Below are 41,222 nucleotides of genomic sequence, written 5' to 3'. Positions count from 1 at the left end.
AAAAGCCTTTGACGGCGAATGGATAACACCGGAGCAGAGCAGAAGAGGAAAGTAGCTGCCGCGCTACACGCGCATGCTGGTGGGCTGCCTTGGCGCCTAAAGACGCTTGGCTGGGCCAAGGAGATGGAGCTGATGGTTCGAACTCACCAGATAAGAACGGCATCGCGCGGATACGGGCGATTTAGCGTTGATTCTTCTCGGCCTCATCCAGACGCTTTAACAAATCGCTGAAAGTTCTATCCGTTGCCACTGGGGTTTGCGCAGAACGCATCGCGTCCTTGAAGCTTGCCTCAAGCATCTGATTGCGGAGGTTTGTCACGCTGTCGCGCTTTTTCTTTGGATTGTTTTCATTCACAACGTCGCCTTTGGGTTTGGCATACAACCCACCGCAGCGCTGTTAGTTCCTTGTTATCGAGCAGGATGGACTCTTTCAGACAAAGGAGTAGAGTCAACACAGCATCGAGACAACATTTCGGCGTTCGATGCTTGAGAGATCATCTGTGCTCTTCGTCATATTGCGAGGAAACCACAATGCCCAGCCGAGACATTCACGCCAACAAATATTCATCTGACGACTGGGCTGTCTTGGATGAAGCATACAAGCTGGCGTATCAACATATCGGCCACATTCCTCAAGTTAAGCCCAATCGGTTGGCGCGCTCGGTTATGAGGTTCTTCGACGGAGGAGTGCATTCTGCCAGCATTCTCAGTTCGCTGGCAATGAACCGCGAAATGAGCCTGGTCGATAGTGTACGCGCACGAGGACGGACCGCTGACAACGATAATATGATTTCGAGCGATGAAGCTCTGTATTACGACTGGAAAACACTGGAATGGAAAGACTTGACCACAACCTAGACTGCAAGGATTGCGGCACGATCTATTTGACAATTCCGGATAATGTTTGCTTGGGGAACTATTGCGTCATGGCTCGCGGGCCTCTCTCAAACCGCTCCAGCCTGTCTAGCACCTGCATTTTGAGATCACGCCGACCGAAGAACCCCGATTGGGTTTGCTTCACCTCATCAAGTTGACGCTGCAGGTTCAGGTTGGCAGCAATCCTCGCCTTGCGATCCCCTGCCAGCTGGGCATCGTAGGATGCCAAACTCGCTCATGCTCGTTGCGCGGCAACGGGTTGTTCATCCATTTCTTAATGACGCCAATTTCACAATTATTGTGCGCCGCAGCAACGTTTTCGCACTTGCAGCATTGCTGTATAGTTGATGTGAATTTCTCACAACGAGGTGCGCGCAATGAGAACAATTTCTGACACAATCAGGCGGTTGAATAAACAGCAGAGCGTCCTGTCCAACGGAAGCGGAAACAACCGAGGGCGATTTTCTCCCCTCGCTGATTTTGGTTCCAATCCCGGACAATTGCGAGGTTGGACTTACCTCTCAGACAAACTGCCGCCCGACGCTCCGCTCGTTGTGGTTCTTCACGGATGCACGCAGTCGGCCGACGAATATGATGTTGGTTCGGGCTGGTCACTTCTTGCCGAGCGCTACGGATTCGGCGTGCTTCTCCCAGAGCAACAAAGAACGAATAATCCCAATCTCTGCTTCAACTGGTTTTCGACCAGTGACACGACGCGCGGCGAAGGTGAAGTTTGTTCAATTTCACAAATGGTCGAGACCCTGCTGAAAAACGACCGGATTGATCGAACGCGCGTCTATGTGACGGGGCTTTCTGCAGGGGGAGCCATGACCGCGTCGTTGCTGGCGACTTATCCCGAGTTATTCAATTCAGGAGCGATCATAGCGGGGATTGCACACGGCACTGCATCCACCATTCCCCAAGCATTTGACAGAATGCGAGGTCATGGACTTGAAGATGGGGCTGCACTTGCAGCACACGTTCGTCGGGCTTCAAACCACAAAGGCCCTTGGCCGAAGGTATCAGTCTGGCACGGAACGGCAGACACCACCGTAGACCCGATTAATATGGAAGCAATTATTGGCCAGTGGGGAATTCTGCACGAATTAGACCGATCTGCCTCAAAAAGCACTCTTGACGGACATCAGGTTCGAAAATGGCAAAATGCGGACGGTCAAACAGTTTTGGAGGCTTACGCTATCAACGGTATGGCTCATGGCACTCCCATAAAAAGTAGCGGTGAAAACGCTGTCGGGTCAGCGCGGCCATTCATGCTCGACGTAGGGACTTCATCTACCTGGCATATTGCTCAATCTTGGGGACTAATCGGGAAATCCACAGAGACCGCCTCGGTTTTAAATCCGACAGCCGACGTATACTCAGCACCTGCAGACGAACAGAGCGGCAATACGATTAAGAAAACGATCGAAAACGCTCTCAAATCGGCTGGTTTATTGAGATGAGGCGCGACCGCACCTTAAGGGGCCGTGGAGCTTCGCCAGCTTCTGATGCCATCGACTTGCGCGGAACAAGTCCTCAAAGCGCTTTCTGTAGCGGTGAGCCGCTTGACCAGATCACTGGCCGTTTTTACGGGACGGTATGGTTTCGGGCATGGAACCATCAGAACGGCCCGTGGATACCGCCCTCACGCGAGCCGGTTACGCGATTGATGCGGCCTGCAAGGTCCAAAGCGATTGACCGAGGTCCCCGCCCCTCAACAAGCCCTGCTTCCATAGTGGTACGGGCGGCAACTTTGATGTCTTCAACAATGCCGCCGATAAGATTGCTGCTGCGTTCCCAAAAGACCGCCTCGGCACGATAGTTGCGCATATCGAAGCGGGTAATAACTTCGCACCGTTTGGCTCTCTTAGCGTCGGCATGTCCGAAACAGCAGCAACGCCACCACCTTCGAACGCCTGAGCAACGGCCCTGCCCAATGGCCGGAAGGCTGTCGGATAAAGATACAGCGCTTCAATAGCCCCCTCTATGTCATTCCGCTCCAGCCTTTCCACTATCCGCCTGATCTGGATGTTCAACTTAATGTCGGCAACGCTTTCCATGAAGGCATTGCGCAGGAGCGGTTCGAAGTCGGCAATAAGCTGCTCAATCTTCTCGCGGGCTGAAAGGCGCTTGAGCATGTTGAAACCCTATCAGCTCGTGTTACGTTCGCCGCTGTGAAGCAGATGGAGAATTTCGATTGTTCAAAAAGATTACAAAAACGGTAGTTTATGCTCTAGGCGCAGTTCAGTTATCAGTTGGCATCTGGTGCATTGTGTTCGCTGAATCTGTTCTTCATCAACTATTCGGAACCGCCGGAATTGGCTTTGGAAGTATCACCTTGGGGATTGGTGCAATCCTGTCACGTATGGACGAGTACTCAACGCAATGAAGTATACAATGCTCAATCTGTTTGCTGCGCAGTTATATTGGGGCTTGGTGGCCTTGGCCGTTGTCATGTGTGCAGGGGTCACATGGAGCTATTTTACTGAAGGAACGGATGTTTACAACAACACCCTCATGCTGTTCGGTCTATATTTTACTGCAAGATTAATCTGTCTGTTTGCGATTGTTTTGCGCCGTGCAATTCGTGGACTTGGAAAGTTTATCTAGTCACGCCCTCACGAACAGCTTGTGGTAAACGATAGTCGCTGCCGGTTGTAGTGGCGCAACCTTGATGATGGTGTAACTCTTGCCGTTGAACATGAGCCGGTCAGTCGTGATTGGCTCGATAGCGAGACCCTTTGCAGCGGCCTAGGCTGTCTTGTCCGTTGACTTGACGAGAGTGCCGTCAACATTTTTTAGTTCAATAGCGAGTACGGCCGCAACGCATGGATACGGCGCGGGCACTGGCTCGCCCGGATCGTAGATCGGGGCATTACCCGGCATGTCACGCACGATAGAGCCGGCAGCGCCGAACTTATCCAGCAGACGCAAAGCTGTTGACTGAGCGCGGGCGTAATCGAACTTTGCCATTTTTATGCTATCTATGCTTTGACACAGCAACTGGATGCCTATGGCGCAAGAACCAAATGAAATGCGATTGGCTATTGTCGAGCGATTAATTCGCTTCAGTCAGCCTATTGCAACATCTCTTGAACATTTATCCCGGTTCGATTGGGACTATAACGGCGAGCCATATGTGATTTTCGAGGATCACGTCATTTCAGTGCTAAGGCGCTTTCTTAATGATGAACTGAACGCGCAAGACGTTGCAAACTGGGCTGATGCCCTTGAAGTTCGCGAGGACGTTGTATTTGACGAAACAACCGAATGGACACAAGAAACTATTCATCTGCTCTCAAACCCTATGATAAACGGAGAGATAACAAAGCCGTTAGTTATCGAACTGATTAATAATCGTCGGGGTTAACAATCAGACTACCAGAGCCCACGGCGTAATCTGGCAGAAGAACTGCCCAAGCAATCCGTCAATGATCACTACAGGCGTAGCTGCTGCAACCATGTCAGCCGGTGAAGTGCTGCTCGATATAGCATACTCGACTTCGAACTCCCCGACCTTTTCCTTCTTCGTAATGGAATTGCCTGTGACGACTGGCGAAAGGGGCTGCCAGGATTGATCAATTCCAGAAATGAAGCCTCGTAAGAAGCATTGATAATGGACTGGGATACAGCATCGGACGGGATTTTCTGTCCGTAATAGGTCACAGCACCGGTGAGCGGCCATGCACGATCTTGGTTGTATCCACCGGTTCGAGTTCCTGAAAACTTGGGTTCGTAACGATCGATGACGAGAGAGCCGCGCAACGTTGCAGCTACGATCTGCGCATCGGTCGTTCCATCGGGAATGACATAGCTGTGCGCTACCCAATAGGCCTGTAGAGCAGCAATGTTACGGGGCGAGTCGATCCGAAAGTTGTCCGGATAACGGTTATGAAAGAAGTTTCGCGGAAATCACTGCGGGAAAGACACCCTCAAGTGGGAAGAGTAGAGCAGCTTGTCACGGCGTTCACGCGAGCGCCTTTCGTTCTAAAAAGAGTCGCCGTCCGAACACTTGTACTCCAACATGCCTGTTCGGCGATCGACCCATCCGTCTTCTATGTTCATAGGAGCCAACGGGTCACCTCCAAATCGACACGAACACTAGCATGGAAGCAGTCTTTTGTTCCGATTTTTTATCGATTAGTGTTCCAAGCGGAGAGTTCCGCCATTGCGGTGGGCGGCCTTGTTCCAAGTGAGTTGCTCATTCAAGGACCGTGGTCGTCGCTACGGGAACGAACCAGGACTTGGCGCATTCTCCTATCAAGTAGTTCGCATAAATAGGAGTTTCCAATGAATAATTTGATCTGGCTTGTTGGCGCGGTTGTTATAGTCGTCGCTATCCTCGGATTCTTCGGATTGCGCTGAGAACCCACTTCAACCGCACCAAGAACAGTTGCGAGAACGCATACATCCGTGTCCCCGCCAGACATGATGAGCGTATCGACGTGAGCGCTCTTCAACAGGCTTTGGAAATCTGGCGAATAAACATGTTTGTCGATAAGGTTGGCAGGCGGAACATTGATCAACTTCCCGAACAACCAGAGCGCCTCGGACTGCTGCACCTTATACCGGCGAACGATAGAAGGTTAAGTCGCCTGCTTCTCCTCGGCAGCTTCCTCCGCCGTCTTCTCACATCTTTTGCGAAATTCCTCGACCTCGTTCTCAGTCAAGCGCTCAATCCCGATGAAGTTATTTTTCGCCTCGCTTGCGCGAATGACTTCATCAAGCTTTGCTTGTATCGCTGCGCCGTCACGGTTCTGGGTGTTTCGGATAAAGAAGACGGTGAGGAAGGTCACAATGGTCGTTCCAGTGTTGACGATCAACTGGCAGGTTTCGGAAAATCCAAATATCGGACCTGTAATTGCCCAGCCGAGCACAGACGCGACGCATATCATGAATGTGACGGATGACCGGCCGCTATGGCAACGTTGTTCGCTACCTTGGTAAAACTCTTGTTCAGGGACATGACGACACGTCCAGCTCGGTTCATTCAAGTTGTTAAACGCGGTCAGTTTTCTGATTTGCGCACGCGAAAGGGAACTTTCTTTGAGTAAGGTTGTTGAGTGTCTTGCTGTCAGAGGCGTTGACACTTCACTGACTGCAGGCTCGCCGCCTCGCTCCCGCGAAGAAGTTGAGGTTGTCGAGTCAAAAAATTGAATTCAGAGGAGAAATCGGTGTCTATCTCAACGTTTCAGGAACTTGGATACGGCAGCGCTCACTCGCAGATATTGATCGAAGCTCACCGCCTGGCTTCCCACGCTTTGAACCGTCATCCCCATAACCACGAACATAGCAGCCGATTGGCCACCACCATCATGAACTTCAGTGACCGGGGAATTACAGATCCGGGTGTTCTCAGCACGCTGGCGGTCAACCGCGAAAGGGCGCTGGAGCGGAAACAAGAAAAAGACATTCGCACCGCCAAGCGCCGTATCAATGAACAAAAGAGAAGAAGCAGGGCAACGGGAAGATCGGACGGCCTCTTGTGTTAAGAATAGGTCGTGCAGCCTTCGAAATTTATCTTTGTCTACTGGCAGCAGTACTCCAGCGACAATTTTAAAGCCGTCGCTATTTGCCGCTGGCATGGGAGTTAGGGAGTCAGATGCCCTTCAGCATGCGGGATGACCAATAAAGGCGGCGTTTCTCATCCCGAGAACATCCGACAAAGGTCCGGGGCGCAACAACCCTCACCTCATGCGCTGGATCAATCGGAGGGTACAAATCCCGGTTAGCGCATGCTGCGAAGCGGTGCTATCAGGTTTCCTTAGGTGAAGCCTTTCAGGATAAAATAAAATGGCGATTTCGGGCGTGCTGCAACTTGCAGCGTCAACATTAGTATTCTTGCTTGCTGCCATCGGAGCAAAACACTGGGCGATATCGCCCACACTTCTGAAGATGGTGCTTACGCTGATTTTATACACCATTGGCAACCTGATCATGCTGCGGCTGGTACGTGACTTTGGCATGGCGTCGGCATTTACTCTATCGGCGCTCCTGCAACTCGCAGCCGTTAATGCAATCGCCATATTCTATTTCGGTGAAAAACTGTCGGCAGCTCAGCTCGCCGGGATATTGCTGGCAATCATTGCCGTCGGGCTTATCACGCTCTCACCGTCAAAATAGCTGGATTCAAGAATAACGATCAGTCTTGCGGTTTCTCCCAACCGAAAACACTGCGGCCGCCCCACTGTGTTGATTGCTCGAATTCCCCGGCAACAATTTCCTTCAAATCAGGTCCGGTCACATACCGTTCCAACTGCCTGGACTGGTTGTCCAGCCGCGCAAGTGCATCCAGCTCTTCGCGCTGCCCCAGCTTGCCATTTTTGACAGCGGATTTCAGAACGTTGATAGTTTCATCGTAAACCTTGAGGGGCACGGGAAACGGATGGCGATCCTTACCGCCATGGGCAAGCGAGAATCGCGCAGGATCGGAAAAACGGCAAGGTGCGCCGTGCATAACCTCGGCAACCATTGCAAGCGCCTTGACCGTACGAGGTCCGACTCCGGGAACGAGAAGCAGATTCTCGAAATCAGCCGGAGCCGCCTCGACTGCCGCAGCGATATTGCCGTAAAGGCGACGCATGATGATGTCACTCTCCCGAACATCATGGTGCTCCGGCATGACAAGATGCGGCAGGAGCATTTGGTCTGAAAGGGTCGGCTTGACTGCAGGCGTCCCCTCGAGAGTTGCCACCTCCTCGACAATCCGGCCAGGATTCAATGTCTTCAAAACCTCGATTTGCTGTACCCGCGAGTCCGCTGCGCGACGATCAGCAAGGTTGATAATATTTCCGACCTGCTGACCTTCGATTGCGGCATGAGGAGCATCGACAAAGCTGGTCAGTCCCTCAGATAGCCAATGATAACGTCTTGCCTGTCGACTATCCCCATTCATTCCCAGCTGGACAACGACCCACTTTCCATCATCGGCAACAATGAAACCGTGGAGATAAAGATCAAAGCCATCCTGCACAGCGGCACTGTCTACTTTTGCGACCAGTCTGCTGGCTTGTCCGAGAGCTCTTCCGTCAATTCCTACACGCTCTCCAATCGCATTCAGCTCCGAAGGCGTTTTTCGCGAGTGAGAGCCGCGCCCGCCGCAAACATGAATTCCCAATTCATTCGACATTGGGGTAAGGCCACGTTTCAACGCGCCGATCACACTGGTTGTGATACCTGAGGAGTGCCAGTCCATGCCCATCACTGCACCAAAAGACTGAAACCAGAATGGGTGAGACAGTCGGCGCAAGAGTTCATCCCGGCCGTAATGGTGAATGATCGCTTCGCACATAAGTGCTCCGAGCTTCGTCATCCGATCGCCCAGCCAGCGGGGAACCCGTCCTCCGTGCAGCGGTAAATCCGCACTGCCAGCTCGTCTTGCCATTGATTGCTATAACCCCTGTTCGAATCCGTGGTGCGCAAGACGCTCTAAGATGGAATGTGGTGACAGTGGTAGTGAAACACAACTTCCATGGCATTTGCATGGATTACAAAAACTGACCCGAATTCTGGTTGTATCGGAACATTAGATTGGCTGATGGGTTTTCTGTCCCGGAGGACATATCATGCCAAAGCAAATCAGCGGCGGTTGTTTATGTGGCACCGTCAGATTTCATTTAGCTGAAATCGAGCGAACTCATCTTTGCCACTGTGACATGTGCCGACGCGCCACAGGTAGCGCATTTGCGGTTTTAAGTTGGGTTAAATCGGACAAGCTCAGATGGATGTCAGCCCTGCCAAAACAACGGCGTTCGTCACCCTTGGCGATCAGAAGTTTTTGTGGTGATTGCGGAACGCCGATCTCCCTGAATTACGATGGATCGGATGAGGTTGGTATATACACTGGGACACTGGACCAACCGGAAATCGCAATTCCCGCTTACAATTATAATTCTCAATCTCGTCTACCGTGGGTTACATGTGGCAGGCAGCTTCCGAACCAAGCAGGGACAGAGGATTGGTAATTTCAATCCCGGGATGGCGCTGGAGCGCAGCCGCGCCACCTCGTTTTATAAAAACGAAGCCGTATCGGCGGGACCGCATCCTTGCAGGGGTGTTGAGTGTGAGGCGTCCGATCTAACGCCCACCGGGAGGTTCTAAAAAATGAAAAAATTGCTGAATAACAATGGTTTGACGATTGTGTTGACCCTCGCCTTTCTGGGTAGTTTGCTCGGAATGTGGATCTCAGGCTGGTACCAAGAGAATGCTGAGCTCATCAGCCATGGTCTGCCACCCCTAACTCTGCTAGGCTATACCATGGATGAGTCTTTCCTATCGGCTCTCTTCGAAAACTGGGAAAGCGAATGGCTGCAAATTTCATTCTACGTCATGCTGACTGCCTTGCTGTTCCAAAAAGGATCTGCGGAGTCGCGTGATCCAGATGAAGCCTCAACAGCCGAGGACAAGTTGACGGCCAAGTCGTATCCTGTTTGGCTCAGACGTTCTGCGATGGGCCGATGGATATATCGCTATTCTCTGGGCCTGGCCTTGGCCATATTATTTTTAACCTCCTTCGTCGGGCATCTAATAGCCAGTTCTGCGTCCTACAACTCCCAAGCCACCATACACCACGAAGCCACGCGCAGTGTGATTGAACATTTTGCGAGTTCCCAGTTCTGGTTTGAGTCTTTCCAGAACTGGCAGTCGGAGTTCTTTTCAACCGCCATGCTGGTTGTTCTGTCCATCTTCCTGCGTTTCAAGGGCTCGCCGGAGTCTAAGCTGTGTCCGCACGAGACAGTGAGACCGGAGCTTAGGAGAACATATTTTCCTCGTGCGAGGGAACCAGTCTCTCCAACCAAGGTTAAGACTGCAAAGGAACCAGCATCATGCAAAACAAATCAGTCGAAGACCTCTACAATGATGGCTTGAAGGAAATCCTTTATGCCGAGCGTAAAGTTCTGCAAGCCCTGCCTAAGATGTCGGCGGCTGCAACTTCGGACAAGTTGACAGCTGCATTTGATAAACACCGAAAGGAGACTGAAGGGCATGTCGGTCGCCTCGAAAAAGTTTTTGCAACATTGGGTCAGCCCGTGGTGGCAAAGACCTGCGCAGGCATAGATGCGATAATTGAAGAAGGCGAACTAATCATTGCCGATTATAAAAACAGCCCGGCTCTCGATCTTGGGTTAGCCGCCGGTGCGCAGGCGGTCGAGCATTATGAGATCGCAAAATATAAAGCTTTGAAAAAGCTGGCGACGTCTCTTGGTAACTCAGATGCTGCCAAATTGTTGGATGCCACTCTACAGGAAGAAATACAGACCGACGCCGATCTTGACGCACTTGCCGATGCCTTGGGCGGTTCCAAGACCAAGCGCTGATCACCACGAATTCCCGCACTAGACCATAGAGGGACTACAATGCCCAAATCTTCGAAAAGTTCGCCGGCAGATAACGCAACGATCCATGATCAAAAACTCCATCGCGGTTCGGGTGGAGAACTGCATCAGCTGGCATCGACCGACACTCCAATACTCACGACGGCGCAAGGTGGCCCGGTAGCGGATGATCAAAACTCGCTGAAGATAGGAGCACGGGGACCAACTGTGCTTGAGGACTTCCACTTTCGTGAAAAGATTTTTCATTTCGATCATGAGCGCATTCCCGAGCGCGTGGTTCATGCACGTGGCTACGGTGCTCACGGATTTTTTGAAACCTACGAATCCTTGGCCCAGTATACGCGGGCTGACCTGTTTCAAAGGGCGGGCGAACGCACCCCCGCTTTCGTCAGATTCTCGACGGTGGCTGGCAGCAAGGGTTCCTTTGATCTGGCACGAGATGTCAGAGGTTTTGCCGTCAAAATCTATACGCTGGAAGGCAACTGGGATCTGGTCGGGAACAACATCCCGGTGTTCTTTATTCAGGACGCTATAAAGTTTCCGGATATGGTTCACGCGGTAAAGGAAGAGCCGGACCGCGCTTTTCCGCAAGCCCAGTCAGCACATGATAACTTCTGGGATTTTATCAGCCTGACCCCCGAAAGCATGCATATGATTATGTGGACGATGTCCGATCGGGCAATACCCCGTTCGTTTCGGTTTATGGAAGGCTTCGGCGTCCATACCTTCCGATTGGTTAATGCGAGGGACGAGTCAACGTTCGTCAAATTCCATTGGAAGCCGAAGCTCGGACTCCAATCCGTGGCGTGGAATGAGGCCGTTAAAATCAATGGTGCGGATCCTGATTTCCATCGCCGTGACCTCTGGGATGCGATCCAGTCGCAAGCATTTCCCGAATGGGAATTGCAAGTCCAGTTATTCGATCAGGAATTTGCTGATAATTTCGAATTCGATATTCTGGATCCGACCAAGATTATCCCGGAAGAGATTCTGCGTCCTATCCCTGTTGGCCGTCTCGTTTTGGACCGAATGCCCGACAACTTCTTTGCAGAAACCGAACAGGTCGCCTTCATGACCCAGAACGTCCCGCCCGGCATCGATTTCTCAAACGACCCGTTGCTCCAGGGGCGTAATTTCTCATATCTGGATACCCAGCTCAAAAGGCTCGGCGGGCCCAATTTCACGCACATTCCCATCAACGCCCCAAAATGTCCTTTTGCTCACTTCCAGCAGGATGGGCATATGGCAATGCGCAATCCCGTCGGGCGGGTAAACTATCAGCCAAATTCATGGGTTGAAGGCCCGAGAGAGTCCCCTGATAGAGGATTCCGCTCATTTGCTGACGCGGAGTCCGGCCAAAAAGTAAGGCTGCGTGCTGAATCCTTTGCAGATCACTACAGCCAAGCCCGTCAGTTCTTCATCTCGCAAACCTTACCTGAACAAAAGCACATAATCGCCGCTTTGACCTTTGAACTCAGCAAGGTAAAAACTCCGGTGATCCGTGAACGGATGGTTTCGCATCTTTTGAACATAGATGAGACACTGGCATCAAGGGTCGCCAAGGGCCTGGGTCTGAAAACTATGCCTGTCGCCGCCGAAGCGGCCATTCCCACACGTCAGGATCTTGACCCTTCTCCTGCGCTCAGCATTGTCAAGAACGGGCCCCAAAGATTTGAGGGTAGAAAGCTCGGAATTCTGCTGACCGACGGATTTGATATGACGCTACTGAAAGGTTTGCAAAAGGCAGTAATAGCCCAGAAAGCTGTTTTCGAGGTCATCACGCCGACGGTCAGCGGAGCCACGGCGTCTGATGGAACGTTTGTAGAAGCAGATCAAATGATAGATGGCGGCCCGTCAGTTCTATATGATGCTGTGGCTCTGCTGCCCTCAGAGCAAGGCGTCGGAGAATTGGTCAAGGAATCGACTGCCCGTGATTTCGTGGCCGATGCTTTCGCCCATTGCAAGTTTATCGGCTACAACGCGTCAGCAGTTAAATTGCTCGACAAGGCCGGAGTTTCCGGTGAACTCGATGAAGGCGTCATACAGCTGAACGGACCGGACGATATCGCGAAGTTTATCATGCAGCTTGGAAAGTTGCGCATCTGGTCACGCGAACCAAATGTGAAAATGCATTAGCAAAACAATCTTACGGAGCGCTGTGCGCTCCGTCTTTGAAAATGATTCCAGGTGGAACTAATCCATCATCAGTGCATTAAAATATCAGCTCTGTTGAGCTTAAACATTCGTGACCTGACAGAATAGGTCATTACAGGAGGTTTCCCATGGGCCGCGGTATTCTTCTATGGTTACTCGGAATTCCGATTCCAATCATCATTCTCCTCTTTCTGTTCATGCGATAGGAGAACATCATGTCCCTCACAGATTTGAACGTGGGCGCTGATCCGACCACGGAATCCAGCTCGTCCGCAGTAAGTTGGGGGCCAATCATTGCGGGCTCCGTCGCTGCGACTGCAATCACGCTTTTGCTTACGCTGTTCGGTTCGGGGTTCGGGCTGACAATGGTCTCACCATTTGCGTCTGAAGGCGCATCCGCCGCAACGTTTGCGGTGTCTACAGCCGTCGGGCTGATCATCGTGCAATGGGTATCAGCTGCTTTCGGTGGTTACCTGACCGGCAGGCTGCGCACCAAATGGTCCGGCGTTCACACGAATGAAGTCTATTTCCGTGATACGGCACATGGGTTCATCTCATGGGCAATTGCAACATTGTTTCTCGTTGCCGTTCTCGGTTCTGCGATCTCTTCGACGATTGGCGCCGGTGTTCAAGCCGCTTCCAGCGTTGCCTCGGGTGCCGCCAGCGCAGCTTCAACAGCAGCAGATGCTGCCGCAAACAGTGACTCGGCAAACTACTTTGTCGACAACCTGCTACGCCCCGGCAGCCCGGCCGCTGCCAATGCGGAACAGGCAGGTCAGGCTGCATCGGAAGTATCGCGCATTCTCTTGAACGCAGCGACTACAGGTGAAATGCCTGCCGATGATCGCGCCTATCTCGACCAGCTGGTTGCCTCACGCACCGGCTTGAGCGAGGCAGATGCCAAGGCACGCGTTGATGGCGTTCTGGCTCGTATTGAAGAGGCCAAAAAGTCAGCGCTCGAAACAGCGGAGACAGCCCGGAAGGTTGGAGCAACAACGGTATTCACGACCGCATTGTCGCTTCTGATCGGAGCCTTCATCTCCAGTGTTGCTGCCGCAATCGGCGGTCGCCAGCGGGATGAGGATGAAGACCGTTATCTGACCACATAAATTCAAAAACGCCCATTGAAGCTCCCGTCGTGGCAGGAGTTTTGCCAATCACTGCGGTTACTTTAGGATGGTTATAATGGACCAAAGCGATCAAAACGAAGCCCGCCAACGCTCTCTAGCAGTGGAAGGGACGTTGATCCAGTTGCTGGATCTCCTAACTTTGCGAGGAGTGGTCTCTGTTGAGGAATGCGACGAGATGCTGGACATGATCTCGAAAAGTTCCGACTTTTCGGCAGCGAGGGTTTCTCACAATCGCCATAAGCTGGAGCAACTCAAAAAGATTCGCGCTGCAGCTCCGTCGCCGCGTAGCACTTCATAAAGTGGGCCGTTAAATTCTGTTCATCCGGGATGGACCGCGTCGTCGTAGGAGAAACCTATGTGGGACTCTCCGTTTTTCTTGATTTGGCCAGGCGCTCTATTGTCCGTTGCAGCGGTCGCTGGCCATCGCGGTAGTCTTGCCACGCTATGCTTTTCGAAATAAGTGTGGGCATAGTTCGCATTGTGAACCGCTTAGAATCAAGATCAGATTTCACCTGCGCCCACGACAGTGGCATTGATACCGAAGCCCCTGCCGTGCGCACGGCGACAATGGTGCCACTTCAGTCGCCATGCGAATTCGACCGTGCCGCAGGCTTTTCGTCATGTTGATAAGATGAAGATCCGGATGGTCACGCGCCATCAGCTCGCAAACGTCGTGTGCGAATTTCTTTCCCTCAGACCAGGACAGTTTTTTGCGATTTTCGACAAGAAGCGGCGTCACCACGTGCAGACCCTTGCCGCCCGTGGTCTTGCAGAAACTCACAAGTCCGAGCTCATCCAGAGGTCCTGCACTTCCCGTGCCGCAGCAACAACCACAGAAAATGGAACATCGGGTGCAGGGTCAAGATCGAATACCAAACGTCTTGGCACCAGAGGATAACCAGGCTCGCAGTTCCAAGGGTGGATTTCTATGCCGCCAATCTGGGCAACCGCAGCAAGACCTTCTATCCGGTCGATCTGCAGATATGGCTTCTTGACACCGGGCAGATTGATCAGCTCGATTAGATTTGATGTTCCTGGCATGGCGTGACGCTGAAAAAACTGTTCTCCCCCGATGCCGTCCGGCGTCCGGATGATGGAGCATGGGCGTCCCTTGATATGGTTGATAAGCCATGATCCAACAGCCTCGTGGTATCGTGCAAGGTCAAGCTTGGTGACTGGTTTACCGTCATTCGCATCGGGCCAAAGTTCCTTGTCGGGGCTCGATATCAAAACTCCCACTACGGGCACCTTTTCGCCTTTGCGACGAGGTTGGCGAGTGGCAGGCTCCGGATCGGCAACTTCAACTCTGGGCGATGCGGGCGTTTCCGCCTGCACCTCGCCTGCTGGTTTATCTTCCCGCAGGCCCTTAAAGGCAGCCTGACGCACCTGGCCATCTGTCGTCCATCCGGCGAACTCGATTTCAGCGACGAGTTCCGGCTTTAACCAAACTATATCAGATGTTTTCTTCGGCGCACCTATCCCTGTAAAGGGCGATTGGTTTGCTTCTTTTTCTTTCAACTTAGGGAGCAGCGTTGAAACGGTTTTGGCACCATATCCAGTTCCGACCCGGCCAACATAAACGAAGTGGTCACCCCGATTGACGCCTACCAAGAGGGAGCGAAACTTACCGTTTGTTTTGCGTAAGCACCAATCACCACCTCATGGCCGGCGCGGCATTTGGATTTTACCCAGTCTTCGGTGCGACCTGATCTATACGGTGCGGTTTTCCGTTTGGACACGATGCCTTCCAAAGACAGCCGGCAAGCAGATCGAAGGACGACATCGCCACCCGTTTCAAAATGTTCGACGAACCGAAGGCGCGGATCGTCTCCCGCGTCGTTAAGGAGCGCGGCAAGCCGCTCTTTGCGCAATGTCAGTGGTCGTTTTCTTAAATCCTCTTTCCCGACGAATAGCAGATCGAAGGCGAAATAAACCAGAGAATCGGACTTTCCTTCCGATAATGCAGCCTGCAAAGCCGCGAAGTCGGGCGCACCATTATCATCGAGCGCGCAGATTTCTCCGTCGATGATCGCATTTGGCAGTTTCGATGCAGATCGGGCGATAGCGGGATACTTCGCGGTCCAATCCAAGCCTTTCCTGGTCTTCAGAACGGAATGGCCATTCTCGACTGACATCTGGATACGATATCCATCGAACTTGATTTCATGAATCCATTCATCGCCGGATGGCGGTCGAGTAACTGTTTCGCAAAGCTGGGGAGTGATGAATTGAGGCGCTACAGGGTTTGTAGTCTTATCGTTGACAGGGGTTCCTTTTTTGCGCTCATCAGAAGCAACTCCGTGTAGGTTATCCCAAACAGCGTCGGCCCCGACAGGCTGTTGTGACATAAACGGTGTCGGTTTCTTTCCCTTGCCGGAAGCGATAGCATTCATCGTTCTGCCGGATGCTACGGAAATGTCAAACTCCTGAAGGATAGCCGCTCCGTTTGCATCGACGGAAGAAGCGTCCTCATGCTTGATGAGCAACCAGTTTGTTCGTTTGCCCCCGTTCCGGTCGTGCCGCATGCGCACGAGAACAAAGCTTCCACGGAGCCGCTCACCTTCCAGCGTGAACTTGAAGTCGCCTTTGGCAAGCGCTTCTTCCGGCGTTTTTTCCTTCTGGCTCCCAGTACCCCCGATCCCACAACATCACAGTGCCGCCGCCGTATTGCCCTTTCGGAATCGTGCCCTCGAAGTCGCCGTAATCCAGCGGATGATCCTCGACCTCGACGGCCAGACGCTTATCATGGGGATCCAGCGACGGCCCCCTCGTCACGGCCCAGGATTTGAAGACTCCATCAAGCTCCAGCCGAAGATCATAGTGCAGGCGGGTGGCATCGTGCTTTTGGATTACGAACCGCAGACGTGGGGATGGAGCAAGATCGGTTTCTCCGCTTGGTTCCCTGGTTTTTGGAAATCACGTTTGGAACGATATGTCGCCAGTTTCTCAGCCATGGGTTCCGATCTCTCAATTGCGAACGATTTTTTTGCTCTGATAATCCCCTATTTGCCTGAAACCCGGATAGCTCCTGCGTCGCCTAGACTATGTTGAACAACGGAGACCTGATTGGCGGCAATTTCAACGGAAATCTCGATCTCCCCTCCCAGTTTCGCTTCATTGTCCTGTGCTGACGGTGCGGTACCGGCCGTGTTGTCGCTGGTAGCTGATTGAATAAAAACGTTGGGCCGTTCTACGCCGTGTTGTTGGACGAGGTGTTCAACAGCCATCTCTGCGGCATCGCGTGTTTCAAAAATGGCCCGGATTGTAGTTGTACTCGAATCTGACATTCTGCATCTCCCTTTCAACGCAAACGTCTTCACAGGTTATTGGTTTCGTGACGAAGTTGAAAAGGCGAAAAGCTGCGCGAACGAGCAATAGGAGTTGCGGGCAGATCAATCTTTCGACGACCATCCGCCCAGAACTTGCGGAGTTTCTGCAGTTTCGACCTGGAGTGACAAGCGTCCGGAATAAAAGCTCTGCATTGCATCGTGCGCTTGGTCTGAGGAACTGCACACAGCATCGCTTACTACAATCACCCGGTAACCAAGATCAACTGCACCCAACACCGTCGCCAGAACACAAACATCCGTCTCTCCTCCGGAGACCAACAGTGTATTTACATTAGCCGACAAAAGTATTTTATGAAGCTCCGTGAAAGGCCAAGGTGAGTAGATGTTTTTGTCCAAGATCCGGGCTGGAGGAACATAAGTCCTCAATTCTGAAACAAGGTCGACTTGATCAAGAGTAAGCTGATCAAGGGTCATGTTGCTCCATTTTCTGTAGTAACGCATCCACGCCCACCCGCGCCTTCTGACGCGGCCGGGGGCACAAACCTCGTAAATACGGTGCGCTCGGGTTGTCGTTCCACGAGCTTGCAAATTTTGGGAAGAACGGTCTCAAACCAAGGCATCGCCCATGGACTGCTGCCTGTAAAAATTCCCTGCATGTCCACGCAGAGGTGAACAGCTGACCTGCCTATCGGGCCGTATCTTAAACCTGCTCCCATAAGATTGCCTCGACATGGTTTTGGGCTTGATCAGTGTAACGTGGCCATCTTTTTTCTCCGAAAGCACTCGCGGATTGGCGCTTGCGACACCGTCATCATCGGATTTGGTTTTACCTTTTGCGAAACTACCTTTTGCATCACCTTAGTTTGAGATGCTGTTTTGGTTTCTTGCTCAACACGGGTACTGGTCCTGGATGCGCCCCATCCCGGTATGCCGGAATGGGGCAGTCAAGTTAAGGCATCAGGTCGCGTGTCTGGCGAAGGCGATCACGTTCCTTGAGAACATCGTCATCCGTGTATTCAGGCGCGTTTTCATCGAAACGGTCCCAGCCTTCTTCACGATACATTGACCGCCGCGCTTCCAGGTCGACGGCGCTTTCGTCACTGAGAATAGCTCTTGCCGCATCGGCGTGCTCATCTTCCACGCGCGCAGAGACGAGCGTGCTGCCACGGCGAACGCCTTCTGCGTACACATGCGCATCGTCCTCATCGACACCGGAGGTCGTGAGGGAGCCGATAATGCCTCCAGCGGCACCGCCTGCTGCTGCCCCCGCTACTGCGCCAGCTGCTGTTGCCGCCAGCCAGCCGGCAGCAACAACGGGGCCAACGCCAGGGATCGCCAGCATTCCCAATCCAGCCAGAAGTCCGCCTGTTCCTCCAACAACTGCGCCTACACCGGCGCCGGCCGCAGCACCCTCCCCGGCATTGCTGTCGCGGTCCTCTCCATCGCGGCCGACGATAGTGATATCGGACGACGAGATGCCAGCGTCCTCCAACGCATTTACTGCCGCTTTCGCGTCGCTGTGGTTATCGTAAAGTCCTGTTACCGTCTGCACATCAAATCTCCCTTTTGATTTTCTGCGTCGCGATTATTTCGCGACCTCTGTGATGTTTCCTTGATAGTCGAGCTTTACGTTCGATGATTTCCCATCCTTGGTGGCCGTAGCGCTCCAGACTCCGTCTTCACCTTTGGTGAGACCGCTAACCTCGGAATACCCTTTGCTTTCAATGCGCTCCTTTGCCTGCGCCTCAGTGAAACTGTTCTCTCCGGGCACGGGAGCGGACGGATTTACTGTATCAGGTGTAGCAACTGCTGGTGTCTCCGGATCTGCGGCCGGTTTTGTGCCGGTGTCCTGCGCGTGTGCTGTTGAAAGGAAAGAAAGAGCACCAAGTGCTATCACGAAACGGTTCATCGTTACCTCCAATGGTTTCTGACCTCCGTGGATCAGCTGAAAAGGTAACTATTCGTTAGTTGATAGGTTCCACACTTGACGAGTTGGCCATGGAAACCGACGTGGCTCTGGGCGTTCCCGCCAATCGGGAGGCTAACGTCATGTCGCTGCTGGCTGCTAGCATTATCCAGTCGCAACCACAGCGACGGGTAAATCAGCCGATACCGCCGCCCATCAATTCCGACATGCGCTGGGCATTTTTGATAGAACGGCCATCACGATCGTTGTTGAAATAGATCCATACCGTTTTGGCGCTGGATTGCTTTATGCGCTGAGCCCATATCATGAGTTCGGCATCGCTATAATCGTGGCGATACCACTGTTTGACTCCGTGAAACCGGATGTAGAGGTCATCTGCTGTCTGCACGAGTTCATCCGGCAGCCGAGGACCGCTGCACGAGCAGAACGTCACCCCGGCGACTTTAAACGCGCTGAAAACGTCCTCGTTCCACCAACTCTTGTGACGAAATTCGACGACGTTCCTACGGCGAATGTCCATTTGTGATAAAATCGATCGCAACATTTCGGGGCTATACCGCACGCTTGGCGGCAACTGAAATAGAAAACATCCCATTTGTGGGCCGAGGAGGTCGGCGATGTAGCCGAAATCTTTGATCAGAATTTTCGTCTCCTCGAACCGCTTGATATGGGTGATCAGCTCGCAGACTTTAATTGTATAAAGGAAGCTTGGGTCCGCTTGGCGAATCCAGGTTTTGACCGCTACGATTGTCGGCCAAGAGTAAAATGGAGCGTTGAGTTCGACCGTCTTGAACCGGTCCTGATAAATCGAGAACCAGCGGCTCGTGGGTATATCCGCAGGATAAAAATTCCCCTTCCAATGCCAATAATACCATCCAGAACAACCGATATGGATGCGTCCAGACAGATCACCCGTCACGATTTCGACGGTTTGCGGATTGGCCACGCGCTCCTGATGCATTTTACTGGCACGATCAACATTCGCGTCTCGCTGTTTTTGTCGGCGCTCGGCACGCCGGGCACGTCGCGCTGTGATTTCTTCCGCTGTACGCTCCAACACGCTAGCTATCCTTTACAGAGGCATACGAGGGGCGGCGGCGTTGTAATGTCTTTTGCATCAGTCGTTTCATGAGATTTATTCGAGTTCCGGGGGCCAGTTGTCCGCTAAGTATGTCCCGATACGAGATGTGTGTCTTGGATCGCGCGAGCCACGAATGTGGAGATAGGGATGCAATCGAGGGCTTGTGCCGTTACTCGTTCGTACCCCCATCTTGAAGCGATCGATCGGGCTGCGTAGCCTCAATGACATCGAACGCCTGGATTAAGAACCAGATTACTGTTCTGCATGGCTTTCAAAACTCAAAGCGGTATTTCGGCATTTACACATCCCGCAAGGTTGGCCAGACAACCGGCGGGTATCCGGCCGTCAGTTTAAGACGCTAGCGCGTTAGGATTAAGTGAAGCTTCGGCCAAGGCTGACAATGCCTCGTCAGTCGCTTCCTCTTCGTTGAGCGTTGCCACCAGCAGTTCGTGGGCTTCGGTGTATCCAAGTTCTTTGGCCCAACGCGCCAGGGTGCCATAACGGGCAATTTCATAATGTTCTACGGCTTGTGCAGCTGAAGCAAGACCAGCATCAAGTGCTGGCTGGCCCTTGAAATCTTCCATGATTTCTTCACCCTCAGCGATGATGCCCTCGATTGCCTCGCAGGTCTTGCCGCGGGCAGGTTTGCCGATCCCCTCGAACACCTGCTGCAGCCGTTCGACCTGAACTTCCGTTTCTTCCTTATGCTTCTCGAACGCTGCTTTTAGCTCCGGAGAGGTAGCGCTTTTCGCCATCTTCGGCAGGGCCTTCAATATTTTACGCTCGGCATAATAGATGTCTTTGAGTGTCTCGTGAAAAAGTGTTTCCAAGGTTTTTGGAGTTGCCATTGTTTTCGTCCTTTCAGTTGTGACCACGGGTCGCGGTGCTAGAACAACAACAAACGTCTTCGAAGGTTCCCCCAATCCCGTTTGGTGTTTTAGAGCCTGGTTGATAGCCGTGGGAAATTGAATGAATAAAAGGAACCTAACCAGACCTGCACTTGTTTCACCCTGCTATCCAGCAAGGAAATTGCAATGTTCCGTCCAGTAAAGATCTTGTCCGAAACCCGATCCGAAATCCGCATCTTTTACTCGCTCGAAGAAGCTACCCAGTTTCTTCTAATGAGCTGGCCGGCTTATCAAAGCCCTACGCTAGACCATGCCAGACAGACCTGTCTGGACGCGATCGAGAAAAAAGTCCCCAGACAAAAAGCCCGCGCCGCATTCGTGGCTGCAGCTAAAGAGGCTGGTATTCACGTTGGACGGACGAAAATCAAAAAAGCGATGGATACTTTGGTAGAAGCCGTTAGTGCGCCACCAATGAACAGCGGAGAACTGCAAGCAAAGATGCTTTACAGTCCGCCAAAGGACGCATCGCCCACGGGCGAAACTCATGATGAACAAAATAGAAAATTGGCATCGTAAGCCCCAGTCCGGAGGTGTTTCGGATCGGCGACCGTCTAAGGCACCAGAAGATGGCTGTCTGGTGAGAAACTGTGTTTGGTCTAGCGTAGCAGCACCGATATCTCGCAAAGATCATTCCTGATTGTAGTCGCCGCAACACCGGCCTGCCCCATCGCGTGGCTGATCTGATCCAGGCCCATTACAACGTCTCCGGCGGCATACAGACCCCGTACATTCGTGCGCTGGCGACTGTCGACGCAGATGCAACGTTCTTCCGACAATGTCGCACTGACCCCTAAGACGAGCTCCGATCTGATATCCGACCCCATCGCGGGGTAGATGGAGTCAAACCGATGAAAACCGGAGCGGGTGCCGATCACAACTGTGTCTTGCTCAACCTCAATTTCGATCGGTCCTCGCTCAACCGCAATCCCCAGATCCTGCAGCCGCGCTTCTTCACCAGATGTAAGGTGATGCTCATTTGAAGGAGACAGCAATGTGATGTCTCGGCTATAACTTCTGAGAAATATGGCTTCGTTGAATGCTTGCGAGCCGTGGCCAATAATCGCCACGCGCTTGTCCGTGACCTCGTAACCATCGCAAACCGGACAATAGCGGATGAGCCCATGCCTTAGTGCTTCATCATGCTTGTCCTTCGGCATGGACGGCATACGGTTGATGACGCCTGTAGCGATGAGAACGGTTCGGGCAGACAAGGAACCGTCGCCGAAGGAAACAACGAATTTCTCTTTTGCTTTGCGCAATGCCGTCACGCGTTGATGCAGAATCTCGGCGCCATACATCGAGGCTTGAGCGCGCATCCGGGCGAGCAGCTCCGCGCCGTTAATGCCGCCGGGGAAGCCAGCGTGATTATGGGAAACTGGAATACTGGCCGCCCTGCTGGTTCCATCGTCAAAAATCGTCACCGACAGGTGATAGCGCGCCAGATAAATCGCAGCCGTCAACCCGGCCGGTCCACCTCCGACAATAATGCAGTCTCTTTTCGCGAAATTCATATCATATTCCATTCCCGATCAACGCAGCGGGCGTTTGGGAACAACGACGGGGCGCGATAGTTCCCGAGCAAGCGATTAAGACGAAATGCAACATTCAATATACAGTAATGTGTATGTGGAAAACTCTCACTTAACTATTATTATAGACAGCATAAAACCATTTGAGCTTCGAAGGCAGGATGCCACCTTAGAAGGTCGCTTGTTAGGTGTTGGTGGGGGATGCCAAAAGCCGGGTCGTAAACTCTAACTCTCTTCGCAACGATAGTACAATTCAGGTTGTCCAAAACACGCATGGATTTCGTTCCACTAGACACGCACCAGTACACCATTCAACAGGTCCAGCCACAACCAACAAAATTTGGCGATGAGACATGTGCGCTGTCGAGTGATATGACCTCCAGCACACTCTCAGAAAACCATGCGCGTAATTGGAACAATTCGCAAATCTCCCTTAGTCGGCTTTCATACGCCAATGTTGCAGGGCGATCTGTGAGCGCCAACCAGGTCACCTGTTGGATTACCTATGAAGGTCCCCATGAGAAGAGATTTACAATTAAGAGATCCGATGGGCCGGTACGCGCTGCCTGCCGACACGTTTGACCCGCGCGCTCCGCCGTCGTTCCGCTGGATTTGGAACTTTGTTCTTTCGTTTCGGCGTTCATCGCCGTAGAAGTCGATCCTGCGTAAACGATAAGAAGATGTCCCTCATGAAAAGCCGAATGATCGAAGGTGAGACTTGCTGGAAACTACAGCGAGCTGATCGCCTTTCTGTGATTGTCGACGCTTCGGACTTTTTTCGCGCCGCCAAACAAACCATGTTAAAGGCGAAACATTCGATCATTTTGATCGGGTGGGATTTCGATACCCGCATCGAAATGGAGCCGCAACTGCCCCGCGCGGATGGTCCAAACAAAATCGGGCAATTCATTGAATGGTTGTCAGACCGCGAGCCCGATCTCGAGGTTAGGATTTTGAAATGGGACGTCGGATTGTTCACCTCCCTATTGAGGGGAGAGACGCCTTTTTACTTTTTGAAGTGGATCTTCGGAAAGCGAGTCAATTTGAAGCTTGACGGCGCGCATCCGAAACTTTCTGCCCACCACATGAAAATCCTTGTGATCGATGACAGTGTCGCGTTTTGCGGAGGTATCGATATGACGGTTGGCAGGTGGGACACTCCATGCCATCTGGAAAACGATCCAGCAAGACATTCGCCATGGGGAAGGAAAATGCGTCCCTGGCACGATGCAACCACCTGCCTTACCGGTCCAGCGGCCCGTTCCCTTGCGGAATTGGCCAAGGATAGGTGGCTGGCGGCAACCGGAGAGAGAGTGCAACCGGTTACGTCCGAAACCGATCTCTGGCCGGGCAATATTGGTGTAGACTTCACCGGCGTGAGTGTGGGAATCGCAAGGACAGCACCGGCCTTTGGAACCCGAGGACAGATCGTAGAGATCGAAACGGTAACGCTTGCCATCATTTTGTCGGCCAAGCATTCACTTTACATCGAGAGCCAGTATTTTGCCTCACGAAGGATAGCTGAGGCTCTGGCGCAGCGGCTCTGCGAAAAGGATGGACCGGAAATAGTGATGATCAGTCCGCTTGGCGCCGGAGGATGGCTTGAATCCAAATTTATGGACTCAGCGCGAGTTCGGATAATGAAGCTGATCCAGGACGCGGATGCATACGGCAGATTTCGCATCTTTTATCCGGTCAATGAAGCCGGAACGCCAATCTACGTTCATGCCAAAATCATGGTCGCAGATGACATGATTTTGAAAATTGGATCGGCCAATCTTAACAACCGTTCAATGGGCTTTGATACCGAATGCGATATCATTATCGAAGCGCAAGAGGATGAGGTTAACACGCGCAAGGCCATTTTGGCACGGCGTAATGCCTTGCTTGCAGAACATTTGGGACAGACTGTCGAGGCAGTATCTTCCGCGCTTGTTCGTTCGGAAGGCTCGCTGATCAACACGATTGACGACCTGAACACCAATGCCCGTCGGCTGGAGCCAATACCTTTGAGAGAGCTCACGCTGGACGAGGAATTATTTGCTGAATCGTCCAGCGCAGACCCGGAACGGCCAGCAGGATTGAAATACGCCACCAGGACTTGGCTAAGAACGCGGTTTGGCCGACAAGCTCCCTAACCACAATAGTATCCCGTCCAGTTGGTGCCAGCGGAACCGCCATTCTCGCTAAGTCTATCCACCTACTTCAATCCATGAAGCCGCAGCGATACGCTTTCATTCCAAAAGAATATCCGCCTCAACTGCAGCGTCAATAAACGCCTTTCTCGCCTCTCGGGTGGAAAAACTTCCATCCACTGTGCCTGAACATGTGATCTTCGCCCGGGCGCAAGTTGCACCTTTACGCCGCCCTTTCCACTCAGACAATAAGAATTGATGCGCTTCTGCCGCTGATGAGATTGCGCGTGGACGCCCGGAGCGGGATTTTACGATCACCGGTTTTGAAAATTCACTTTCCATGATCGGACAACGGTGGAGGGTACGGCGCGGTTCCCTGCTCCCCATTCACAAAAACTTCGCCCACTGTTAGAGAAGCAGTTGTTGCTTCCCACATCGACATTCCCTCATTATCCTCTGTCCCCGAAAATGGCACTGCCCGATGATTGCAAGGGCAGACTTGCCAATGTGACCGCGTCAGATATTCTCAACACTCGAATTGGGAGGTTAGAAGTGGAACTGACATCGATCCTTGTTTTCGCTGCGGCGCTTGCCATTGCATCCGCCTCCCCCGGGCCAAGTGTCGCGGCGCTCGTGTCGAGAGTTCTCGCCAAAGGCTATCGGGGTGTGTTACCCTTTCTTGCCGCGATGTGGTTCGGCGAGGCCATTTGGCTTGCGCTGGCGGTATTCGGTCTATCTGTTCTGGCCCAAACTTTTCAACCGGCTTTCCTGATTATTAAGTGGGTCGGGGTGGTCTACCTCTTTTTAGCGTGGAAGATGTGGACGGCGCCCATCGTTCTTGCTGACGATATCGTGCCTGTGGAAGTCTCCAAAACCAAACTTTTTGCGGCTGGATTCGCGGTCACGATGGGCAATCCAAAGACTATGATGTTTTATGTTGCGTTGTTGCCAACGATCGTTGACCTCAATGCCGTGTCAATGCTTGGTTGGCTCGAACTCACTCTAACAATGCTGGTCGTCGTGGTCTCGATCGACGTCGGATGGACTGTTGCAGCGGGCCAAACGAGACGTTTATTCAAGAGCCGAAAGGCTATGATAATAGCTAACCGTACCAGTGCCGGAATGATGGCAGGAGCAGCGGCTACGATAGCCGTGCGCTAGTAATGCCATTTCCAAATCGCCTCCCATCAAGATTGACTTTCACGGTTCCCTACTTGTGATGATCCAAGTTGCATGAGTATGTGGTACTTGGTCGGTTTAAAAGAACCCTTTAGGCGTGCCGAGGCTGCATTCACGATCGCCATTATCCGGCCAGTTGTTAATTGATCCACGTTACCAAGACTCCTATCCGTACTATCCACCTGTTTGGTGAAGCGAGCCCTTATCAGTCGCGGACGACGCCAAGAATATGCTAGGTGGATGCCGTCGCCACCAGTGACTCATACGGGAGTATTTTTATGACTAAGGTCTATTTTGTTACCCACCCGGAAGTAAACATTGATCCAAATGTGCCCGTCCCAAAGTGGAGTCTTTCTGATGATGGGAGAAAGCGGATTGAAGGCTTTTGCACCCGACCTGAACTTTCAACTGTGACAGATGTTTTCGTCAGCGATGAACGCAAGGCATTGGACTGCGCAGAATCCTTCGAACTGGTTCACGGTGTCGATTTCACTATTAATTCCTGCTTGGGGGAGAATGTCCGCTCTTCGACAGGGTACGTCGCCCCTCCGAAGTTTTGGGAAATGGTGGACGAGTTCTTTGCTAGGCCCGAGGAAAGCCTTCAGGGATGGGAGCCAGCCGAGGATGCACAGACCCGAATCAAATCGGCAGTCAACGATTGTGTAGCCTCACGAAATGGTGGTGGGGATGTCGTGATATTTTCACATGGAGGCGTTGGAACGTTGCTACTATGTGATCTCATGGACCAACCAATCTCTAATAAATTCGGCCAACCGATCATTGGAGGCGGATGCTATTTCATGTTTGAGGCAGGAACTAATCGGTTGATTGATGGATGGAGAGATATCGTGCCCTGACATCGGGATTTCCGCATCCTCCAGCCCAGTTGCAGGATGAACTGTCTCGTCACCGAATGACGCCTAACTCTATCGCCGTTCGCTACCGATCGTAGTGAGTAAGATCGGCTCACGAGTTCAAATCCCATATGTTCTGATATGCAGGAGGCAGAAATCATGCAGCCGCAACGGTTGGGTTTTGCCGGCTCATTTCACCCACAATTTTTATTAAGGTTCGAGCTCCCGTCCTGTCCATTCGCTGCTGAGCCGTTATTGTGCGAAGTGCTGATTGTAGACATCGGCGCCAATTGCAGCCTGTCGGGCAATTTTCGAGCGAAAGAAGGCAGCTGCGCCTATTGAAGGCAAGTATCTTGTGTTCACTAAACCGGTGCTTGTGGCTGAAAATGAGTTTAGAGCATGGACCGGTGACGCCGAGCTCCGACATGCCTCATTCAAAGGAAGGCGTGAAGCCGCAGATCATGCTGAGGTTTATCAACTTCCTGCTTAAACGATAGCTTGCAACCGTATTGTTTGTCATCTAGCTTTGCATCTACCAGGGGGAGCCGTAGTCGGCTGAGAGGTTCCAGTAAGGAACGACCCCAGAACCTGAACCGGATAATGCCGGCGGAGGAATGGGAATGAAAAGTGGTGTAAGGCCAACCCTGTTGGACTCCATATTTTATCACGCCATTATCCGCTTACATTTGCGAGGAAGCGAATGGCTAGCGAGAAGCAACTCAGATTATGGACATTAAGGATGTCAAATCCGCTGCTGGGCGGAAGCGATCCTGCAGTAGCGACTTTCACTGTGACGGCCTACTCAGAAGCGGCGGCCTTACAGCAAATCCGACGGCAGTTCGCGGAGGAGAACTTGCTCGTTGAGATTATAGGAAGTCAACCAGCTGACTAGAAGCAGTTCATTGGCCAGAAGGTTGTTCGGGAACGCTTTGTCGCAGGTACCGCTGTTAGGTCTGGCATGCACGGAGTAAGTAGGAAAATCCATTAATGCACCAGAAATTTGCAAGAGCAATGACGCCACTTGAATGGTCCACGTTGCTCTTCCTGTCAGGACTATAGGGCGGTTCATTCTTTTTCACTCAAATTGCACTCCGGGATGTACCGACGATAACAATTGTCTTCAGCCGTGTTCTGACGGCTACGGTCGTCCTTTGGTGCGCACTGCTTATTAGCCGACAACCGATACCTCGGGGATATCGCACGTGGGGATCTCTTTTCCTGATGGCACTACTAAACAGTGTCGTCCCAGTCAGTTTGACAGCGTGGTCGCAAACTCAAATCAAAAGCTCCCTCGCCGCCATTCTCGCAGCCAGCTCTCCGGTAATCGTCGTTGTCCTTGCTCACTTTCTCACGGATAACGAGCGGCTCTCGCTGATAAGGCTGACTGGCACGATCATTGGATTTGCCGGTGTAGGGGTGATCATCGGGCCTCAGCATTGACCTACCTTGGCAACAGTGTCTTCTCGCAATTTGCTGTGCTACTAGCGGCATCATCATCTGCATTCGCGAGTGTGTTTGGTCGCCGATTTGCGAAGAGCGGTGTCACGCCTTTAGGGGCTGCCACAGGGCAAGTCACTGCCTCATCGGTCATTGTCTTGCCTGCAATGCTTTTGATCGACAGACCTTGGACTATGTCCTTCCCTTCCACATCATCGCTTTGGGAACTCATCGGACTAGGCGTTCTTTCCACAGCTTTGGCCAGCCTTATTTTCTGTCGGCTGCTGGCCTCGGCCGGAGCCACTAATATTTAGCTGGTTGGATTTCTTGTACCATTCAGCGCAACTCTTTTGGGCACTGTGTTTCTCGTTGAGATACTGACCAGTTACCAAATCGTCGGAATGGCAATGCTGATCTTTGGGCTGATCGTTATCGACGGACGGTTCATACCGAGAAATCTTGCACGGCCAGATTGAGAGGCTCTTGGGCGGGAACAAGATGCGGCGAAGGCTACAACCTACTCATACTCCGTTGACTCTAATCGCAGCAGGTGCTTTCACACCATTCTGGTGAACGCTTGAGAAGCTTCGACGCGACCCATTCGCGCTCTCGCCTTTTCCAGGATGGAGTTTGGATTTGCCCTTCAATAGACGTGATGAACAACAATATTCGGCAGAGGAATGGGATTGTATGCAAACCGCGCATATGATCGCTTCGACCATGCTTGGACGTGACCCTCAAACCCATGAACATACAGCCAGAACATCTCGGATGGTACTTTCCCTATTTGCCCAAGGGATGCGTGACCCGCAGGAAATTGCATTGAGAGTGGTCAACCGGGAGGTGGAAGTGGCTTCGTCGTCCGTAAACTGAAGTCTAGATACATGTCTTGAGGAAACCAGATCAAGGCACCTATCTCGCATTGCCTCCTGAACTGAGAACTCCTGGGAGAGCACTTCCAGTGTGCCATTCGGCTGATCGATTGGTGCGGTTCCACGAAAAGTCGACCTCAGTTATGAGCCTTGCGCGCTACCGAACTGCGTCATCTTGCGAAACCGCTTGTTCGACGACGGCCGCCTCAGCGCGGAACCGGGACCGTACGGCGAGCGGAGCGCGCCATGCTGATCACTTTCCACGTCTTCGATCACTGGTTTGTCCTCTGCGCGCGGTTACTAAATAGGGCTTGATCCCTGACCCGCCGTCTTCGCCCGGATCGCCGATTGCACGTGCGTTTCTCGATACAGCCCCGGGGACACGCCGAAGCGGCGCTCGAAGGCCTTTGCAAACCTGGAACTGGGAAGTCCGACGCGCAACGCGGTCAACTTGATCGCCAGACCCTGCGAAAGCAGCAAGCGTGCAGCGTCCAGCCGAATGGATTCGATCAGGCGCGCCGGCGTCTCGCCCATCACCTCGGTGAATTTTCTGAAGAAGCTACGTTCGCTGAGACCCGTCCGCGCCGCCAGGGTGGGTACGTCCAGCTTCTGTTCCAGATTCAGATGCACCCAGTCCATCATGTCGCCGAAAGGATGCTCTGCGGTTCGCTGGGCTCGCAGCAGTGGACTAAATTGTGACTGGTTGCCCGGTCGGCGGACATAAAGGACGAGCCGCTTCGCCACGTCATTGGCGATAGCTTTACATGTGTCACTGGCAACCATGGCAAGTGCCATGTCGATTCCTGTCGATACGCCAGCAGAGGTCCATACGTTGCCGTCCTCAACGAAGATCGCGTTCTCGTCGACCTCGACCTTTGGATAGGCTTCAGCCAGTGGTTGACATGCACTCCAATGCGATGCGACGCGGCGACCGTCAATCAACTGAAGATCGGCAAGCACGAATGTGCCTGCGCAAATGGAACCGTATCTGTTCGATTTCTCGGCCCAGCGAGGTGCTCGTTCGCGGACGATAGGGTCTTTGAGGACTTGTCGCAATGGCTCTTCCTCTGCCCCCGCAACAAGGAAGGTGTGCAGCTTTCGCGGAGGAGCCTTTGACAGCGGTTTCGTATCCACACTGACGCCGCTGCTGCTGCGAACCGCGCCTCCTGTCGACGACACTACCGAAATCTCGTAAGCAGGATCTTTTTGCCTCTGCACAAGCACAAAATTTGCCGTGCCAAACACAGACGCAGGTCCGCTGGCGTCCAATAGCTCGAATCCCGGATAAACCAGTATGGCGACCGCAATCAGCATTGGCAGATAATCGCACCATTTTGGCATTTACGCCATACCGATTGCTGCCTAGTCTAGACTGAGACGGTGCGACCTCGTGAGCCCGGCGCAGAGCGGACGAAAAGCAAAGTGCCCTTTCACCCCTTCCCTAGCCGCTGACAGGAACATCGGCAGCAGCATTAGCATCGGAACGACCTCGGCGTTACGGAGAGCTTGATGAGCAAGAGCCTAGCCGATCAACCTGAATTCCCGCGGACTGTCGATCGCGCTGAGTTTCACGCAGAGCTTGGTACGCTCCGGGTCCGGGAGAAGGCCCACACACAGGAAAGCGATGCCATCGCGGCTGCCCGCCGTCGCCTGCCTATGGTCCAGGTAAATTGCGCCACGCCGCTTGTCGGCGAGCACGGGGCTGTGACGCTGCTGAGCGCGTTCGAGGGACGTAGGCTGCTCATCGCCTATTACTTCATGTGGTACGATGGCCGCCCGGCTCCGAAGCAGTGCGAGGGCTGCACTTTCTTTACGACGCAGGTCCGCGAGCTGTCCCATCTTCATTCTCGTAGCGTCACCTACGCCACGTTCTGCCAAGGTCCATACGACGAAAGCGCCCGCTATCGCGATTTCATGGGCTGGAAGATGCCATGGTACTCGGCACAGGATTCGCTCGATACGCTTCTCGCCGGCCGCGCCGCAGGCAACATGTACCTCGTTTGCTACCTACGCCGAGGATCCGACGTCTTCGAGACGTACTGGACGACGATGCGCGGCGTCGAGGCGATGGACAACAACTACCGGCTGCTCGACCTGACCGTCTACGGGCGGCAGGAGCCGTGGGAAGACTCGCCCGCGGACTGGCCCCAAGGGTGGGGAGAAGGCAAGTACCGCGTGCGCGCCGATGGTCGTCCCATCTCACAATGGCCTCGCCTGAACGCTGGGAGTTCCGACGATTTGAGTATGCGCGGCAAGTGTTCCTGTACCCGTAGCAGCAACGAAAAGGCAACCTGGAACCGCACTTGAAATACATCCAACTTCGGAGGCCCAAGAAGCATGACCATATCATCTGATAGCAACCAAATGAGCGAGCTGCTCGGAATGCAAACGCCGCCGATTGTGTCGGCTGAGGTGTGGAAGGCTGCGTCCGAGCAGCTGCTCGTGAAAGAGAAGGCGCACAACAAAGCCCGCGACGCGCTGGCCGCGGAGCGCCGGCGGATGCCGTGGTTGGCAGTGGATAAGGCTTATGCGTTCGTCGGTCCCAACGGCAATTTGAGCCTGCTCGACCTGTTCCAGGGCCGGCGGCAATTGATCGTCTATCGCGCTTTTTTTGAGCCCGGCGTATCCCGCTGGCCGGAGCGTGCCTGTATCGGTTGCTCGATGGTGGCCGATCAAGTTGCACATCCCGCCCATCTGAACGCCCGCGGCACGAGCCTCGCTTTCGTTTCGCGCGCACCGCAACCGGACGTCAAACGTCTGAAGGCGCAGATGGGCTGGACGCACATCCCTTGGTATACGCTGACGGACGATTTCGACGCCGACTTCGGTGTGGCCGAATGGCACGCCACGCTGGCGTTCATTCGCGACGGCAACCGCGTATTCCTAACCTACTCAACCAACGGTGGCCGTGGTGACGAGCAGATGGGGAACACCTGGAACTACCTCGATATGACCGCCCTCGGGCGACAGGAGGAGTGGGAGGACTCTCCCAAGGGCTATCGCCAGACACCGCCATACGATTGGTGGGTCTGGCATGACACCGGGGAGACGGAAGCTGATCGCGCCTAATAAGGATCAAGGTGTCGAATGCCGGGGTGGAGACGTGCCGGCACTGTTTCGACGCGCAACTGCAGGAGGAAGGCATGAGCAAGATCAATATCGGCGGATGCGATTCCGGCGCGCTTTGTAATGAAAGCGGTGACGCTGCCCCTAAGGGCGCCGCCGACTGGCTAAGTTTAGCGGCAGCGCCCGTCTTCGTGATCATGACGCTTCTAACGGCGACTGAGCACGGCAGCATGGCCGACATCGTGTGCTCGGCCGGGCATGGTTCGCCGCTGAGCGGCATGACCCTGATGTATGCGCTGATGAGTGTCTTTCACGCTGCGCCATGGGTCAGGCGGGTCTCCAGGCACTGGGGCTAGAGGAGTAAACGGTGCAAAACGCAGTCGCGGATGAACTTGCGGTTCCCAATGCCGTCGCCCAGACCAACTTTCTGGGCCGCATTTCCAACCATTCGTTTCGTCGCGAAGGCACCTCTCAATGGTCTCGCTTGCGGGCGGGCCATTCCGATGATCTTGGCAGCAACCTGTCTAGCCCTCAGCGGGCTCGCACAGCTCTATCTGCTCGCGGGCGCTGGATTACCGCCATTCGTTTCACGGTTGCCTCGCTCAGAAGCCATTTAATCAGGAGGCTCACGATGAGAATTACTCAAGCGATTATCCTAACGATGGGATTGTTTTTCTCGGTCGCAGCGAGCGCGCAGAACAAACAGTCCGCCGGCAACACGCACAGGGTCGATTCTCTGCCGCGAGATTTGGAAGTTCAACTGGCGCTCAGCGCGCTCCCGCCGCACCTTAGAGATGAAGCTACAGTGTACGTTCTAACGCCCGATAAAGGCTTTGAGGTCGCGCGTAAGGGTACGAATGGATTCCACACTCTGGTTGCACGAACTGGCGACGACACCTTCAGGGGTAAGTGGCCATTCAGCAGGTATCGAGACGATATTCTCTACCCGGTCTCGTTCGATCAAGCCGGTGCCGAGGCCAATATGAAAGTCTTTTTCGACGCCGCGGAGATGCAAGCCAAGGGAAAGCCACCTCAGGAACTCAAGAGGCTCATCCAGGAAAGATTTAACACCAATTATTACAAGGCACCTGTGCGGCCGGGGATTTCATACATGCTGGCACCAATTCAGAGGACGTACGGAGATCCGGACAATAGCGGAGAGGTCGAGACCATCAACTTTCCGCACGTGATGACTTACGCCTCAAATGTTTCTGCCGAAGACGTTGGCGCGGCAACTGTGACGCCAGAAGAAGGGCAACATCTCATGCAGCATGGGCGTTGGCGCGAGACGCCGTATCCTCAACTTCACACCCCAGGCCCTCACGGCTACATGATCCATGCTCGAGGCAAAGCGGAGACCGAAATGATAACGAAGGAATATCAACCAATGCTAGAGAAGCTTTGCAAACTCAAGAAAGAATGGTGTCTGCCCTTGAAGTGACTAGGGTTCACCGCTGCGCGGCTGGGTGAAGTCAATGGCATGTCCTATAAGTCGAATGCGGACAGCAGGATTGGGTGGAAAGCTGACCTGTTCGAATGGACCCCATCTGTGTCGTTAACCTTTCCCAATTAAGCACTAGGAATACGAGGAGAGCGCTATGAAAGTTCTAGCCATTGTCTATCCGGGCATGACTCTGTTGGATTTAGTAGGTCCAATTCAAGCGTGGAGCCTGTTGCCAGACTACGAAGTGCAATATGTTTGGCATCGCCCCGGTATGGTGCTTACGGACTGCGGCCTTGGCGTACAGGCCACGCATGGTTTTGAGGAGGCTTGGACGGAACCAGACGTCCTTTTTGTTGGCGGCGGCGCGAAACCCACGATGGATCTTATGGGGAATTCTGCCGCAATCGCTTTCTTGGCTGATCGCGGGGCGCGAGCGCGCTGGGTGTGCAGTGTTTGCACTGGTTCGCTGCTACTAGGCGCCGCTGGACTATTGCGAGGCTACCGCGCGGCAAGCCATTGGGGAGCGCGAGAAACTCTAAGCCAATTTGGCGCGGAGCCTAGCGGCGAACGGGTTTGCATTGACCGCAATCGGCTCACTGGTGGCGGCGTGACGGCGGGAATTGACTTCGGTATCGCACTGGCGGGACGTTGGGCCGGAGACGATGTTGCCCGAGAGATTGAACTACTTATGGAGTATGCACCGCAGCCCCCTTACGGATCGGGTCGTCCTGAACTGGCAGATCCGCAGACTCTTGCGGCGGCGCGGGCGAAACTGCAGCTGGCCATGACCGGAGCAGGCGCTTAGGCGAGCGCGGGTACAGTCGGTTCCTCCATGCCCGAAATCGCCGGTCCCCCTTAGTTTACTGCGATGTCGGTGATGGGGTGGAAAGCAGACAGTCGTGCTCAGGCAGTAGAAGGTTCAAACCGCAGACAAATTATTTCCTTGCAACCCTCGTGTTGCATAGCCGTTGCATGCAAACAGGCAACTCGTTCAGCGGAGGAAAATATGGCTCGACAAGAAGGTCCCGGAGTCCCTGCTCCATCCATGCGCGAACCCATTGGTGACTTCGATGTGGTTTCGGAAGAGGAATGGAACGCTGCCCGCGGGAAGCTGCTCGCGGAGGAAAAGGCCCTGATGAAAGCCAAGGATCGTTTGGCTGCCAAGCGCAAACTCCTGCCGGTGACCGAAGTTGATCGCAATTACAAATTCATAGGCACCGATGGTGATAGGGATCTGCTGGGGCTGTTTGAAGGACGGCGGCAGCTTGTCGTCTATCGTTTTTTCTATGGGCCCGATGTTGAGAATTGGCCGGATGGGGCGTGCAGCGGTTGCTCGCTGTTTGCTGACAGCGTCTCCCATCCTGCCCATCTTGCAGCACGCGACACGACCCTCGCCTTCGTCACTGCCGCTCCTGTCGACAAGATCGCGAGCTTGCGCGAACGCATGGGATGGAACCACATCCCTTTCTATTCGCTGCCCAATAAGCGGTTCTCTCGGGATTTCGGTGTTGAAGAATTATTCGGCATCAACGTGTTCATTCGGCGCGGTGAACGTATTTTCCGCACCTACTTTTTGAACGGACGCGGCATTGAGGAAATAGGTCCCGTCTGGTCATTTCTCGACATAACGCTGTTAGGTCGGCAGGAGACTTGGCAGGCGGTGCCACATGGGCGTCCTCAGGGCGATCCCTACACATGGTGGCGTCTTCACGACAACTACGGCTCAGTCGCTGCTCCCATCCCCCTGCAACCGGAGGGAAAACGCGTGAGTTGAGCGATCCTCTGACCGTACTGCAAAACGGCGTTCTCGGGGCCCATTTCGGCTTACAAACATAAAGCCAGAGCAGCTTTTGTATCGGCAGCAAAGGAAATCGGCATACATGTCGGAAGATCCAGAATCAGAAACGCGTTGGACACTGTCGCAGAGTTGATAACCAGCGCGAGCAGCCTCACCCGACGACACGATCTCTCGTCAAACAGACCCGTTGAAACAGTGAACTGAACCGTCTTGCGGCTCCAGAGTAGCGCATTGAACTATTTCAGTTGCTCCAACTGGGCTCCACCCTCTGGTCGCGGTGGCGCCAGTACCGGTTCATCGCCCAATGGCTGGGCCGCAACAGGCTGGCGCTCGATCGTGCCTTCTCGGGCGAGGAACATCAAACGGTCAGCACGATGGAGACATCAACGCTGAATTGCTGCTAGTTCGCGGCCGCGGGCACGGGTGTGGGTATAGTGGATCAGACCAGCCTTCGATCAGCCGGAGTCGATACGACGCGGCCGTACCCATCGAACCGAAGATCGAGGTCTCCTATTTCGCGATACGGCCCATCGGCGCACAACGGATCGCAGTTCTCGATGAACGGGTACAACGGGTCCAAAAACTTTTAAGAGGGCAGGACTTGGAATGATCCTTAGTTCACTTCGCATCCTTTGGACTGACGTATTCACCTTGTAGTGATTTGGTTTGAAGAACAGCGCATTAGTGCTCGCGCGGATAGTTCAAACGAGTTGGCAGCTGACGGCTTTCTACTGAATCCAGGCTTGCAGTGCTCAGAACTTTTTCACGGCCCATTCTGTCAGTAGTGCCCGGAACCCATCGCGAACCTTCCCCATTAAGCCTTTGATGTTCTCAATGAAGAAGGGAAGAAGCCATGGCAAACGGGCTTGTGAACCACAAAGAACTGAACCTGGACGGCATGAAGATTTTCTATCGTGAGGCTGGGCCAAAAGACGCGCCGGTCATCCTGCTACCCCATGGCTATCCATGTTCGTCTTATGAGTTTCGCAACTACATCCCGTCCCTGGCCGACAGTTGGCGACTGATTGCGCCGGATTTTCCAGGCTGCGGTTACAGTGATACGCCAGAGGAATTCGAGTACACGTTTGACGGCTACACTGATTTCTTGGAGCGCTTCTCGGCGCAAATGGGGCTTAGAAAATTCACGTTGTATCTCCATGACTTCGGATCGCAGATCGGTTTGCGGCTCGCCATACGACGTCCCGATTTAATCGCGTCGTTAATCATTCAAAATGGTGATATCTACGAAGATGTTCTAGGTCCTAAATATGCATCGTTGAAGGCAATCTGGGAAAAAACTCCTGAGAAAAGCTTTCTAACAATCAGGCAGGGGATTTCCAAGGAAGAATTCAAGCGCGAATTCCTCAACGATGTTCGCCCTGATCTGGCCGCCGCCATCCCTCCCGATCTTTGGGCGCTGCACTGGTCCCTCATGACCGATCGACGCAAAGAAATATCAGCCCGTATCATCGCTGGATTGAAGGACAATCTAGAGTGGTTTCCTCGATATCAAAGTTATCTTCGAGAATATCGGCCGCCAACGCTGATAATTTGGGGGCCACAAGATGGCTATATGCCTGAAGCCTCAGCAAGAGCATATCTGCGAGACTTGCCTGATGCGGAATTGAATTTGTTGGACGGGGGCCATTGGCTGCTGGAAACAAATCTCGATGAGGCTGTGAGCTTGACGCGAAGCTTTCTAATTCGCCATAGGTAGCCAGTTGAGTAGGCTGGTCGACCAAACGAAACTTTGCTGAGCTAGGAAGAACGGAAGTTGGGAAGGCACAATTAAGAACATCTTCATAGGTTGACGTACCCTACCCAAATTCGAAGTCATTCGGATGCAAAAGCAGAACCCTGAACGATTAATGATGCCGCTGACGATTTCTTAGACCGCAGCGACACTGAGCTCGTGCTACACCCAGATTTTTGCGTGCTGTTGTCGGATGGTCTCAAAAAGCAGATTGCATATTGAACAAATACAACCGTTTACAACTTCACTGTCATATGGTTGAGCTGGAATGATGTAATGCAGTGCCCGAAACCAAAGACTAAAATGCGTGCTGGCAACGCAACCGCCGTGGCCCTTTTCGGCTCAGAGTGAAGGGCTCCAATCCCAGGTTAGAGGAAGCAACATTGAAGCCTTCAATCAGTTGCGCGCAGATTACCCCGACGGGAATATCACAGTGAACGTTGCACCTACGCCGTTCAGGTTGTTTCTGAATGCAAGTTCGCCCTTAAGACTTGCTATTAATGATGCGATCACTTTCATCCCAAGCCCGGCATTTTTCGTTGTATCGAATTCTTCCGGTAGCCCGTCTCCGTTATCAGCGACATCCAAACGCCAGCTCGCGTTGTGTGGCCTCAGTGAGACCGTTATCGCGGAAGCACCATGCTTAGCAGCGTTGGTAACAAACTCAGTTGCAATCAATCCTACGGGCGCAATTTGCGGCAGAGGCAATAAGGCGACCTCACCTTCAACAAGAATTTGCCCATCGCTCAATATCTGCGAAAGATCGGCGCAAAGATTGCGTAGGTATTGCGTGCAATCGGTTCGGTCTGATAAACGATCGATGTATAGGTGCTGTTGATGTACCCGGCCAATGGCAGACAAGCGGTTAGCTGCCTTTTTGAATTCGTCTGCGACCTCATTTGGAACACTCCTTGCCTGCATTTTTAGCATTGAAGACACAAGCTGCAGACTGTTCATCACGCGATGCTCGACTTCTTTGGCCATTAGCTCCTTTTCCGTGATTGCCTGCTCAAGCGCGGCCACGGTTTGGCGGGCCGAAAGACGAAGTTCCATCTCGTCCATCACTACCGCCGCAAGGTCCTGCAAAAGTTCGATTTGCTGCTTGCTTACCTCGCGTGGTTCACGATCGATGACACAAAGCGTTCCGAGATTATAGCCGTCGTGGGTGCGTAGTGGCACTGCGGTATAGAAACGCAGCCCGAACTCTCCCGCTACAAGTGAATTGGAAAGCGATCGAGGATCCGTTGCGGCATCAGTCAGGATATAAGGACCTTCGTGAATAATTGCCGACGCACACAGACCAGGTTCCCTGTCGATCTGCTGCACATCCAAACCATGATGAGACTTGAACCAGATGCGATCGTGGTCGACAAGACTGATAATAGCGATTGGCACGGAAAATGCTCGCGCTGCGATCGCCGTTATCCTGTCAAAAGCCCCGTCCGGCGGTGTATCGAGAATGTGATATCGGCTGACAGCGGCAAGCCGAATGGATTCCTGGCCAACCATCTTGTCTGAAGGAAATATCAAAGACATCACTTTATCCTGTGGCGAACGGGAGGATCGACCACGGTTCAATGTATTCTGGGAACGCAATCATCCAGTGGCAACTTAAACGGAGATCAGTCAAAAAGATAGGAAGTTCTAGGAATTCAAACGAGCCGCGGCATTGCCTGCACGTATGAAAATTCTGGAGCAGAGTTTCAGCTTGCTTCACTGGAGCGCACGACTTCAACAACGCGGAGGCGCTATTACTGGCAACAGAGGGGCAGCCGCAGGGCGGTTCATCCGCGTATTCGGCTGAGCTAATAGTGTTAGTGGATCAGCGGCCGCCTGATAGATATTCAGGCGCTTCCTGAGCTCTTTTCTTGCTGAGAAAAAGCGGGGTATCAACTCCCGCCCTCTTCCTCTTCGAGGACTCTCACCGTCGGCCATGCGAACGAAAATAATCGTTAGCCGGCACTCAATTGATCGGCCGACATTTTGCCCGATTTCTTGTCCCGGACCATTTCATAGTTGATTTTCTGACCGTCATCGAGGCCGCGCAATCCTGCCCGCTCGACGGCCGAGATATGAACGAAAACGTCTGCCCCGCCATCATCGGGCTGAATGAAGCCGAAACCTTTGGTTGAGTTGAACCATTTAACAGTGCCAGTAGCCAATTTATACCTTTTTAGTGCGTATGGGCGCGCGCGAGATCAGCGGCAACCCGGTTGTGGTGCGGCACCGGCTGCAGGTGTTATTTTATGCTGATCGGGGGGCCATCAGCACGGGCCCGACGTTGTTCTTGCAACAGAATTGTGTCGGGTCCACCTCACGAATCGAAAGTACGAACGTCCGCAACACCCCTGTAGGATCAGGCTCAGTTTCCCACCACTCCCTGTAATTTGGTTAATTGTAATCCTTTCGAGCTGACAGCTTGGTGCCTAGTTGGGCTAATTCTTAGAGATTTGCTCATCCTGTAAATTACGCATCTTGCTGAGTCGAAAGTTGTAATGCAGATTGCTTGCGCTGATGAGATTATTGTCGGCACGGATCCGAAGCTCGTCCCTACAACCCAGCAAAAGCGCGTCGGATACGGTGGCGAAGAAACTGCAGTTAGATATTCTGGATATTGCGTAGACAATGGACGCTTTAGTATGCAGGCTTGCGCTGCGCCGCATTCGTAAGCTTGAGATGAGCAATCGCGGACGGAACGGGGCAATCGGCTTCAATCTAGGCAATTTCTACATCGCTAATTAGTTTTAGCGGGCTGTTGTGAGGTAGTTCCCAACGATGGACGCAAGGGACAGAGGGGTGTTTTCGCCGTGGACGGCGGCAATCGACAGATCATCAAAAGCAATATCGGCCTGCGCGTGAAGTGGTACCAAAGCCATGTCAAGCCATGCGCTCAGACACATGGTTATGACCTGTCAACGAGGATCGACTTTCGTTTGTTTACCCGCGAGTTCCGAAAACGAGCTCCGGATCAATATCTGTGACAAGAGCCGCCAGTGCAAGTCGAAGATAGGCTGGCGGATTGGGTCGATCCAAATACTTCAAGGTCGCTGTACATAGACCTAGTCGCTGCGCGAGTTGTTGCTGGTTCAAGCCCAGCTCGCCGCAAGCTTCGGCAAGGGACAGTGTACGGGTGAGGCCATCTTCTGGTCGCACGAGCATTTCCGTCCTTTCATTGCAACCGCTTCCGTATGTCCGTGACGATCACATTAACAAAGTTTTCGGGTGTGATGATACCAGAATGGGGCGGCGGCTCCAGATTGGAACGCGGCTTCTCAAAATCAATCACGTCACCCTCGGGCAGAAACGCCGGTCCAACCATTCGGACTGCCCGGAAATCTTTGGTGATGACCAGTGACGGTGCGGCGGAACCCATAGCAACCTGATCCGACAAAGCCGTCTCTTCAACTGTATCACCCTCTTCTTTTGCATCAATCCACTGGTCAATAGCATTGGGCCGGTAGGTCAAGGCCTGATCGCAGCTGCATCCCGGAACGGCATTCGCCCCCAGGTTGCGATAATTGAAGGCGTGGGAGAGTTCCGCATAGGGCTTATTGTCTGCCACGGAGATCATTGCATCCGATTCTTCATCCGGCACTTTGTGAAAATAAAGCTTGGCTTCCGCTCCCGGACACATGGCGCTGCAGACCTTCTGGTCCCTGCCGAACTGGCTCGATTTGCTCGAAAATGAGATAGGGAAGTAATACCCATCACACATGCGCACGCACACGGTTCGATAGCCTTTTTTTACGAGAGCATTTAAGGAAGGGTCCGTTCCTTCGTTGGTCGTATTGATTCTTTCCGGGCCTGCATTAGCCGTATTGTGTACAGCGCGAACTGGCGCTTTCCTTGTTGCGACCGGTGGAGCTTCATGCTTGCCAAACAGAACATCCAGAAGCGACCGCGGTCGCTCTGCTTGACGCTCTCCACCCGACCGTCCGTTGCAGCCCTTTGCCTCCAGGGCAGCGAGTACCGGGCGGCGTAAACTTGTCGATGAGACGCCCTCACCGCGCCGAAGAACCGATAGTTTGTCGGTCGCAATGCCGATATCGCGTTTGATGCGATTGCACTGGCTGATGTCGCCCTTGGGAAACAGGCCGCCGCAGCCTTGACTTTTTGCCTTGTTCCGGAGGAGCGTCAATTGTTGTGTTTGCTGTTGAATTTCCCTTGTATTGGAACCGCCTGTTTTTCCAGACACTTGCGCTCTCAGTTGCCTGCACTCCAGTGGCTCTGAATGGGCCGCCATGGGCAACGTGACCGAAACAATCGCGGCGAGAAGTAGTACAGTACTCAACCTACGCATAAGCAACGGGCCCCGCCAGTTGTATATCGCTAAAGAAGCTCTAGTCATTAATACTAGCGCAATAACATCAGGTAATCCGAATTATTTAGATTCTAAGTTAAACAGAACCTCAATACCTACTAAATGGACCTGGGGAGGCGACTTGGTACGGTTA

Annotated in this window: 46 protein-coding genes, 3 pseudogenes and 1 riboswitch; of the genes and pseudogenes, 25 read left to right on the top strand and 24 right to left on the bottom strand. The window is 53.1% G+C overall.

The features are described from left to right. The first annotated feature begins 531 nt into the window (after positions 1-531). Positions 532-858 carry a hypothetical protein gene (locus ACYJL1_RS17915; RefSeq protein ID WP_460898280.1) on the top strand — a complete coding sequence of 109 codons (327 nt, stop codon included), beginning with the start codon at positions 532-534 and terminating at the stop codon, positions 856-858. Positions 859-916: 58 nt separating this feature from the next. Here the strand turns inward: ACYJL1_RS17915 and ACYJL1_RS17910 are convergent, their stop codons facing one another. Next, entirely contained in the window at positions 917-1,105 is a 189-nt protein-coding gene (locus ACYJL1_RS17910) for a hypothetical protein (protein WP_460898279.1), read from the bottom strand. 148 nt (positions 1,106-1,253) lie between these two features. Between ACYJL1_RS17910 and ACYJL1_RS17905 the strand changes: the two genes are divergently transcribed. Next, on the top strand, positions 1,254-2,339 hold the full coding sequence (locus tag ACYJL1_RS17905; RefSeq protein ID WP_460898278.1) for an extracellular catalytic domain type 1 short-chain-length polyhydroxyalkanoate depolymerase: 1,086 nt from the start codon (positions 1,254-1,256) through the stop codon (positions 2,337-2,339). Positions 2,340-2,353: 14 nt separating this feature from the next. Here ACYJL1_RS17905 and lysC read toward each other — a convergent pair whose 3' ends face one another. Both lysC and ACYJL1_RS17895 read right to left on the bottom strand, forming a co-directional pair. Continuing rightward, entirely contained in the window at positions 2,354-2,497 is a 144-nt protein-coding gene (gene lysC / locus ACYJL1_RS17900; protein WP_460898277.1) for an Rz1-like lysis system protein LysC, read from the bottom strand. A 37-nt stretch (positions 2,498-2,534) separates the two neighbouring features. Further along, entirely contained in the window at positions 2,535-3,014 is a 480-nt protein-coding gene (locus tag ACYJL1_RS17895; protein WP_460898276.1) for a hypothetical protein, read from the bottom strand. Positions 3,015-3,273: 259 nt separating this feature from the next. Here ACYJL1_RS17895 and ACYJL1_RS17890 point away from each other — a divergent pair, with 259 nt between their 5' ends. Next, positions 3,274-3,486 carry a hypothetical protein gene (locus tag ACYJL1_RS17890; protein ID WP_460898275.1) on the top strand — a complete coding sequence of 71 codons (213 nt, stop codon included), beginning with the start codon at positions 3,274-3,276 and terminating at the stop codon, positions 3,484-3,486. Between the two features lie 141 nt (positions 3,487-3,627). Here ACYJL1_RS17890 and ACYJL1_RS17885 read toward each other — a convergent pair whose 3' ends face one another. Next, complete coding sequence (locus tag ACYJL1_RS17885; protein ID WP_460898274.1) at positions 3,628-3,849, bottom strand: hypothetical protein; 222 nt, start codon at positions 3,847-3,849, stop codon at positions 3,628-3,630. Positions 3,850-3,889: 40 nt separating this feature from the next. Between ACYJL1_RS17885 and ACYJL1_RS17880 the strand changes: the two genes are divergently transcribed. Beyond that, the gene (locus ACYJL1_RS17880; protein WP_460898273.1) at positions 3,890-4,246 is read left to right on the top strand and encodes a hypothetical protein; all 357 of its coding nucleotides are present in this window, start codon (positions 3,890-3,892) and stop codon (positions 4,244-4,246) included. A gap of 3 nt (positions 4,247-4,249) precedes the next feature. On the opposite strand, the pseudogene ACYJL1_RS17875 reads toward ACYJL1_RS17880, so the two are convergent. The 3 genes and pseudogenes from ACYJL1_RS17875 to ACYJL1_RS17865 form a co-directional block, all read right to left on the bottom strand. After that, a pseudogene (locus ACYJL1_RS17875) lies at positions 4,250-4,743 on the bottom strand (DnaT-like ssDNA-binding protein). Positions 4,744-5,243: 500 nt separating this feature from the next. Then, positions 5,244-5,393, bottom strand: a pseudogene (locus ACYJL1_RS17870) (isochorismatase family protein); the annotation flags it as partial. 69 nt (positions 5,394-5,462) lie between these two features. After that, positions 5,463-5,966, bottom strand: coding sequence for a low affinity iron permease family protein (locus tag ACYJL1_RS17865; RefSeq protein ID WP_460898272.1), 504 nt, complete (start codon positions 5,964-5,966; stop codon positions 5,463-5,465). Positions 5,967-6,050: 84 nt separating this feature from the next. On the opposite strand from ACYJL1_RS17865, the gene ACYJL1_RS17860 reads away from it, so the two are divergent. Both ACYJL1_RS17860 and ACYJL1_RS17855 read left to right on the top strand, forming a co-directional pair. After that, positions 6,051-6,368 (top strand): hypothetical protein, encoded by a 318-nt coding sequence (locus tag ACYJL1_RS17860; RefSeq protein WP_460898271.1) that lies wholly within the window; start codon positions 6,051-6,053, stop codon positions 6,366-6,368. 301 nt (positions 6,369-6,669) lie between these two features. Further along, a complete protein-coding gene (locus tag ACYJL1_RS17855; protein WP_460898270.1) occupies positions 6,670-6,999 on the top strand; it encodes a hypothetical protein in 330 nt (109 codons plus the stop codon). 19 nt (positions 7,000-7,018) lie between these two features. On the opposite strand, the gene ACYJL1_RS17850 is transcribed toward ACYJL1_RS17855, so the two are convergent. Beyond that, positions 7,019-8,260 carry a DUF763 domain-containing protein gene (locus ACYJL1_RS17850; protein ID WP_460898269.1) on the bottom strand — a complete coding sequence of 414 codons (1,242 nt, stop codon included), beginning with the start codon at positions 8,258-8,260 and terminating at the stop codon, positions 7,019-7,021. A gap of 181 nt (positions 8,261-8,441) precedes the next feature. On the opposite strand from ACYJL1_RS17850, the gene ACYJL1_RS17845 reads away from it, so the two are divergent. The 6 genes from ACYJL1_RS17845 to ACYJL1_RS17820 all read left to right on the top strand — a co-directional run bounded on the left by ACYJL1_RS17845 (position 8,442) and on the right by ACYJL1_RS17820 (position 13,793). Continuing rightward, the gene (locus ACYJL1_RS17845; RefSeq protein WP_460898268.1) at positions 8,442-8,840 is read left to right on the top strand and encodes a GFA family protein; all 399 of its coding nucleotides are present in this window, start codon (positions 8,442-8,444) and stop codon (positions 8,838-8,840) included. 139 nt (positions 8,841-8,979) lie between these two features. Continuing rightward, a complete protein-coding gene (locus ACYJL1_RS17840; protein ID WP_460898267.1) occupies positions 8,980-9,744 on the top strand; it encodes a DUF6766 family protein in 765 nt (254 codons plus the stop codon). Next, positions 9,702-10,193, top strand: coding sequence for a YciE/YciF ferroxidase family protein (locus tag ACYJL1_RS17835; RefSeq protein WP_460898266.1), 492 nt, complete (start codon positions 9,702-9,704; stop codon positions 10,191-10,193). The genes ACYJL1_RS17840 and ACYJL1_RS17835 overlap by 43 nt, the downstream gene beginning before the upstream one ends. A 39-nt stretch (positions 10,194-10,232) precedes the next feature. Further along, complete coding sequence (gene katE, locus ACYJL1_RS17830) at positions 10,233-12,347, top strand: catalase (protein WP_460898265.1); 2,115 nt, start codon at positions 10,233-10,235, stop codon at positions 12,345-12,347. Positions 12,348-12,580: 233 nt separating this feature from the next. Continuing rightward, entirely contained in the window at positions 12,581-13,474 is an 894-nt protein-coding gene (locus tag ACYJL1_RS17825) for a hypothetical protein (RefSeq protein WP_460898264.1), read from the top strand. Between the two features lie 76 nt (positions 13,475-13,550). Beyond that, a complete protein-coding gene (locus ACYJL1_RS17820; protein WP_460898263.1) occupies positions 13,551-13,793 on the top strand; it encodes a hypothetical protein in 243 nt (80 codons plus the stop codon). 55 nt (positions 13,794-13,848) lie between these two features. On the opposite strand, the pseudogene ligD reads toward ACYJL1_RS17820, so the two are convergent. The 7 genes and pseudogenes from ligD to ACYJL1_RS17785 form a co-directional block, all read right to left on the bottom strand. Further along, positions 13,849-16,449: pseudogene (gene ligD, locus ACYJL1_RS17815) on the bottom strand (DNA ligase D). Between the two features lie 48 nt (positions 16,450-16,497). Continuing rightward, positions 16,498-16,782, bottom strand: a complete 285-nt coding sequence (locus ACYJL1_RS17810; protein WP_460898262.1) for a hypothetical protein — start codon at positions 16,780-16,782, stop codon at positions 16,498-16,500. Positions 16,783-16,887: 105 nt separating this feature from the next. After that, the gene (locus ACYJL1_RS17805) at positions 16,888-17,259 is read right to left on the bottom strand and encodes a cysteine hydrolase family protein (RefSeq protein ID WP_460898261.1); all 372 of its coding nucleotides are present in this window, start codon (positions 17,257-17,259) and stop codon (positions 16,888-16,890) included. Positions 17,260-17,734: 475 nt separating this feature from the next. Beyond that, positions 17,735-18,337: a general stress protein gene (locus ACYJL1_RS17800; RefSeq protein WP_460898260.1), complete on the bottom strand. Its 603-nt coding sequence runs from the start codon at positions 18,335-18,337 to the stop codon at positions 17,735-17,737. Positions 18,338-18,370: 33 nt separating this feature from the next. After that, a complete protein-coding gene (locus ACYJL1_RS17795; RefSeq protein ID WP_460898259.1) occupies positions 18,371-18,694 on the bottom strand; it encodes a PepSY domain-containing protein in 324 nt (107 codons plus the stop codon). A gap of 193 nt (positions 18,695-18,887) precedes the next feature. After that, complete coding sequence (locus ACYJL1_RS17790; RefSeq protein WP_460898293.1) at positions 18,888-19,673, bottom strand: DUF72 domain-containing protein; 786 nt, start codon at positions 19,671-19,673, stop codon at positions 18,888-18,890. A gap of 470 nt (positions 19,674-20,143) precedes the next feature. Then, the gene (locus tag ACYJL1_RS17785; RefSeq protein WP_460898258.1) at positions 20,144-20,641 is read right to left on the bottom strand and encodes a YciE/YciF ferroxidase family protein; all 498 of its coding nucleotides are present in this window, start codon (positions 20,639-20,641) and stop codon (positions 20,144-20,146) included. A 186-nt stretch (positions 20,642-20,827) separates the two neighbouring features. On the opposite strand from ACYJL1_RS17785, the gene ACYJL1_RS17780 reads away from it, so the two are divergent. Then, complete coding sequence (locus ACYJL1_RS17780) at positions 20,828-21,217, top strand: DUF982 domain-containing protein (protein WP_460898257.1); 390 nt, start codon at positions 20,828-20,830, stop codon at positions 21,215-21,217. An 80-nt stretch (positions 21,218-21,297) separates the two neighbouring features. On the opposite strand, the gene ACYJL1_RS17775 is transcribed toward ACYJL1_RS17780, so the two are convergent. Beyond that, positions 21,298-22,212 carry an NAD(P)/FAD-dependent oxidoreductase gene (locus ACYJL1_RS17775; protein WP_460898256.1) on the bottom strand — a complete coding sequence of 305 codons (915 nt, stop codon included), beginning with the start codon at positions 22,210-22,212 and terminating at the stop codon, positions 21,298-21,300. A 698-nt stretch (positions 22,213-22,910) separates the two neighbouring features. Between ACYJL1_RS17775 and ACYJL1_RS17770 the strand changes: the two genes are divergently transcribed. Then, entirely contained in the window at positions 22,911-24,368 is a 1,458-nt protein-coding gene (locus tag ACYJL1_RS17770) for a phospholipase D-like domain-containing protein (protein ID WP_460898255.1), read from the top strand. Positions 24,369-24,464: 96 nt separating this feature from the next. Here ACYJL1_RS17770 and ACYJL1_RS17765 read toward each other — a convergent pair whose 3' ends face one another. Next, entirely contained in the window at positions 24,465-24,707 is a 243-nt protein-coding gene (locus ACYJL1_RS17765) for a DUF982 domain-containing protein (RefSeq protein ID WP_460898254.1), read from the bottom strand. 210 nt (positions 24,708-24,917) lie between these two features. On the opposite strand from ACYJL1_RS17765, the gene ACYJL1_RS17760 reads away from it, so the two are divergent. From ACYJL1_RS17760 to ACYJL1_RS17745, 4 genes are all read left to right on the top strand, one after another. After that, positions 24,918-25,526 (top strand): LysE family translocator, encoded by a 609-nt coding sequence (locus tag ACYJL1_RS17760; RefSeq protein ID WP_460898253.1) that lies wholly within the window; start codon positions 24,918-24,920, stop codon positions 25,524-25,526. Between the two features lie 296 nt (positions 25,527-25,822). Beyond that, the gene (locus ACYJL1_RS17755) at positions 25,823-26,401 is read left to right on the top strand and encodes a histidine phosphatase family protein (RefSeq protein WP_460898252.1); all 579 of its coding nucleotides are present in this window, start codon (positions 25,823-25,825) and stop codon (positions 26,399-26,401) included. Between the two features lie 352 nt (positions 26,402-26,753). Next, complete coding sequence (locus ACYJL1_RS17750; protein WP_460898251.1) at positions 26,754-26,888, top strand: hypothetical protein; 135 nt, start codon at positions 26,754-26,756, stop codon at positions 26,886-26,888. 38 nt (positions 26,889-26,926) lie between these two features. Then, positions 26,927-27,030: riboswitch (TPP riboswitch) on the top strand. A 451-nt stretch (positions 27,031-27,481) separates the two neighbouring features. Beyond that, entirely contained in the window at positions 27,482-27,838 is a 357-nt protein-coding gene (locus tag ACYJL1_RS17745; RefSeq protein ID WP_460898292.1) for an EamA family transporter, read from the top strand. A 1,169-nt stretch (positions 27,839-29,007) separates the two neighbouring features. On the opposite strand, the gene ACYJL1_RS17740 is transcribed toward ACYJL1_RS17745, so the two are convergent. Then, positions 29,008-30,048: a GlxA family transcriptional regulator gene (locus ACYJL1_RS17740; protein ID WP_460898250.1), complete on the bottom strand. Its 1,041-nt coding sequence runs from the start codon at positions 30,046-30,048 to the stop codon at positions 29,008-29,010. A gap of 168 nt (positions 30,049-30,216) precedes the next feature. Here ACYJL1_RS17740 and ACYJL1_RS17735 point away from each other — a divergent pair, with 168 nt between their 5' ends. From ACYJL1_RS17735 to ACYJL1_RS17710, 6 genes are all read left to right on the top strand, one after another. Next, entirely contained in the window at positions 30,217-31,014 is a 798-nt protein-coding gene (locus tag ACYJL1_RS17735; protein ID WP_460898249.1) for a DUF899 family protein, read from the top strand. Positions 31,015-31,071: 57 nt separating this feature from the next. Next, on the top strand, positions 31,072-31,776 hold the full coding sequence (locus ACYJL1_RS17730; protein WP_460898248.1) for a DUF899 domain-containing protein: 705 nt from the start codon (positions 31,072-31,074) through the stop codon (positions 31,774-31,776). A gap of 74 nt (positions 31,777-31,850) precedes the next feature. Then, positions 31,851-32,129 (top strand): hypothetical protein, encoded by a 279-nt coding sequence (locus tag ACYJL1_RS17725; RefSeq protein ID WP_460898247.1) that lies wholly within the window; start codon positions 31,851-31,853, stop codon positions 32,127-32,129. Positions 32,130-32,140: 11 nt separating this feature from the next. Beyond that, positions 32,141-33,214: a hypothetical protein gene (locus ACYJL1_RS17720; protein WP_460898246.1), complete on the top strand. Its 1,074-nt coding sequence runs from the start codon at positions 32,141-32,143 to the stop codon at positions 33,212-33,214. 157 nt (positions 33,215-33,371) lie between these two features. After that, complete coding sequence (locus tag ACYJL1_RS17715) at positions 33,372-34,022, top strand: DJ-1/PfpI family protein (RefSeq protein ID WP_460898245.1); 651 nt, start codon at positions 33,372-33,374, stop codon at positions 34,020-34,022. Positions 34,023-34,223: 201 nt separating this feature from the next. Further along, on the top strand, positions 34,224-34,991 hold the full coding sequence (locus ACYJL1_RS17710) for a DUF899 family protein (protein WP_460898244.1): 768 nt from the start codon (positions 34,224-34,226) through the stop codon (positions 34,989-34,991). A gap of 260 nt (positions 34,992-35,251) precedes the next feature. Here ACYJL1_RS17710 and ACYJL1_RS17705 read toward each other — a convergent pair whose 3' ends face one another. Then, on the bottom strand, positions 35,252-35,374 hold the full coding sequence (locus ACYJL1_RS17705) for a hypothetical protein (RefSeq protein WP_460898243.1): 123 nt from the start codon (positions 35,372-35,374) through the stop codon (positions 35,252-35,254). Between the two features lie 494 nt (positions 35,375-35,868). On the opposite strand from ACYJL1_RS17705, the gene ACYJL1_RS17700 reads away from it, so the two are divergent. Continuing rightward, entirely contained in the window at positions 35,869-36,732 is an 864-nt protein-coding gene (locus ACYJL1_RS17700; RefSeq protein ID WP_460898242.1) for an alpha/beta fold hydrolase, read from the top strand. Positions 36,733-37,179: 447 nt separating this feature from the next. On the opposite strand, the gene ACYJL1_RS17695 is transcribed toward ACYJL1_RS17700, so the two are convergent. The 5 genes from ACYJL1_RS17695 to ACYJL1_RS17675 all read right to left on the bottom strand — a co-directional run bounded on the left by ACYJL1_RS17695 (position 37,180) and on the right by ACYJL1_RS17675 (position 40,963). Beyond that, entirely contained in the window at positions 37,180-38,277 is a 1,098-nt protein-coding gene (locus tag ACYJL1_RS17695) for a sensor histidine kinase (protein ID WP_460898291.1), read from the bottom strand. A 443-nt stretch (positions 38,278-38,720) separates the two neighbouring features. Beyond that, a complete protein-coding gene (locus tag ACYJL1_RS17690; RefSeq protein WP_460898241.1) occupies positions 38,721-38,930 on the bottom strand; it encodes a cold-shock protein in 210 nt (69 codons plus the stop codon). Positions 38,931-39,512: 582 nt separating this feature from the next. Continuing rightward, positions 39,513-39,644 (bottom strand): hypothetical protein, encoded by a 132-nt coding sequence (locus tag ACYJL1_RS17685; RefSeq protein WP_460898240.1) that lies wholly within the window; start codon positions 39,642-39,644, stop codon positions 39,513-39,515. A 61-nt stretch (positions 39,645-39,705) separates the two neighbouring features. Next, the gene (locus tag ACYJL1_RS17680) at positions 39,706-39,921 is read right to left on the bottom strand and encodes a hypothetical protein (RefSeq protein ID WP_460898239.1); all 216 of its coding nucleotides are present in this window, start codon (positions 39,919-39,921) and stop codon (positions 39,706-39,708) included. Between the two features lie 16 nt (positions 39,922-39,937). Then, positions 39,938-40,963: a DUF2865 domain-containing protein gene (locus tag ACYJL1_RS17675; protein WP_460898238.1), complete on the bottom strand. Its 1,026-nt coding sequence runs from the start codon at positions 40,961-40,963 to the stop codon at positions 39,938-39,940. Between the last annotated feature and the right edge of the window lie 259 nt (positions 40,964-41,222).

The sequence above is a fragment of the Phyllobacterium sp. K27 genome (assembly GCF_054796155.1).
Note: the sequence above shows the minus strand (reverse complement) of the source record. Positions and strands in the feature narration are given on the sequence as shown.

Coding starts and splice junctions, on each gene's coding strand:
- ACYJL1_RS17850 (WP_460898269.1), bottom strand. CDS start 8,260: ATGGCAAGACGAGCTGGCAGTGCGGATTTACCGCTGCACGGAGGACGG.
- ACYJL1_RS17740 (WP_460898250.1), bottom strand. CDS start 30,048: ATGCCAAAATGGTGCGATTATCTGCCAATGCTGATTGCGGTCGCCATA.
- ACYJL1_RS17695 (WP_460898291.1), bottom strand. CDS start 38,277: ATGGTTGGCCAGGAATCCATTCGGCTTGCCGCTGTCAGCCGATATCAC.
- ACYJL1_RS17905 (WP_460898278.1), top strand. CDS start 1,254: ATGAGAACAATTTCTGACACAATCAGGCGGTTGAATAAACAGCAGAGC.
- ACYJL1_RS17885 (WP_460898274.1), bottom strand. CDS start 3,849: ATGGCAAAGTTCGATTACGCCCGCGCTCAGTCAACAGCTTTGCGTCTG.
- ACYJL1_RS17825 (WP_460898264.1), top strand. CDS start 12,581: ATGTCCCTCACAGATTTGAACGTGGGCGCTGATCCGACCACGGAATCC.
- ACYJL1_RS17775 (WP_460898256.1), bottom strand. CDS start 22,212: ATGAATTTCGCGAAAAGAGACTGCATTATTGTCGGAGGTGGACCGGCC.
- ACYJL1_RS17845 (WP_460898268.1), top strand. CDS start 8,442: ATGCCAAAGCAAATCAGCGGCGGTTGTTTATGTGGCACCGTCAGATTT.
- ACYJL1_RS17710 (WP_460898244.1), top strand. CDS start 34,224: ATGGCTCGACAAGAAGGTCCCGGAGTCCCTGCTCCATCCATGCGCGAA.
- katE (WP_460898265.1), top strand. CDS start 10,233: ATGCCCAAATCTTCGAAAAGTTCGCCGGCAGATAACGCAACGATCCAT.
- ACYJL1_RS17725 (WP_460898247.1), top strand. CDS start 31,851: ATGAGCAAGATCAATATCGGCGGATGCGATTCCGGCGCGCTTTGTAAT.
- ACYJL1_RS17735 (WP_460898249.1), top strand. CDS start 30,217: ATGAGCAAGAGCCTAGCCGATCAACCTGAATTCCCGCGGACTGTCGAT.
- ACYJL1_RS17705 (WP_460898243.1), bottom strand. CDS start 35,374: ATGTTCCTCGCCCGAGAAGGCACGATCGAGCGCCAGCCTGTTGCGGCC.
- ACYJL1_RS17785 (WP_460898258.1), bottom strand. CDS start 20,641: ATGGCAACTCCAAAAACCTTGGAAACACTTTTTCACGAGACACTCAAA.
- ACYJL1_RS17805 (WP_460898261.1), bottom strand. CDS start 17,259: ATGACCCTTGATCAGCTTACTCTTGATCAAGTCGACCTTGTTTCAGAA.
- ACYJL1_RS17820 (WP_460898263.1), top strand. CDS start 13,551: ATGGACCAAAGCGATCAAAACGAAGCCCGCCAACGCTCTCTAGCAGTG.
- ACYJL1_RS17765 (WP_460898254.1), bottom strand. CDS start 24,707: ATGGAAAGTGAATTTTCAAAACCGGTGATCGTAAAATCCCGCTCCGGG.
- ACYJL1_RS17895 (WP_460898276.1), bottom strand. CDS start 3,014: ATGCTCAAGCGCCTTTCAGCCCGCGAGAAGATTGAGCAGCTTATTGCC.
- ACYJL1_RS17790 (WP_460898293.1), bottom strand. CDS start 19,673: ATGCATCAGGAGCGCGTGGCCAATCCGCAAACCGTCGAAATCGTGACG.
- ACYJL1_RS17685 (WP_460898240.1), bottom strand. CDS start 39,644: ATGGCTTTGGTACCACTTCACGCGCAGGCCGATATTGCTTTTGATGAT.
- ACYJL1_RS17890 (WP_460898275.1), top strand. CDS start 3,274: ATGCTCAATCTGTTTGCTGCGCAGTTATATTGGGGCTTGGTGGCCTTG.
- ACYJL1_RS17755 (WP_460898252.1), top strand. CDS start 25,823: ATGACTAAGGTCTATTTTGTTACCCACCCGGAAGTAAACATTGATCCA.
- ACYJL1_RS17810 (WP_460898262.1), bottom strand. CDS start 16,782: ATGTCAGATTCGAGTACAACTACAATCCGGGCCATTTTTGAAACACGC.
- ACYJL1_RS17840 (WP_460898267.1), top strand. CDS start 8,980: ATGAAAAAATTGCTGAATAACAATGGTTTGACGATTGTGTTGACCCTC.
- ACYJL1_RS17880 (WP_460898273.1), top strand. CDS start 3,890: ATGGCGCAAGAACCAAATGAAATGCGATTGGCTATTGTCGAGCGATTA.
- ACYJL1_RS17770 (WP_460898255.1), top strand. CDS start 22,911: ATGTCCCTCATGAAAAGCCGAATGATCGAAGGTGAGACTTGCTGGAAA.
- ACYJL1_RS17730 (WP_460898248.1), top strand. CDS start 31,072: ATGAGCGAGCTGCTCGGAATGCAAACGCCGCCGATTGTGTCGGCTGAG.
- ACYJL1_RS17915 (WP_460898280.1), top strand. CDS start 532: ATGCCCAGCCGAGACATTCACGCCAACAAATATTCATCTGACGACTGG.
- ACYJL1_RS17795 (WP_460898259.1), bottom strand. CDS start 18,694: ATGAACCGTTTCGTGATAGCACTTGGTGCTCTTTCTTTCCTTTCAACA.
- ACYJL1_RS17715 (WP_460898245.1), top strand. CDS start 33,372: ATGAAAGTTCTAGCCATTGTCTATCCGGGCATGACTCTGTTGGATTTA.
- ACYJL1_RS17855 (WP_460898270.1), top strand. CDS start 6,670: ATGGCGATTTCGGGCGTGCTGCAACTTGCAGCGTCAACATTAGTATTC.
- ACYJL1_RS17780 (WP_460898257.1), top strand. CDS start 20,828: ATGTTCCGTCCAGTAAAGATCTTGTCCGAAACCCGATCCGAAATCCGC.
- ACYJL1_RS17835 (WP_460898266.1), top strand. CDS start 9,702: ATGCAAAACAAATCAGTCGAAGACCTCTACAATGATGGCTTGAAGGAA.
- ACYJL1_RS17700 (WP_460898242.1), top strand. CDS start 35,869: ATGGCAAACGGGCTTGTGAACCACAAAGAACTGAACCTGGACGGCATG.
- lysC (WP_460898277.1), bottom strand. CDS start 2,497: ATGGTTCCATGCCCGAAACCATACCGTCCCGTAAAAACGGCCAGTGAT.